Annotated in this window: 49 protein-coding genes (1 of these 49 running past the window's edge); 26 read left to right on the top strand and 23 right to left on the bottom strand. The window is 72.8% G+C overall.

All coding sequences use genetic code 11. The annotated features are described in order from the left end of the window. The 6 genes in view from IDM40_RS02225 to IDM40_RS02200 are tightly spaced (at most 41 nt apart) and all read left to right on the top strand, a layout consistent with a single transcriptional unit that may run on beyond the window. On the top strand, nucleotides 1-312 hold the final stretch of the coding sequence (locus IDM40_RS02225; protein ID WP_193120188.1) for an NAD(P)/FAD-dependent oxidoreductase. Its footprint begins 948 nt before the window's first position; the window shows 312 of its 1,260 coding nt (coding positions 949-1,260); its start codon lies beyond the left edge, outside the window; the stop codon is at nucleotides 310-312. A gap of 13 nt (nucleotides 313-325) precedes the next feature. Then, nucleotides 326-928 carry a 3-phenylpropionate/cinnamic acid dioxygenase subunit beta gene (locus IDM40_RS02220; protein WP_216630237.1) on the top strand — a complete coding sequence of 201 codons (603 nt, stop codon included), beginning with the start codon at nucleotides 326-328 and terminating at the stop codon, nucleotides 926-928. Nucleotides 929-941: 13 nt separating this feature from the next. Next, nucleotides 942-1,838 carry an alpha/beta fold hydrolase gene (locus IDM40_RS02215; RefSeq protein ID WP_193120187.1) on the top strand — a complete coding sequence of 299 codons (897 nt, stop codon included), beginning with the start codon at nucleotides 942-944 and terminating at the stop codon, nucleotides 1,836-1,838. Then, nucleotides 1,831-2,688 (top strand): 3-(cis-5,6-dihydroxycyclohexa-1,3-dien-1-yl)propanoate dehydrogenase, encoded by an 858-nt coding sequence (gene hcaB / locus IDM40_RS02210; protein WP_193120186.1) that lies wholly within the window; start codon nucleotides 1,831-1,833, stop codon nucleotides 2,686-2,688. Before IDM40_RS02215 ends, hcaB begins: the two co-directional genes overlap by 8 nt. 37 nt (nucleotides 2,689-2,725) lie before the next feature. After that, nucleotides 2,726-4,327 carry a long-chain-fatty-acid--CoA ligase gene (locus IDM40_RS02205; protein ID WP_193120185.1) on the top strand — a complete coding sequence of 534 codons (1,602 nt, stop codon included), beginning with the start codon at nucleotides 2,726-2,728 and terminating at the stop codon, nucleotides 4,325-4,327. A 41-nt stretch (nucleotides 4,328-4,368) separates the two neighbouring features. Further along, entirely contained in the window at nucleotides 4,369-4,818 is a 450-nt protein-coding gene (locus IDM40_RS02200) for a hypothetical protein (protein WP_193120184.1), read from the top strand. Between the two features lie 84 nt (nucleotides 4,819-4,902). Here IDM40_RS02200 and IDM40_RS02195 read toward each other — a convergent pair whose 3' ends face one another. Further along, the gene (locus IDM40_RS02195; protein ID WP_193120183.1) at nucleotides 4,903-5,532 is read right to left on the bottom strand and encodes a helix-turn-helix domain-containing protein; all 630 of its coding nucleotides are present in this window, start codon (nucleotides 5,530-5,532) and stop codon (nucleotides 4,903-4,905) included. A 303-nt stretch (nucleotides 5,533-5,835) separates the two neighbouring features. On the opposite strand from IDM40_RS02195, the gene IDM40_RS02190 reads away from it, so the two are divergent. After that, nucleotides 5,836-6,561 (top strand): creatininase family protein, encoded by a 726-nt coding sequence (locus IDM40_RS02190; RefSeq protein ID WP_193120182.1) that lies wholly within the window; start codon nucleotides 5,836-5,838, stop codon nucleotides 6,559-6,561. On the opposite strand, the gene IDM40_RS02185 is transcribed toward IDM40_RS02190, so the two are convergent. The 7 genes from IDM40_RS02185 to IDM40_RS02155 all read right to left on the bottom strand — a co-directional run bounded on the left by IDM40_RS02185 (nucleotide 6,497) and on the right by IDM40_RS02155 (nucleotide 12,592). Then, nucleotides 6,497-7,585, bottom strand: coding sequence for a lysylphosphatidylglycerol synthase transmembrane domain-containing protein (locus tag IDM40_RS02185; RefSeq protein WP_328806915.1), 1,089 nt, complete (start codon nucleotides 7,583-7,585; stop codon nucleotides 6,497-6,499). The two genes, IDM40_RS02190 and IDM40_RS02185, sit on opposite strands and share 65 nt — an antisense overlap. Nucleotides 7,586-7,943: 358 nt before the next feature. Then, nucleotides 7,944-8,726, bottom strand: coding sequence for a methyltransferase domain-containing protein (locus IDM40_RS02180; protein WP_193120181.1), 783 nt, complete (start codon nucleotides 8,724-8,726; stop codon nucleotides 7,944-7,946). Beyond that, nucleotides 8,723-9,763, bottom strand: a complete 1,041-nt coding sequence (locus IDM40_RS02175) for a glycosyltransferase family 4 protein (RefSeq protein WP_193120414.1) — start codon at nucleotides 9,761-9,763, stop codon at nucleotides 8,723-8,725. Before IDM40_RS02175 ends, IDM40_RS02180 begins: the two co-directional genes overlap by 4 nt. A 2-nt stretch (nucleotides 9,764-9,765) precedes the next feature. Next, complete coding sequence (locus tag IDM40_RS02170) at nucleotides 9,766-10,149, bottom strand: 6-pyruvoyl trahydropterin synthase family protein (protein ID WP_193120180.1); 384 nt, start codon at nucleotides 10,147-10,149, stop codon at nucleotides 9,766-9,768. Between the two features lie 56 nt (nucleotides 10,150-10,205). After that, the gene (locus IDM40_RS02165; protein WP_193120179.1) at nucleotides 10,206-11,180 is read right to left on the bottom strand and encodes a zinc-dependent alcohol dehydrogenase; all 975 of its coding nucleotides are present in this window, start codon (nucleotides 11,178-11,180) and stop codon (nucleotides 10,206-10,208) included. 70 nt (nucleotides 11,181-11,250) lie between these two features. Beyond that, a complete protein-coding gene (locus tag IDM40_RS02160) occupies nucleotides 11,251-11,970 on the bottom strand; it encodes a CDP-alcohol phosphatidyltransferase family protein (protein WP_328806913.1) in 720 nt (239 codons plus the stop codon). Then, on the bottom strand, nucleotides 11,963-12,592 hold the full coding sequence (locus tag IDM40_RS02155) for a GTP cyclohydrolase II (protein ID WP_193120178.1): 630 nt from the start codon (nucleotides 12,590-12,592) through the stop codon (nucleotides 11,963-11,965). The genes IDM40_RS02160 and IDM40_RS02155 overlap by 8 nt, the downstream gene beginning before the upstream one ends. Nucleotides 12,593-13,286: 694 nt before the next feature. Here IDM40_RS02155 and IDM40_RS02150 point away from each other — a divergent pair. The 3 genes from IDM40_RS02150 (at nucleotide 13,287) to IDM40_RS02140 (ending at nucleotide 15,703) form a co-directional block, all read left to right on the top strand. Beyond that, nucleotides 13,287-14,228, top strand: a complete 942-nt coding sequence (locus IDM40_RS02150; RefSeq protein WP_193120177.1) for a hypothetical protein — start codon at nucleotides 13,287-13,289, stop codon at nucleotides 14,226-14,228. A gap of 137 nt (nucleotides 14,229-14,365) precedes the next feature. Continuing rightward, a complete protein-coding gene (locus tag IDM40_RS02145) occupies nucleotides 14,366-15,127 on the top strand; it encodes a thioesterase II family protein (protein ID WP_193120176.1) in 762 nt (253 codons plus the stop codon). Between the two features lie 54 nt (nucleotides 15,128-15,181). Continuing rightward, nucleotides 15,182-15,703 carry a GNAT family N-acetyltransferase gene (locus IDM40_RS02140; RefSeq protein WP_193120175.1) on the top strand — a complete coding sequence of 174 codons (522 nt, stop codon included), beginning with the start codon at nucleotides 15,182-15,184 and terminating at the stop codon, nucleotides 15,701-15,703. 112 nt (nucleotides 15,704-15,815) lie between these two features. Here IDM40_RS02140 and IDM40_RS02135 read toward each other — a convergent pair whose 3' ends face one another. Further along, nucleotides 15,816-16,697, bottom strand: coding sequence for an aldo/keto reductase (locus IDM40_RS02135; protein ID WP_193120174.1), 882 nt, complete (start codon nucleotides 16,695-16,697; stop codon nucleotides 15,816-15,818). 109 nt (nucleotides 16,698-16,806) lie between these two features. Then, complete coding sequence (locus tag IDM40_RS02130) at nucleotides 16,807-17,670, bottom strand: NAD(P)H-binding protein (protein WP_193120173.1); 864 nt, start codon at nucleotides 17,668-17,670, stop codon at nucleotides 16,807-16,809. Between the two features lie 101 nt (nucleotides 17,671-17,771). Between IDM40_RS02130 and IDM40_RS02125 the strand changes: the two genes are divergently transcribed. Then, entirely contained in the window at nucleotides 17,772-18,347 is a 576-nt protein-coding gene (locus tag IDM40_RS02125) for a TetR/AcrR family transcriptional regulator (protein WP_193120172.1), read from the top strand. Between the two features lie 70 nt (nucleotides 18,348-18,417). Here IDM40_RS02125 and IDM40_RS02120 read toward each other — a convergent pair whose 3' ends face one another. Further along, nucleotides 18,418-19,203 carry an IclR family transcriptional regulator domain-containing protein gene (locus IDM40_RS02120; RefSeq protein ID WP_193120171.1) on the bottom strand — a complete coding sequence of 262 codons (786 nt, stop codon included), beginning with the start codon at nucleotides 19,201-19,203 and terminating at the stop codon, nucleotides 18,418-18,420. A 194-nt stretch (nucleotides 19,204-19,397) separates the two neighbouring features. On the opposite strand from IDM40_RS02120, the gene pcaD reads away from it, so the two are divergent. Then, entirely contained in the window at nucleotides 19,398-20,189 is a 792-nt protein-coding gene (pcaD, locus tag IDM40_RS02115) for a 3-oxoadipate enol-lactonase (protein WP_193120170.1), read from the top strand. A gap of 52 nt (nucleotides 20,190-20,241) precedes the next feature. Here the strand turns inward: pcaD and IDM40_RS02110 are convergent, their stop codons facing one another. From IDM40_RS02110 to IDM40_RS02090, 5 genes are all read right to left on the bottom strand, one after another. Continuing rightward, nucleotides 20,242-21,078, bottom strand: coding sequence for an SAM-dependent methyltransferase (locus tag IDM40_RS02110; RefSeq protein ID WP_193120169.1), 837 nt, complete (start codon nucleotides 21,076-21,078; stop codon nucleotides 20,242-20,244). A 322-nt stretch (nucleotides 21,079-21,400) separates the two neighbouring features. Next, on the bottom strand, nucleotides 21,401-22,045 hold the full coding sequence (locus IDM40_RS02105; protein WP_193120168.1) for an SWIM zinc finger family protein: 645 nt from the start codon (nucleotides 22,043-22,045) through the stop codon (nucleotides 21,401-21,403). Continuing rightward, a complete protein-coding gene (locus IDM40_RS02100) occupies nucleotides 22,042-25,020 on the bottom strand; it encodes a DEAD/DEAH box helicase (protein WP_193120167.1) in 2,979 nt (992 codons plus the stop codon). Before IDM40_RS02100 ends, IDM40_RS02105 begins: the two co-directional genes overlap by 4 nt. Before the next feature lie 147 nt (nucleotides 25,021-25,167). Continuing rightward, on the bottom strand, nucleotides 25,168-26,571 hold the full coding sequence (locus tag IDM40_RS02095) for an MFS transporter (RefSeq protein WP_193120166.1): 1,404 nt from the start codon (nucleotides 26,569-26,571) through the stop codon (nucleotides 25,168-25,170). An 8-nt stretch (nucleotides 26,572-26,579) separates the two neighbouring features. Next, nucleotides 26,580-27,404 carry a glycerophosphodiester phosphodiesterase gene (locus IDM40_RS02090; protein WP_193120165.1) on the bottom strand — a complete coding sequence of 275 codons (825 nt, stop codon included), beginning with the start codon at nucleotides 27,402-27,404 and terminating at the stop codon, nucleotides 26,580-26,582. Between the two features lie 574 nt (nucleotides 27,405-27,978). On the opposite strand from IDM40_RS02090, the gene IDM40_RS02085 reads away from it, so the two are divergent. The 4 genes from IDM40_RS02085 (at nucleotide 27,979) to IDM40_RS02070 (ending at nucleotide 32,097) form a co-directional block, all read left to right on the top strand. Next, nucleotides 27,979-28,341: an Rv3235 family protein gene (locus tag IDM40_RS02085; RefSeq protein ID WP_193120164.1), complete on the top strand. Its 363-nt coding sequence runs from the start codon at nucleotides 27,979-27,981 to the stop codon at nucleotides 28,339-28,341. Between the two features lie 110 nt (nucleotides 28,342-28,451). Next, complete coding sequence (locus tag IDM40_RS02080; RefSeq protein ID WP_193120163.1) at nucleotides 28,452-30,353, top strand: S9 family peptidase; 1,902 nt, start codon at nucleotides 28,452-28,454, stop codon at nucleotides 30,351-30,353. Between the two features lie 511 nt (nucleotides 30,354-30,864). Then, nucleotides 30,865-31,878, top strand: coding sequence for a C40 family peptidase (locus IDM40_RS02075; protein WP_235997245.1), 1,014 nt, complete (start codon nucleotides 30,865-30,867; stop codon nucleotides 31,876-31,878). A gap of 45 nt (nucleotides 31,879-31,923) precedes the next feature. Further along, nucleotides 31,924-32,097, top strand: coding sequence for a hypothetical protein (locus IDM40_RS02070; RefSeq protein ID WP_193120161.1), 174 nt, complete (start codon nucleotides 31,924-31,926; stop codon nucleotides 32,095-32,097). Between the two features lie 84 nt (nucleotides 32,098-32,181). Here the strand turns inward: IDM40_RS02070 and IDM40_RS02065 are convergent, their stop codons facing one another. After that, entirely contained in the window at nucleotides 32,182-33,342 is a 1,161-nt protein-coding gene (locus IDM40_RS02065) for an NAD-dependent formate dehydrogenase (protein WP_193120160.1), read from the bottom strand. Nucleotides 33,343-33,730: 388 nt separating this feature from the next. On the opposite strand from IDM40_RS02065, the gene IDM40_RS02060 reads away from it, so the two are divergent. Continuing rightward, nucleotides 33,731-35,491: a glycosyltransferase gene (locus IDM40_RS02060; RefSeq protein ID WP_328806912.1), complete on the top strand. Its 1,761-nt coding sequence runs from the start codon at nucleotides 33,731-33,733 to the stop codon at nucleotides 35,489-35,491. An 85-nt stretch (nucleotides 35,492-35,576) separates the two neighbouring features. Here IDM40_RS02060 and pstS read toward each other — a convergent pair whose 3' ends face one another. Next, nucleotides 35,577-36,722, bottom strand: coding sequence for a phosphate ABC transporter substrate-binding protein PstS (gene pstS / locus IDM40_RS02055; protein ID WP_193120159.1), 1,146 nt, complete (start codon nucleotides 36,720-36,722; stop codon nucleotides 35,577-35,579). A 172-nt stretch (nucleotides 36,723-36,894) separates the two neighbouring features. On the opposite strand from pstS, the gene treY reads away from it, so the two are divergent. Genes treY through treZ form a run of 3 tightly spaced genes read left to right on the top strand, consistent with a single transcriptional unit; the run spans nucleotide 36,895 to nucleotide 41,957 of the window. Then, a complete protein-coding gene (gene treY, locus IDM40_RS02050; RefSeq protein ID WP_193120158.1) occupies nucleotides 36,895-39,207 on the top strand; it encodes a malto-oligosyltrehalose synthase in 2,313 nt (770 codons plus the stop codon). A 58-nt stretch (nucleotides 39,208-39,265) separates the two neighbouring features. Beyond that, complete coding sequence (locus IDM40_RS02045) at nucleotides 39,266-40,132, top strand: putative RNA methyltransferase (protein ID WP_193120157.1); 867 nt, start codon at nucleotides 39,266-39,268, stop codon at nucleotides 40,130-40,132. Between the two features lie 43 nt (nucleotides 40,133-40,175). Next, complete coding sequence (gene treZ, locus IDM40_RS02040) at nucleotides 40,176-41,957, top strand: malto-oligosyltrehalose trehalohydrolase (RefSeq protein ID WP_193120156.1); 1,782 nt, start codon at nucleotides 40,176-40,178, stop codon at nucleotides 41,955-41,957. Between the two features lie 16 nt (nucleotides 41,958-41,973). Here the strand turns inward: treZ and IDM40_RS02035 are convergent, their stop codons facing one another. Next, nucleotides 41,974-42,591, bottom strand: a complete 618-nt coding sequence (locus IDM40_RS02035) for a hypothetical protein (RefSeq protein ID WP_193120155.1) — start codon at nucleotides 42,589-42,591, stop codon at nucleotides 41,974-41,976. 125 nt (nucleotides 42,592-42,716) lie between these two features. Here IDM40_RS02035 and IDM40_RS02030 point away from each other — a divergent pair, with 125 nt between their 5' ends. From IDM40_RS02030 to IDM40_RS02010, 5 genes are all read left to right on the top strand, one after another. Next, the gene (locus tag IDM40_RS02030; protein WP_328806911.1) at nucleotides 42,717-43,310 is read left to right on the top strand and encodes a hypothetical protein; all 594 of its coding nucleotides are present in this window, start codon (nucleotides 42,717-42,719) and stop codon (nucleotides 43,308-43,310) included. A 104-nt stretch (nucleotides 43,311-43,414) separates the two neighbouring features. Further along, nucleotides 43,415-44,014, top strand: coding sequence for an SCO family protein (locus tag IDM40_RS02025; RefSeq protein WP_193120154.1), 600 nt, complete (start codon nucleotides 43,415-43,417; stop codon nucleotides 44,012-44,014). After that, entirely contained in the window at nucleotides 44,011-45,252 is a 1,242-nt protein-coding gene (locus tag IDM40_RS02020) for a Dyp-type peroxidase (RefSeq protein ID WP_193120153.1), read from the top strand. Before IDM40_RS02025 ends, IDM40_RS02020 begins: the two co-directional genes overlap by 4 nt. A 17-nt stretch (nucleotides 45,253-45,269) precedes the next feature. Next, nucleotides 45,270-45,821 (top strand): copper chaperone PCu(A)C, encoded by a 552-nt coding sequence (locus IDM40_RS02015; RefSeq protein ID WP_193120152.1) that lies wholly within the window; start codon nucleotides 45,270-45,272, stop codon nucleotides 45,819-45,821. A 79-nt stretch (nucleotides 45,822-45,900) separates the two neighbouring features. Next, nucleotides 45,901-46,599 carry a class I SAM-dependent DNA methyltransferase gene (locus tag IDM40_RS02010; protein ID WP_193120151.1) on the top strand — a complete coding sequence of 233 codons (699 nt, stop codon included), beginning with the start codon at nucleotides 45,901-45,903 and terminating at the stop codon, nucleotides 46,597-46,599. A 48-nt stretch (nucleotides 46,600-46,647) separates the two neighbouring features. Here the strand turns inward: IDM40_RS02010 and IDM40_RS02005 are convergent, their stop codons facing one another. After that, nucleotides 46,648-48,897, bottom strand: coding sequence for a DUF6351 family protein (locus tag IDM40_RS02005; protein ID WP_235997244.1), 2,250 nt, complete (start codon nucleotides 48,895-48,897; stop codon nucleotides 46,648-46,650). 324 nt (nucleotides 48,898-49,221) lie between these two features. Beyond that, on the bottom strand, nucleotides 49,222-49,782 hold the full coding sequence (locus IDM40_RS02000) for a pyridoxamine 5'-phosphate oxidase family protein (RefSeq protein WP_193120150.1): 561 nt from the start codon (nucleotides 49,780-49,782) through the stop codon (nucleotides 49,222-49,224). Between the two features lie 356 nt (nucleotides 49,783-50,138). Here IDM40_RS02000 and IDM40_RS01995 point away from each other — a divergent pair, with 356 nt between their 5' ends. Beyond that, a complete protein-coding gene (locus IDM40_RS01995; RefSeq protein ID WP_193120149.1) occupies nucleotides 50,139-50,795 on the top strand; it encodes a response regulator in 657 nt (218 codons plus the stop codon). Nucleotides 50,796-50,914: 119 nt separating this feature from the next. Here IDM40_RS01995 and IDM40_RS01990 read toward each other — a convergent pair whose 3' ends face one another. Next, complete coding sequence (locus IDM40_RS01990; protein ID WP_193120148.1) at nucleotides 50,915-52,684, bottom strand: GAF domain-containing sensor histidine kinase; 1,770 nt, start codon at nucleotides 52,682-52,684, stop codon at nucleotides 50,915-50,917. A gap of 189 nt (nucleotides 52,685-52,873) precedes the next feature. Further along, nucleotides 52,874-56,128, bottom strand: coding sequence for an NACHT domain-containing protein (locus IDM40_RS01985; RefSeq protein ID WP_193120147.1), 3,255 nt, complete (start codon nucleotides 56,126-56,128; stop codon nucleotides 52,874-52,876). Nucleotides 56,129-57,671: the final 1,543 nt, after the last annotated feature.

The raw sequence follows: 57,671 nt of genomic DNA, 5'->3' as shown, positions 1-57,671 counted from the left end.
AACCCGGTCCCCGCCCAGGGAGCCCCTTGGTTCTGGTCAGACCGCCACGGCGTCCACCTGGAAGCCGTCGGCACCATGTCCGAGGCCGACCACACCGTCGTCAGAGGAGACGTCGACAGCGGCTCCTTCACCGTCTTCGGCCTGCGCGGCGACCGCTGCGTGGCCGCCGCATCCCTCGACCGGCCCCACGACATCCGAGCTGCACGCAGGCTCGTCGACCGCGCCGTGCCCGTGGAGGCCGATGCCCTGGCCGACATCGTCCGGCCCCTCAAGTCCCTGCTGCGCCGACCCGCAGCCGTACGTTCCCGCTGAAAGGAGGGGCGCTGTGAGCACACCCGCTGCGGCCCCCGCACAGGCGCCCTCGACCGGTACCCGGGCGATGGAGCTGCACTTCGAGGTCCACGTCCTCTACGCCAACGAGGCCCGCTACCTGGACGGCGACCGGTTCGGCGACTGGCTGGACCTGTTCACCGAAGACCTCGTCTACTGGGCGCCCACCCGCACCAACCGGCTGCGCCGCCAGCAACGCCTGTCGGTCTCGGCCCCCGGCGGCGCCGCCTTCTTCGACGAGACCAAGGACAGCCTGGCCTGGCGCGTGCGCCGGTTCGAGTCCGGGATGGCCTGGGCCGAGGACCCGCCCTCCCGCACCCGACACCTCATCACCAACCTCCTGGTGCGCCCCGCCGAGGAGGACGAGGCTGTCGAACAGGGCGTATCGGAGGAGACCGCGCGCGAGCACGCCCACTACGTCGCCGAGACCGGGTTCCTCGTCTACCGCAACCGCCTCGAGCACGAGGTCGACCTGTACTCGGGCGGGCGCACCGACCTGCTGCGGCGCGAGGCCGACGGGAGCCTGCGCGTGGCCCGCCGCACCATCCTCCTCGAGCAGAACGTCCTGCTCGCCAAGAACATCAGCACCTTCTTCTAGAGGCAGGAGAGCCATGACCCCTGTGGCCACCACCTGGGCGGACACCGCTGCCGGCCCGGCACTGACCGAACACACCGTCGACACCTCCCTGGGCCCGATCTTCGTCCAGGAGGCCGGCAGTGGAACCCCGCTGGTCATGCTGCACGGCGGCGGCCCCGGAGCTTCCGGGTACAGCAACTACCATCAGAACCTCGCCGCGCTCACGCCCCGGTTCCGGGTCCTGCTCGTGGACCAGCCCGGCTTCGGACGCTCCCACAAGCCCACCGCCGAGCAGCTACGCGACGGTGAAGGCATCACCGGCTACACCGTGACCGCCCTGCTGGAGGTCCTGGACGCCCTCGGCATCGGCCGCGCCCACCTGCTCGGCAACAGTCTGGGCGGGGCCGCAGCCCTCGCCCTGGCCCAGCGCGCCCCCGAACGCGTCGAGCGGCTGGTCCTCATGGCGCCCGGCGGAGGTTGGTTGCCCTTCGGCCCCACCCCCACCGAGGGGCAGAAGGAGATGTTCCGGTACTTCAACGGCTCCGGGCCCAGCCAGAAGAAGATGCGCACCTACCTGCGCGTGATGCTGCACAACGCGAAGCAGATCCCCGAAGAGACCCTGGAGGAGCGCTACCAGGCCTCTCTCGACCCCGAGCACCAGGACTTCTACCACGTGCTCAACGCCTCCTTCGCCGAACGCCGCGGCCTGGACCCCCTCTGGCGCGACCTGCACCTGGTGAAGGCCCCCACCCTCCTGCTGTGGGGCCGCGACGACCGCACCATCACCCTCGAGGGCGCGCAGATCATGCTCAAGCAGATCCGTGACGTGCAGCTGCACGTCTTCGCCAACTGCGGCCACTGGGTGCAGCTGGAGCGCCGCAGTGAGTTCGATCGGCTCGTGCGAGACTTCCTGGAGGACGGCGATGAGTGACACCCCCGCAGCAGGCCGCCGCGGCTGGCTCGACGGCGACAGCATCCTCGTCACCGGGGGCGGTTCCGGGCTCGGCCGCGCCCTCACCGACCGGTTCGTGGAAGAGGGCGCCCGCGTCACCGTCGTGGACCACGACCCCGACAAGCTCGCCGTCCTCGAGAAGGACCACGGCACCGACACCGTCCGAGCCGTGCACGGCGACGTCACCTCGCTGGAGGACCTGCGCGCCGCCGTGGCCACCGCCGAGGAGGCCTTCGGCGGCCTGGACACCCTCGTGCCCAACGCCGGGATCTGGGACTACCACCGCACCCTCACCCGGCTGGGGGAGGACGATCCCACTGCCGCCTTCGACGAACTCTTCCACGTCAACGTCCTGGGTTACCTGCTCGCTGCCCAGGCCGCCTGGAAGTCGCTCGTGGCCTCCCGCGGCAGCATCGTCTTCACCCTGTCCAACGCCTCCTTCTGGCCCAACGGGGGAGGCCCGCTCTACACCGCCAGCAAGCACGCCGGGCTCGGCCTCATGCGTGAACTGGCCTACGAGCTGGCCCCCAAGGTGCGTGTCAACGCCGTCGCCCCCGGCGGCATGCGCACCGACCTGCGCGGTCCCGCCAGCCTGGACCTGGGCGGGCGCAGCATCTCCCGGTCCTTCGACAAGGCTGCCGCCCGCGGGGGGTCCGCGCCCATGGTCCCGCTCTACGAGTCCACCACCGAACCCGAGGACTTCACCGGCCCCTACGTCCTCCTGGCGTCTCGGCGCGACAGCGGCAACGTCACCGGGACCGTCGTCCCCGTCGACGGGGGCATCGCCGTCCGGGGGTTCGCGACCCCGGCGGGAGGGGCCGACCTGTGACCGCTTTCCCCTTCTCCCCTCCCCGCAGGAGATGAACATGACCGTCACACCACAGCCACCCGGTATCGCCGCTTCCGTAGCCCGGATCGCCGGCGCCCGGCCCGACACCACCGCCCTGGTCTACGAGGGGGACACCACCACCTTCGCCGAACTGGAACGGCGCACAGCCGAGTTCGCGGCGGGGCTGGCCGCGGCCGGGCTCAAGCGCGGGGACCGGATCGCCTACCTGGGACTGAACAGCGCCACCCTGCTGGAGACCCTCGTGGCCGCCACCCGGATCGGCGCCGTGTTCGTCCCGGTGAACTTCCGGTTGGCCGCACCCGAGGTCGAGGTCGTCCTGGCCGACGCCGGACCGCGTGTTCTGGTCGTCGAAGAGGGGCACCGGGAACTCGTCGAGCAGATCGTGTCCCGGCTGCCCACCCCGGTGCGTGTGCTGGTCGACACCGACCCCCACGTGCCTGCGGCCGACCCCGCACCGGGGTGGGAACGCCTCTCGCGTGTGGCCGACAGCGGTGCGGGGATCCCCGCACCGGCGACGGTGGGCAGCGACGAGCTCGCCGTCCTGATGTACACCTCCGGAACCACCGGGCGCCCCAAGGGTGTGGTGCTCACCCACGGCAACCTGTGGTGGAACCAGCTCAACGTCGCCTCGGCCGTGGGGCACGTTCCTGGTGAGACCACCTACGCGGCCGCTCCGATGTTCCACATCGGCGGCCTCAACGCCCTGACCCTTGGCACGCTCTCCCTCGGCGGCACGGTCGTGGTGCGGCGCTCCTTCGACCCCGCGGCGGCGCTCACGGATCTCACCGGGTACCGGATCAACACGGTCTTCGCCGTGCCCGCGATGTACGCCGCCATCGCCCGGCAGCCCGGGTTCGCCGACGCCGATCTGTCAGAGCTTCGGGCGCCGGTGGTCGCGGGCGCGCCGGTGCCGCCCAGCCTGGTCCTGGAGTACGAGAAGGCGGGCGTGCGGCTGCAGCAGGCCTGGGGGCTGACCGAGACCGCCCCGTTCGCGACGTTCCTGCCCCCGCACCTGTCCTCGAAGAAACCCGCCTCGGCCGGGACCGCTATGCCCTACGGGCAGGTGCGCCTGGTCGACCCGGCCACCGGAACCCCCGTCACCGGCCCCGGTGCGGCCGGTGAGGTGGAGGTGCGCGGACCCAACGTGACGCCCGGGTACTGGCACAACGAGGAGGCCACCCGGGCCGCCTTCCGCGACGGTTGGTTCCGCAGCGGCGACATCGGCCACGTGGACGCGGACGGGGACCTGTTCATCGTGGACCGTCTCAAGGACATGGTGATCTCCGGCGGGGAGAACGTGTACCCGGCCGAGGTCGAACGGGTGCTCGTGGAACATCCCCGTGTGACCGACGCGGCGGTGGTCGGTCGCCCCGACCCGGACTGGGGCGAGAGGGTCGTGGCCGTCGTCTCGTGCACCGGGTCCGGCCCCGAACCCACGCTGGAGGAGGTCCGCGAACACTGCGGGCACTCCCTGGCGCGGTACAAACTGCCGCGCTCGCTCCTGGTCACCGATGCGGTGCCCCGCAACGCCAGTGGCAAGCTCGACAAACGCCACCTGCGCGAGTGGGTCTCCCGGCAGGAGGCCGCCCGGGACCGGCAGGCAACGGGGGCGGGCTGATGGCTGCACCCGGGACTGCCGCCACGACACACGGAGGGCGTATGGACACACCGGTGGACTACGACCGGGGCGGACCGGTCCCCGTTCCCGAAGGGCTCGTCGGTTGGGCCCCCGAGCAGATCGAGGACCCGAGGTTCGCCGACGGGACGCGGGTGCTGTCCCTGACCATGCACCCGCGCGAGGGTGAGGCGGTCCGGGTCGCGCTCTCCCGCGCGGTGCACGGGCGGTGGGCGCGCTCCTACCCGGTCGGCGCCCGCGACATCGTGCTCGAGGTCGTGGACCGCGGGTCGGCCTCGGACGCCGTGGCAGCCCTCGGAGCACTCACGTCGGTCCTGCTCGAGCAGGACCCTCGGTGCCGCAGGATCGTGGCACCGTGCCCGCTGACCGACCTTTCCCTGATGGCCCTGCTGGAAGAAGCCGGGTTCGTGTTCGTCACCGAGGTGGACGAGGCCGACGGTACCCACGGGCTGATGCTGCTCGGCCGGGGCTGAGCGGCCGACCCAGCACGACATACGGCGCAGCGGCCCTGCCGGGGAGCGGAGACCTCCACCGGCAGGGCCGTTCCCGTGCCCGGTTCAGTGCTCCTCGCCTTGCACGTGGTCGGCCAGGCGGTGCGAGCCGCGGGTCGACCGCGAGGCCGGGGTCGCGCTGCCCGGGTGGGACCGGGGGACACTCACGACCAGGTGCATCACACACGGCTGCCCGAGCGTGCGGAACACGTGCGTGCGGTCGCCCGGGTATCGCGCGAAATCCCCCGGGGCCAGATCGATGGGCTCGTCGGCCGGGCCGACCTGCACCGGACCCTCGATCACGTACAGGTGCTCCAGGGTGCCCGGCGGGTGCGGCTCGATGATGATCTCCTGGCCGGTCTCGACCCGCAGCAGGTAGTTCTCGATCATCCCGGAGCCGTAGATGTGGTCCAGCTCCCGACTGGAGTGGCCCTCGTCCCGGTTCCAGTGGGCCTCGCCGTCGCGCTGGACCATGACCAGCTGGGCCGGGGCCGCCAACAACCGGGTGAGAGGGACCTCCAACGCCTGGGAGAGCGCATGGAGCGTGTCCACGGTGGGGTTTCCGGTCCCGAGTTCGAGCTTGGAGACGGTCTGCTTGGCGACCCCCGCCCGGCGGGCGAGTTCGGCCAGGGAGAGTCCGCGCTGTTCCCGCAGGAGTTGCACATTGCGGGCGACGATGTCGTTTGCTGGGGTCACTGTTGCGAGTTTAGTGCGCCGAAAACGGCCGGTGTCAGCCGGAGCGGCGGGTGAAGGCCGCCAGTCAGTCGACGAACGCCTCCGACCCCACGACGTCCGGGGGTTCCCCACCCCGGCGTACAGCTCCTTCTACGAACGTTCCACCGGCCGGGGTGAGGTGACCACCTCGATGATGGGCACGGTGACACTGGCCTGGGGCGGCACCTGCCAGATCGAGGTGCCCACGGCGCGCGGAGATCACCTGACCCGCCTGCCGGCGCTCGGACACGGGTCTGTCCCCTCGCCCGAGGGAAGACCGAACCCATGCACGAGAGCGAGTACGGCGCCCTGCCCCTGACCACCGGCCCCGAGGAGGGCGCCCGCGACGCCCGGGTCGCCCTCCTCCCGGTCGGCAGCCTCGAACAGCACGGCGCACACCTGCCCCTGGTGACCGACACCGTCGTGGCCTGCGTCCTGGCCCGGGAACTGGCGCGCGCGTACCCCGTGCGGACGCTGCCCCCGCTCACGTTCGGGTGCTCCCACGAGCACGCCGCCTGGCCCGGCACGGTGAGCGTGTCCGCGCGCACCCTCGACGCGGTCGTCACCGACATCGCCGCCTCCCTGGAACCGGCGCGGCTGGCGGTGGTCAACGGACACGGCGGCAACCACGTGCTCGCCAACACCGCGCAGGCCTCGGGCGGGAGGATCGCGCTCTTCCCCGGACCTCAGGAGTGGGAGGCCGCGCGTTCGGAGGCCGGACTGGCCACCGACAACGACACCGACATGCACGCCGGGGAACTGGAGACCTCCGTGCTGCTGCACGCGGCCCCGCACCTGGTGCGCCCCGGGTACCGCGACGCCGACCACCTGACCGGGCCGCGCGACCACATGGGCGTGCTCGGGCTGGCCCCCTACGCCCCGTCCGGTGTGGTGGGACGGCCCTCCCTGGCCCGGGCCGACAAGGGGCGGGTGGTGCTGGCCTCGCTCACCCGGCGCTTCGCCGGCCACCTGCAGGCGCTGACCGGGGACCCCGGTCCGACCCCGCCGTAGGGCCGGCTCGCCGGGTACCCAGCGCACGCGCCACCAGGACCACCAGCCCCGGGGCGGCCGCGACCAGGGCCAGCAGACCGTAGACCACCGAGACCGTCACACCCGCCTGGGCCCCGAGCCCGGCCGCGGCGAAGGCCGCAGCGGTGGCGGCCTCCCGCGGACCCCACCCGCCCACGTTCACCGGGACGCTCATCGCCAGCAACGCCACCACCGCCAGCGGCACCAACTGGGTGAGGGGAGCAGTCGCACCCGCGGCGGACGCGGCGACCAGGAACAGGCCCACGTGCCCGGCCAGGGCCACCGCCGACAGCACCACGACCGCGGGCGCGTGTCCGACCAGTCCGGCGCGGGCCTCCAGGGCGCTCGTGCGCAGGGCACGCCACCACCGCGGTCGGCGTTTGCGGCCCAGGCGCAGCCCGACCGCACCCGCGGCCAGCACCGCGGCCACCGCTCCGGCCGGGACCGCCACCGCCCCCAGACCCGGGCCCAGGAGCGCCGCCGGGAGCGTGACCAGCACCAGGACCGCGGCGGCCGCCAGCACCATCTGCCCCGCCACCCGTTCCAGGACCACCGCGCGCACCCCGCGCCCCAGTTCACCGGTGTCGCGCCCGTGGCTGACCGCGCGGTGCACGTCGCCGAGCACACCCGCGGGCAGGACCGCGTTCAGCAGCATCGCCAGGTAATAATCGGCCACCGCCCGCGGTCCCGAGAGCCGCAGGCCCACCGCACGTGCGACCACGGTCCAGCGGGCCGCACTGGCCACCGTCGTCACCGCGCCCACACACAGCGCCCAGAGCAGGACGGACGGCTGCAGAGCGGCGAAGGCCGAGGTGAAGGCCTCCGCGGGGAACCACCAGACCACCGCGAGCAGCACGGCGCCGCCCACGGCCGCGCGCAGCCACGCACCGCCCCGGCCCTGCCGGGACCGCACCGATCGGCCCTCGGTGCCTCCCCGGGACGAGTCTTGCGCGGACCGGTCACGGTCGTACACCGGTGCCGCGCTTCCCCCTGCTGCAGTGCTCACTCGGTCCCTTCTCCGACGGTGCCGACGTTCCGGCCCGAACCCGGCCGGCCGCCCCCACGGCCCCTCACCCCTGGTCTCCCCGGCGCCCCGGCCCTCAACCGGTCTCGCGTCCCACCGTGGCACGGGTGGGCGTATCCAGTGGTGCTATCGCAAGGCCGAAGAAGGAGGCCCCTACTGTGCACTGCTTCGCAAGCTCAGCAATATCGCACAGCGGGGGCCCGGCCCGGAAGTGCCGTTGACGGATGAGAACGCCGTGAGAGTGCCGCTGGAGCGTCGCGCAGACAGAGATGCTGCGCCGAAGGCGTCCGTTGAGGGCGGCGGCGGGTGACGGTGAGGGCCGGTGTTCGCCAAACAGGCCCTACGCCCGCGCCGACGGCTCGGGTGGCAGTACCGCGAGATCGGTGTGGTGCACCGTCGCGTGCAGGCGCCCCTCGGCGTGCTCGGCCAGGCGCCGTTCCAGGTAGGCGCGGGCGGGCAGGGCGGGGTGGTGTTCGGCTGCGGCACCGACCCACCCGCGCAGCCATGCCTCGGTCAGGTCGGGGTGGCGCGGGCCCAGGTGCCACGGGCTCGGGAAGTGCCGGACCCGCCGCCCCATCCGGTGCAGGACCTCGGTCAGCAGCGGAGCCGCGTCGGGTCCGAGGCGGCCTCCGCGCCGCTGGTGGGCGTCGAAGGCCGCGGCGAACTCCCCGTCCCACGGGTCGGCGGGCCACAGTTCCACCCGGCCCAGCACGGTCAGGGCGAACAGTGCCGGGCACCCCAGATCGACGAGGATGCGTGCCAGGTGCACGGCCTGGTCCTCGGTGAGCAGGTCGAGCAGCGCCGAGGCCACCACCAGGCTCACGCCGTGCAGGTCCCCGGGGCGGAGTGTGTCCAGGTCCGCTTCCAGGGTCCGGGCCGGAACGGGGACGGAGCGCCGGGCCAGGTCCAGGAGTTCGGGGTCGCGGTCCACGAGCAGCCAGCGCCCGGACCCGGGAAGGCGCGGCACCAACCACCGCGCCATGGACCCGGTCCCGCACCCCAGGTCGGCCACGAGCGCGCCGTGGCCGTAGACCAGGGTTGGCGGTCCGGTGGCGCGCGCCTCGGCGTCGGCGTTCTCCCGCAGGGCCAGCCACTCGGGCGCGAACCCCTCCGCGATGCTCACGGCCACCTCTCACGGTCGAGCACGGCGGCCATCTGCTCGGCCGCCCGGTCCCATCCTGCCAAGGTCCCCCGGCGCAGGCGGGCCGAACGCCGCAGACCTTCGCGCAGCCCCGGATCGTTGCACCACGCGTGCAGTGCGCCGGCCAGGGCGGCGGGGTCGCCGGGTGCGACCAGGATCCCCGGGCGGGACCCGTCGGGCGCGCGGCCCAGCGCCTCGGGTACTCCGCCGGTCTGTGTGGCCACGACGGGGACGGCGCGTGCCAGGGACTCGGTCACCGCCATGCCGTAGGTCTCCGCGCGGGAGGCGAGTACGCACAGGTCGGCGGCTGCGCGGGCCTGGTCCAGGTAGGTGCCGGTCAAGGGCCCGGTGAAGCGCACGCGGTCCTGCCATCGGCGTTCGGCGACCGTTGCGCGCAGCTGGTCGGCGTGGGCGCCCGTGCCAGGACCCACGCAGGTCAGGTGCCAGGGTTCGGTGTCCAGGCGGGTGAGGGCGGAAAGCAGGACGTCGTGGCCCTTGCGCGGGGTCAGCGAGGCCACGCACACCAGGTGGGAGCGCCCGTCCGTGCCGGGAGCCGGGGGAGCGGGGTCGGTCCCGGGGGCGACGGTGGCCACGCGGGTCAGGCCGTGCTGTTCCTGCAGGTGGCGGCGGGCCCAGTCGCTGGTGGCCACCGACCGCGCGGCCGAGCCCAGGGCCCGGTGTTCGAGGGTGTGGCGCTCGGATGCCTCGGAGGGGGTGAGCCCGCCCTCCAGGGCCAAGGGAAGGTGCACCAGGACCACCAGCCGCAACCGGCGTTCGTGCGCCGCAAGCACGTCGGGGGCTGTGCACGCCACCAGTCCGTCCAGGAGCACCACAGCGCCCTCGGCCGCGCCGTCCAACGCCCGCGCGAGCCCGGCGCGGTCGGCTGCCGAGGGCACGGGCCAGGAACCGGGTACCTCGACCACCCGTACCGGGCGCCCCGCCGCCGCCAGAGCCTGGGCCAGGCGCCGGTCGTAGACGTCGCCGCCGCTGGGCGCCGACGGTTCCGGCACCACGAACACGGTCACAGGTCGAGGTCGAAGGAGGCCCAGGCCACGTGCGACTCGTGCAGGGTCACGCTGAGCCCGGCCAGCCCCCGCTCACGGGCGCCCATCCGGTCGGCGACGCGCTGGGCCACCACCCCCGCCAGGTACTCGGAGGTGGTGTTGACCCCGGCGAAGTCGGGTTCGTCGTCGAGGTTGCGGTGGTTGAGCCCGCCCAGGACCGCCGACAGGATCTGCGCGGCCTCGGCGATGTCGACGACCACCCCGTCGGGGTCCAGGTCCCGGCGGCGGAAGGTCGCGTCGACCACGAACGTGGCCCCGTGCAGGGCCCGGGCCGGGCCGAAGACCTCGCCCCGGAAACTGTGCGCGACCATCATGTGGTCGCGGACGGTGACGCTGTACACGCTGTGCTGCTCCTCTGGTCCTCTGGTCGGGTTCCGGTTGTGGTCCGCGGCGCCGGTCAGTCGTAGACCACCCGGTGGCACAGCGCCGGAAGGCTCCCGTCGGCCAGGCGCGGCAGCACCTCCGGGAGGTCCTCGAACCGGCTCTGCCCGGTCAGCAGCGCGTCGAAGGCCGGGTCGGCGAGCAGCCGCAGCGCCAGGGCCAGGCGCTCGGCGTGGTCGTAGCGCGATCGGCGGGCGGGGGAGATCATGCCGACCTGGCTGGCGCGCACGGCCAAGCGCTGGGAGTGGAAGTCCTCGCCCAGTGGCAGTATCACCTGCCGGTCCCCGTACCAGCTGAGCTCCACGACCTCGCCCTCGGGCGCGAGCAGGTCCAGGGATCGGGTCAGCCCGGACTCGGTCGCGCTGGTGTGGAAGACCAGGTCGCAGTCGGTGTCGGCGTCGGCGGGGGAGGCGAAGTCCACCCCGAGCGCGTCGGCGGTCTCGGCGCGTTCGGGCACCACGTCCACCAGCTGCACCCGGGTTCCGGGCACACGCGAGACGAGGCGGGCCACGCAGCAGCCGACCATGCCCGCGCCCACGACCGCGACCCGGTCGCCGACCTTGGGGGAGGCGTCCCAGAGCGCGTTGACGGCGGTCTCCACGGTCCCGGCCAGCACGGCGCGTTCGGCCGGAACCGGGTCGGGGACCAGGGACAGCGCTTCGACGGGGACCACAAATCGGTCCTGGTGGGGGAAGAGGGTGAAGACGGTGCGTCCGACGAGGTCGGCCGGGCCCTGCTCGACCTCGCCCACGTTGAGGTAGCCGTACTTGAGGGGGCCGGGGAAGTCCCCCTCCTGGAAGGGCGCCCGCATCACCCCGTACTGGTTGGCGGGCACGCCCCCGTCGAAGACGAGGGTCTCGGTGCCCCGGCTGATCCCGGAGTACCAGGATCTGACCAGGGCCTGGCCCGCCTCCGGAGCGGGCAGGTCCACGTCGCGGATCTCGCCCCTGCCGGGGGCGCTCACCCAGAACGCGCGGCCGGTGTGTCCCACGGTGACCCCTTTCCTGGCCGGTCTCGGGTCGGGCACGGCGCGGCGACCCGGAGCCGGCGCGCCGCTGTCCCTACCCTCTCAGGAGCCCCTGCACCGCGCCGGCCGGTCCCCGTCCACGGGCCCGGTGACGCACGAGCAGCCACCGCACGTCCCGGCCGAAGGACCACACGAGCGCTGCCAGCGCCGATCCCACCAGGGCAGCGGCGGCCGGGGCCGGAACCACGGGCGCCGCGGCCGCGACCAGCGCGACACCCTGGACGGCGGCCACCACCTTGCGTGAGCGCCGTTCGGGCAGCGGTGCGGCCAGCCAGGGCCAGGGGACCGAGGCGGCCCAGAACACGTACCGGGCCGCGCCCACCAGCAGCACCCACGCGCCCAGGTCCGCGGCCACGTGCACACCCAGGACCACGAGGACGAACGCGTCCACCTCCATGTCGTAGCGGGCGCCGAAGGCCGTGGCGGTCCCGGTGCGCCGGGCCACGAGTCCGTCCACCAGGTCCAGGGCCAGCGCGAGCGCGGCCAGCGCCACCAGGGGCCAGGCGGGGCCGCCCTGCGCGGCCAGGGCCACCACCCCGCCCACGAGCACCGCTCGCATTGTGGTCACCGCGTCGGCCGGGCCCAGGCCGCGGCCGTGCGCCGCCCACCCGAGCAGGCACGCACCGACGAGGGTGTACAGCGAGCCGGCCGCCCACGCGGACGGGGCCAGGCCCACCCAGGCGTGCAGGGCAGCCAGGAGCGCCGCCTGCCCTGCGGCTCCGGCGGCGATCCACCGCACAGGGGTCTCAGACACGGGGCTCCCTCAGGTGGGGGAGGTCGTGGCCGAGCCGGTCGCGTTTGGCGGTCAGGTAGCCGAGGTTCTCGGGGCGGGCCGGGGCGAGCAGCGGGACCCGTGAACGCACGGGGACCCCGCGTGCGGTCAGTGCGCGCGCCTTGTCGGGGTTGTTGGTCAGTAGCCGGACCGAACGCACGGCGAGGTAGCGCAGCACACGGGCGGCGGGGCCGTAGTCGCGGGCGTCCACGGGCAGGCCCAGGGCGGTGGCCGAGTCGACGGTGTCCAACCCGCTGTTGTCCTGCAGTGCGATGGTGCGGGCCTTGTCCACGAGCCCGATCCCGCGTCCCTCGTGTCCGCGCAGGTAGACCAGGACCCCGGTGCCGTGGTCGGCGATGGTGTCCAGCGCTGAGGAGAGTTGGTCGCCGCACTCGCAGCGCAGCGCGGAGAAGACGTCCCCGGTCACGCACTCGGAGTGCACCCGCGTGAGCACGTCGTCGGCCCCGGCGGGCTCGCCCGCGACCAGCGCCAGGTGTTCGTTGCGGTCGACCGGGTCGCGGAAGGCCACGGTCCGGAACACGCCCCGCGCCGTGGCCAGTTCGCTCTCGGCCACCGACGCCGGATCCAGGCTCTGTTCGCTCATGGCCCCCTCGTTCCACCGCCATCGGACACACCCCGGCGGTGCCCGGACCCGTGCCACAGGAAACCTGCGCCCCACCCATCCCGGCGGGGAACCGACGGGAACCGCGCCGCCTCAGTGGCGCGTCGCTGTGCTCGCCCGTCGCCGTCCTCGAACGGGTCCCTGCCCGTTCCCACCCGGGGCTGCTCCGTTCGTGCGGGTGCACCACTGGATACGTTCGCCCCGCACCGGCCGCCACCTGGTCAGGTGCCGTGTTGTAGCGCCGCGCTGCTGTGCCCGGCGTGCGCCTCAGGCGCAGCACCGTTCCCACCGTGGGTCGACGGGGGCGGCCAGTCACACGGCCGGAGCGGCAGGCGCCCCGATCCCGCGCCACCCACGGGTGGCCGATTCCGGTCAGGTGCGCTCAGACCCGTCCCCTCCGGGCATGTACCGGACGGCCGTACGCCCCGGCCCCGACCGCCCTGCCACAGGCCCCTGCCGGGGCGCTGGAACCGGGCCTGTGCGGCACACCCCGACCGCAGAACACCCGTCACCGACCGACCGCCGCCCGCCACACGCCCACCAGTCTCTGCCCATCCGTCATGGCAAGTGAACGGAACCTTCGGTTCGGACCGTCCACTGCGAGGTGCAGCCGCAGCCTCGACGGCGGGGCCCGTCGTGTGCGGGCGGGCGGCATCCCCGACCGAGAAAGGCCCGGATGGACACCGAGCACCGCGCCCCCGGCGACGCGCCCGCGGAGGACATCGGCGACGCCCCCGCCACCGGGGACGTCCCCGACGAAGCACCTGCGCCCGAGGACGCCACCGGCGACGCGCCCGGGTCGGCTGGCCCGTCGCCCGCCGAGCCTCGCACGCCCCTGCGCGCCCGCATCGGCGCGTGGGCACGGTTCCTGCTCGGCCGCGCCGCCGTGGCCCTGGTCCTGGCCGCCGGTCTGGTCCTGGTCAGCGGCGCGGGCCCCCTCCTGCGGGACGCGGCCGACCCCGGGCCGGGTGTGCTCGGCGCGATCGTGCTCACCGAACCGGCCCCGCTCATGTACCCCTGGTACGCCGTCGTGCTCGCCCACGCGCTCCTGCTCTGCCTGCTCCCGCGCGGCCCCTGGCCCGTGTTCGTGTTCGCCGCCGCCGTGGTCGTCACCGCCCTGGCCTGGCTCTCCGTCCCCGCCCCCGACCCGGTCGCCCTGCCCCCGGAGCCCTCCGGCGGCGCCGCCGACCTGGCCGCCGCGCTCTTCGGTACCGATGCGCCCCCGGCCGCCCAGGAGGTCACCGCCGGGTCCCTGGCCCGCATCGTCTTCGGCGTGCTCGTGCTCAGCGCGGCGGTGATGATCGCCCGCGACGTGCGCGCGCCCCGGCCCGACCGGGCTCCCGGACCGCCCCGCCGCACCACCGGAACCCTCGTGGCCGCCGGCGTCTGCGCGCTCCTGGCCCTGGTCGCTCTGGTGTGGACCGCCGCCCTCCTGTACACCCTGGCCACCGGCGATCCGTCCCTGCGCGAGGGGCGCCTGGGGGCCTTCGTGGAACCGGACACACTCGCCCCCGGCCGCGGCTGGGCCGAACGCAGCGCCGCCGCCCTGACCCTGGTCGCGCTACCCCTGCTGTACGCGGGGGTGCAGGGCGCACGCACCCTGCTGCGCCGTACCTGACCCGCGCCCGATCCGCCCCGAACGCCCGCGGCACAGCGCCGGGGGCGGGGCCCTCTGTGTCCCCGTTTTTATTACTCGCTGGTAAGTTCGCCGTGTTGTGGCGGCCACCGGCCGCGTCCCGGCGACGGAGGAGACCAGTGCACCAGGGGGCCCTCACCAGGCTCAAGACCGTTCCCGACTGCCGCTTCCGGCTGTTCGTCCTGCACCACGCGGGCGGAACGGCGCAGGGGTACCGTCCCTGGGTCCGGCACTTCCCCGACGACTGGGAGATCTGCCTGCTCCAGGCCCCCGGGCGCGACACCGCCGCCCACCTCGAACCCATCGGCGACGCCCGCGCCCTGGCCCGCCACCTGGCCGAGGCCACCGCCGGCCTGCGCGACCGCCCCTACGGCCTCTTCGGCCACAGCATGGGCGCCCTGGTCGCCCACGAGATCGCCCACCTCCTGCTCGCCGACCTCGCCGAACCCGACCCCGCCTGGCTCGGTGTCTCGGCCTGGAGCCCTGCCCACGGCCCCGAACGCGAGTCACCCCGCCACCTGCGCACCGACGCCGAACTCCGCGAGATCGTCGCCCGCATGGGCGGCACCTCCGCCGCAGCCCTCACCGACCCCGACCAGTGGGCCCGCATCGCCCCCGTCGTCCGCGCCGACCTGGGCCTGGTCGACACCTGGCGCCCCGACCCCGCGCGCCCGCCCCTGCACCTGCCGGTCTCGGTCCTCGGCGGCGCCGACGACCGCGGCATGCCGCCCTCCCGACTGTCCGCCTGGCGCGAGCACACCGCCGGGCCCCTGGAACACCACACCCTCCCCGGCGACCACTTCTACTTCGTCGGGCGCACGCGCGAGGTGGTCGAACGCATCGTCGCCGACGTCCGTGCCCGCGTGCCCGCTGTTGCGTGATCCGGGACACTCCACCCCCTGTTGCGGTGCTTGGTCCCGGGTTACCGTTGTGATATGAGCCTTGAGTTGTCTACTGACCGGCTCCTCATCCGGGAGTGGGAGCTGGGCGACGCCGAGGCGGCCCTGGAGGTCTACGGGGCCGACGAGGTCGCGCACTGGCTGACACCGGAATGGCGCCCGGTCAACGATGCCGCCGCCATGCGTTCGGTCCTGCACGCCTGGATCGAGTCGGGACCCAACCTGATGCCGCCCGCGGGACGTTGGGCCATCGTCCGCAGGGAGGACGGACAACTGGTGGGAGGGCTCTCGGTGAAGCTCCTTCCGCCCTTCGAGGAGGATTTCGAGCTCACCTGGGCGCTGCGTCCCGACGTCTGGGGCCAGGGTTACGCCACCGAGGCCAGCAAGGCCATCACCGAATGGGCCTTCAAACAGGGCATCGAGGAGATCTTCGCGGTCGCCCGGCCCAAGAACGAACGTGCGATCGCCGTCGCCCGTCGCCTGGGCATGGAATGGGTCGGCGAGACCGAGAAGTACTACGACATGCGTTTGCAGGTCTTCCGGCTGCGCCCCGGCTGAGAAGCGGGCCGAGCGAGGCCCGGGCGGGGACGCCCGCGCAGTGCACGCACACACGGGCAGGGGACGTGCGGCAGAACCGCACGGCCCCTGACACGTTCGGGGGACCGGCCCGTCAGCTGCCCAGGAACTGACTGATGCGTTCCACCTCGGCCTCCGACAGCCGCACCGAGGCCGCCGCCGTGTTCTCCTCCAGGTGCGCGACCCGGGACGTGCCCGGGATCGGGATCATCACGGGGGAGCGGTACAGCAGCCAGGACAGCGCCAACTGCACCGGCGTGACCCCGTGCTCGGCGGCGATCGAGGCCAGCGGCGACTCGGGCGCGGCCATCTCCCCGCGTGCGACCGGCGCCCAGGGCAGGAACGCGATGCCGTCCTTCTCGCACTGCTCCAGCACGTCCTCGGACTGTCGGAACGAAGGCGCGTACTGGTTCTGCACCGAGGCGATCGGCGTGATGGCGCGGGCGGCGCTGAGCTCGTCCACCGTCACCTCGCTCAAACCGATGTGGTTGATCTTGCCCTGCTCGCGCAGTTCCACCAGGGCGCCGAGCTGGTCGGCCAGCGGCACCTCGGGGTCGATGCGGTGCAGTTGGAACAGGTCGATGCGTTCCACACCCAGGTTGCGCAGGCTCAGCTCGGCCTGCTGCTTGAGGTAGGCGGGCCGTCCCAGCTTGTGCCACTCGGAGGGGCCGGTGCGCGCCAGTCCGGCCTTGGTCGCGATGACCAGGTCGTCGGCGTAGGGGTAGAGCGCCTCCCGGATCAGCCGTTCGCTGATCTGGGGTCCGTAGGAGTCGGCGGTGTCGATGAAGGTGATGCCCAGATCCACCGCCCGTCGCAGCACGGCCAGGGCCTCGTCGCGGTCGCGCGGCGGCCCCCACACCCCGTCGCCCACGACGCGCATCGCTCCGAAACCCAGTCGGTGGACCGGGAGGTCCCCGCCGATCCGGAAGATCCCCGACCGTTCGGCGATGTGCGGTGTGGCGTGTACGTCGGTCACGGTGCTCCTGCTCGGTCTCTCGTCCGGTTTCGGGGAAGGATCTCAGGACGGACCGGGTACCGCAAGACGCCACGGACGCCCGCAGGGGCCGCCACGGCGGGCGTCGGCCTCACCGGAAGGCGTCCACGTGATCGGCCACCCACGAGGCGTAGTCGCGGCCCGGGTGCCCCATGACACGTTCGTAGTCGGGCGAGACGATCTGCGACAGGTCCCACTCGGCGCCCTCGTCCTCGGGATCGCTCCCCCACAGCAGCCAGTCGCACAGCTGCGGCGGGACACCGTTGGAGATCCACAGCTCGCGTGCCTCGGCCAGGCTCAGGTGCACGAAGGAGACCGTGCGCCCCAGCGCCCGGGAGATCACCTCGGCGCGCTGGGCCGGCGTGATCGCCTCCGGCCCGGTGAGCTCGTAGGCGCGGCCCGTGTGGCCCTCCCTCAGCAGGGCCGCCACGGCCACGTCGGCCACGTCGCGCTCGTGGACCGGGGCGCCGGGCTGGTCGCCGTGCGGGGCCCGGATCACCCCTTCGGTGCGCACCGAGGCGGGGAAGTCGTCGAGGTCGTTCAGCATGAACTCACCACCGCGCACGTGTGTCCACTCCATGCCGGAGCGCTCCACGGCGTACTCCAGCGGACGGTGGTGCATGTGGCCGAAGTTGCCCTCGCTGCCGTCGCCGTCGTTCTCCACCGAGGACGAGGACAGCACGACCACACGCCGCACCCCGGCCGCACGCATGCGCTCGACCACCGCGTCGTGGTCCCTGGCCAGTACCAGGAGGAAGACCGCGTCCACCCCGTCGAAGACACCGTCGAGGCTGTCGGGCACGGTCAGGTCCCCGCCGAGCACCCGGACCCCGTCGGGGAAGGAGCACCGGTCGGGGGAACGCGTCAGCGCGCTGACCTGCGCGCCCTCGGACAGCAGGGACTCGGCGACGAGGCCGCCCACGGCGCCGCCGGCGCCGGTCACCAACACGTGCATGTTCACTCCATCGTGGAACTGAAAAATCTTTTTATGAGACATCAGTGTCCCACAAAAAGACATGTCTGTGCACCCTCTCAGAACTGGGTACCTTTGCGCCCATGACCGATACCGCCGACCGGGCCGCCACGGGTGCCCGCGGCCGCACCCGCCGGGCCATCCTCAGCGCCGCCGCCACCGTCCTGGGCCAGGACCGCAACGCACCCCTGTCGGCCGTGGCCCGGGCCGCCGACGTCGGGCGCAGCACCCTGCACCGCTACTTCCCCGACCGCGACGAACTCGTGTCCGCCACCTACGAGGACTCCCTCGCCGAGATCGGCCGGGCCATGGAGGAAGCGCGTCTGCACGAGGGGCCGGCCCTGGAGGCCGTGCGCCGCATGATCGCCGCGCACATCGAGGTCGGCGACCGGGTCGTCTTCGCCTTCGGCGACCCCGCGCTCGCCCAGGCCCACGACACGGGGGAGGAGGCCGACGAACCCGAGGAGATCGTCGCCCTCTTCGCCCGCGGGCAGGAGGAAGGGGCCCTGGACACCAACGTCGAACCCGAATGGTTCGTGCACGTGATGTGGGCGCTGGTCTTCACCGGCCTGGACCTGGTGCACACAGGGCGCATCTCACGCCACGACCTCGTGCCCCGCATCCTGCGCACCTTCGAGCGCGGTGCCCTGGTCCGCTGAGCGGTCGCCGCCGCGGGGCCCGCTGCCCAGGGTTCCGGGCGCAGCCGGGGGAGGCCCGGCCCTCCCGCCCTCAGCGCCGGTCGACCGCCCACAGGTCCGACTCGATGCGCTCGGCGGTCGTGCGCAGCTCCGGGAGCAGCTCCTCCAGCACTTGGTCGATCGAGGTGCGGTTGGCGTGCGCGGAGATGTTGACCGCGGCCACCACCTCGCCGGAACGGTCGCGCACCGGCATCGCCAGCGAGCGCAGCCCCTCCTCCAGTTCCTGGTCGACCAGCGCGTACCCCTGCCCGCGCACCCGCTCCAGCTCCGCGCGCAGCTGTGCCGCATCGGTGAGGGTGAAGCGTGTCAGCGCGGGCAGCTCCACCCGCTCCAGGTAGGGGTCCAGCTCCTCGTCACCGCGCCCGGCCAACAGCACGCGCCCCATCGACGTCGCCGAGGCCGGGAAACGGGTCCCCACCGTCACCGACACCGTCATGATGCGCGAGGCCGCCGAGCGCGCCACGTACAGCACCTCGTCGCCGTCCAGCACCGAGGCCGACGCGGACTCGCGCACCCGCGCCGACAGGTCCTGCAGGTGCGGCTGGGCCACGTCCGGCAACCCGGCCGAGGCCACATAGGCGTAACCCAGGTCGAGCACGCGCGGGGTCAGCGAGAACAGGCGCCCGTCGGTGCGCACGTACCCCAGGTCGGCGAGGGTGAGCAGGAACCGCCGTGCCGCGGCGCGCGTCAGGTCGGTCTCGCGGGCCACCTCGCTCAGCGTCATGGAGGGGCGTTCGGCCGAGAAGGCGCGGATCACGGCGAGTCCGCGTTCCAGCGACTGCACGAAGTGCCCGCCGCGGGTCTGGTCGTCGGGCATGGCCGGGCCTTCCTGGTATCGGGTCTGCTGAGTCCGATGTTCTCATGCCGAACGGCCCCTGCGTGACGCCAGGTACCGGCCCCAACCCCTGCGGGGCAGGCGATCCGGCCCGCACCCGCCCCGCGGCGTCACCCGCCCGGCGCCCGGGTAGGACCGGCGCGAGAGCCATCCGAACCGAACGGAGCACGGAACCCTTGAGCGTCGAACTCCACCACACCGTCACCGGGCCCGAGGACGCCCCCACCCTGCTGCTGGGTGGATCCCTGGGCTCGACCACGCAGATGTGGGAACCCCAGGTCGAGGCGCTGTCCACGGCCCTGCGGGTCGTCCGCTTCGACATGCGCGGGCACGGCCGCTCCCCGGTGCCCGACGGGCCCTACACCATGGCCGACCTGGGCGGTGACGTGCTCGCCCTGCTGGACCGCCTCGGCGTCGAACGCACCCACTACGCCGGGCTGTCCCTGGGCGGCATGGTCGGCCAGTGGCTGGCGGTGAACGCCCCCGAACGCATCGACCGCCTCGCCCTGCTGGCGACCTCCCCCTACCCCGGCGGGCCGCAGAACTGGCTCGACCGCGCCGCCCTCGCCCGCGATCAGGGGCCCGTCGCCCTGGCCGACACCGTCGTGGGCCGCTGGTTCACCGAGGACTTCGCCAAGGCCCGCCCGCACGAGGTCACCGAACTGCGCGACGGCATCGCCGACACCCCCGCCGAGGGTTACGCCGCCTGCTGCGAGGCCATCTCCCAGTGGGACGTGCGCGAGGACCTGCGCCGCGTCGGTGCCCCCACCCTCGTCGTCGGCGGAAGCGAGGACCAGGCCACCCCCGTCGACGGCAACGCGGCCCTCATCGCCGACCGCATCCCCGGCGCCCGGCTGAGGGTGCTCGACCACGCCGCGCACCTGTTGTCCTGGGAGCAGGCCCCGCGGGTCAACACCCTGCTGACCTGGCACCTGGCCCAGGCCGGACCGGAACTGAGCGCCCGGTGAGGCGCCGGCCCCGGGCACCCGACGCGCCCGGGGCCGACCCCCGACGGCAGCGTCAGGGCTTGTAAGCGACCCCCGAGAGCTCCCACAGCTTGATCTTGTCGTCCTCCGGGCGGGCGACCGGGGCGAGGTCGGGGTGGCGCCAGCTCGCGCAGTCCACCACCCGCGGACCCTCGTCGCGCCCGTCCGGCCACGCACTGACCGGAACCAGGCCGTCGAAAGCGGCCTCGGCCTCACGGGGCGAGCGCACGCGGCCCCACGGGGTCCCGAAACCGCTCATCTGCTCGGTCAGCCAGGCCGCGGTGCCCGGATCGTCCGAGACCAGGTGGGAGTAGATGAGGTAGGAACCCGGCGCGAGGCGGTCCATCGTCCGGCGCACCAGGTCGAAGGGGCGGTCCTCGTCGGGCAGGCAGTGCAGCATCGACACCAGCATCAGGCACACCGGCACGTCCAGCTCGATGAGCGCCCGGACCTCGTCGGAGTCCAGGATCCCGTCGATGTCGCGCAGGTCGCTGAGCACGAACGCGGTCCCGGCCCGGTCGGTCAGCAGCGCCCGCCCGTGCACCAGCACGACGGGGTCGTTGTCGACGTAGACCACGCGGGCACGGGGGTCGGCGCGCTGGGCGACGTTGTGGGTGTTCTCGACCGTGGGCAGGCCCGCGCCCAGGTCCAGGTACTGCACCACCCCGTGGCGGGCCACGTGGTCCACCGCCCGCGACAGGAAGGCCCGGTTGCCCAGCGACAACGCCGAGATCTCGGGAATGCGTTCCAGAAGGGTGTCGGCCGATTCCCGGTCCACCGTGAAATTGTCCTTGCCGCCCAGGAAATAGTCGTACATCCGTGCGACACTGGGCGTGCGCATGTCGATCCCGGGGGGAATGCGTTCGTTCATCGGCGCTGCGGGGCCACCTCGCCCCGGGGCCGGGCGGGCGGGACCCCTGCCTCCTTCTCGGTGGTCGTCGGTGCGCGCGTGCGGGGCGAGGCCGAACACGCGGGAACACGGCCGTTCAGGCGCATCGTAGAACGCACACCGCCGCTGTGACCGGCTTTTCGGCGAGAAATTCATCCACGTGAACTCTTTCTTGCCGCGCTCGTGTTCGGGCGGGCTTCTCGCAGCGGGCCGGGGCGTTTCCGTGCGCTCGGCTTTTCCGGCTGCTTTCCGTCACGCGTGGCCGGGGCAGGGGGATGATCGGGCCTTTTCCGCGGGGACGGGATCACTCGGGACGGTCGAAGACCGGCAGGTCGTCCCACAGCGAACCCGGCGCCGCGGCCCGCACCCGGGGCCCCGTGCCCGGCAGGCCCTCCGGCAGCTCGGGCAGCACGGGCGCCGACCAGAACACCGCGGCCGAGGCCGGGTCGGGGTCCCCGTCCTGCGGATCCCCGGGTTCCACCTCGCCCCGGTGCGCGGCGGCCGCGGACACCCGGGCGACGAACGCGGCCTTCTCACCGCCGGCCCACCGCACCAGCACGAACGGGTCCGCGTCCGCGCGCGCCGCCAGCTCGGCCACCACCGCCCCCAGGTGCGCGCACACGCCGTCCCAGTGCGCACAGGTGCACGAGGCCGCCAGCGGGCCCCACCCCGAGGGCACCAGCGGCAGCCCCACCACCGCGAACACCCGCGCCAGCTCGACCGGCAACCGCCCGTCCAGGGCCGGGGCACGGAAGACCGGCTGGGAGGCCAACGCGGCGCACACCCGGTCCCAGTCCTCCTCCTCGGCCACCGGGCGGGCCAGGCTCACCTCGTGCCCGGCCACCCGCGCACCCACCTCGCCCGGGCGCACCGACCAGCGCTCCACCGGCCCCGGCGCACGCCCCGGGGCGGGCAGGGCCTCGGCGACCAGCTGCGACCACGCGCTCATCCGGCCACCGCCTCCGGCGCCAGCCGCACCACCTCGCGCAGCTCCTCCACCGACAACCCTGCGAGTCGCTCCTCACCCGTGGCGACCGCACCCTCGGCCAGAGCGCTCTTGCGGGCCATCATCTCCTCCACCCGTTCCTCGACCGTGCCCACGCACACCATCGTGCGCACCTGCACGTCACGGCGCTGGCCGATCCGGAAGGCCCGGTCCGTCGCCTGGTTCTCCACCGCCGGGTTCCACCAGCGGTCCACGTGCACCACGTGGTTGGCCGCCGTCAGGTTCAGCCCCGTCCCGGCCGCCTTGAGGGAGAGCACGAAGACCGCCGGCCCCTCGGAGTTCTGGAACCGCTCGACCATCGCCTCCCGCTCCGACCTGGGGGTGCCGCCGTGCAACCACAGCACCGGGACCCCGAGCCGCGAACGCAGGTACGGCGCCAGACGCTCCCCGAAACGTGCGTACTGCGTGAAGCACAGCGCCTTGTCACCCTGGGCCACGACCTCGCCCAGCACCCCCTCCAGGCGTTCGACCTTGCCCGAACGACCCACCAGCGCCGACCCGTCACCCAGGAACTGCGCCGGATGGTTGCAGATCGCCTTGAGCCGCGCCATCGTCGTCAGCACCAGCCCCTTGCGCTCGTGCTCGTCGGCCTCGTCCAGGCGCCGTGCCATCTCGTCCACGACCGCCTTGTACAACGAGGCCTGCTCGGGGGTGAGCGTGCACCACGTCTGCACCAGGTGCTTGTCCGGCAGGTCGGAGATGATCGAACGGTCGGTCTTGAGCCGGCGCAGCACGAACGGCCCGGTCAACCGGCGCACCAGGTCGGTGTTCTCGCCCTCGCCCTGTTCCGCCTCGGCCCGATCGCCCACCGCACGCCGGAAATCGGCCGCGCTGCCGAGCAGCCCCGGGTTGGCGAAGTCCATCACCGACCACAGCTCACCCAGGTTGTTCTCCACCGGGGTACCGGTCAGTGCGATACGGGTCTCGGCCGGCAACGAGCGCACCGCCCGCGCCTGCCCCGTGTCGTGGTTCTTCAGCGCCTGCGCCTCGTCGCACACCACCCGGTGCCAGGGCAGCGCCGCCAACTCCTCGCTGTCGCGCGCCACCACCCCGTAGGTGGTCACCACGAGGTCGCAGGCGCCCACGAGCCGGGCCAACGCGTTGCCGGAGGGCCGGTCGGGGCCGTGCTGGACGTGCACACGCAGCCCGGGCGCGAAGCGTTCGGCCTCCCGGCGCCAGTTGCCCACCAACGACACCGGGCACACCAGCAGCGTCGGACCGGCCGCGGCCCCCTCGGCACGCTCGTCGGTCAGCACCGCCAACAGCTGCACCGTCTTGCCCAGGCCCATGTCGTCGGCCAGGACCGCGCCCAACCCGAGCTCGCCCATGAACCGCAGCCACGACGCCCCGCGGTCCTGGTACGGGCGCAGCTTGCCCTCGAAACCGCGCGGGGAACCCATCGGCTGCAGCTCGGCCCGCGCGCCCCCGTCCAGCAGCCGGCCCAGTGGACCGTCGGCGACCACGTCGGCCACCGGGACCGGGGTCTGTTCCACGCCCACGGCCACGCGCAGGGCCTGTTCACGGCGCATGCGGCCGCGCTTGCGCATCGCCGCCAGGGCGCCCTCGACCTGCTCCGGGTCCATCTCGCACCAGCGCCCGCGCACCCGCACCAGGGAGCGCTTGAGCCGCGCCAGTTCGGAGAGCTCGGCCAGTTCCGCCTGGTCCAGGGGCTCACCGCCGCCGTCGGCGCCCAGCAGCGCTTCGAAGGAGACCGCGACCAGGTCGGTGGGGCCCACACCGCCGCCGCGGCGCTTGCCCTGGCCGTCCGAGACCGTCATGCGCAGCCCCAACGCCTGGCGGCCGGCCCACTCGGGGAGCACCACCCCGAACCCCGCCCCGCTCAACAGCGGCGCGTACCGGGCGACGAAGGTCTCGGCGCCCTCGGTGCGCAGGCTCAGGTGCGTGGGCGCGGCCTGGTCGGCCACCTGCCGCAGCGCCGGGTAGTGCCGGGCCGCCGCGCGCAGGTCCGCCGTGGCCGTGGTGCCCACGTCGTCGGGCAGCCAGGCCGCGCCCTCACCCGACCACACCTGTTCCAACGGCAGCCGGAGCCCCGGGTCGGCGGCCGAGCGCACCCAGAACTCCACCGACCACACCTGCGGGCCCTCGCCCTCGGGCTCGCGCAGCAGGAACAGCAGCTCGGCCCGGCCCGCGCCCTGCACCCGCGACCGCCACCGCCGCAGGGGACCGCGCAGCCGATCGGCGCTGCCCTGGTCCACGCGCGGATCCGGGCCGGTCAGGGCCCGCGACAGCACGGCCTCGGGGGAGGAGGTGCGCTCGGGGTCGGGGCGAGCGGGCGTCGAGGCGCGCCGGCGGGCCACGGCGTCGGTGAGCAGCTCCACCGGCGCGAGCACACACCGGCGGGCCACCGTGTCGGCGTCGGCCTCCCACAGGTGGGCGCGCGCCGCCGCCGGCAGGGCCGCGGTCAGGGCCGACAGGTGGCGTTCGGCCTGCTCGACCGGGGCCGGGCGCCAACGCGCGCGGGGCGGGCGGCCCACCAGGTCGGGCAGCACACACCCGGTTCCGACCAGGTGTTCGGCGAAGTCCAGGACGGCGCGCAGGTGCCTGGTGCCCGGACCGTGCGCGGTGCCTTCCGGGGCAGGGGCGGACAGGAATTCGGTCGCCTCGGCAGGGGACAGGCGCACGGCCGGAACGGTCCACGGGTGGGCCCCGGCCGGCCCGGTGTCACGCGGGGCGAGCGACGAGTGCACCGGCCCCGTGGGGTCGCCCGGCAGCGTCAGGGTGAGCTGTCCGGGGCGCCCGCGCACACCCGCGCCCGACAGCGCCGCACGCAGCACGCCCGCCGTGAGCGCGAAGGGGTGGGCCCCGGTGTGCGCGCCGGGCGGTATTGCGGCCGGGCTCTCGGCCTCGCCCCAGACCGCGAGCGCGTCGCCGTCCCACACCCCGTGCAGCACCAACACCCTCGACACCCTCCCCGGACGGCTCGTTCCTCGCGCGCTCCAGTATCGCCGCGGGAGACGACAGAACGGGACGCCGGCGGGTGCCGGGGCCCTCACGGGTGGCGGAGGCGGCGGGCGCCCGGGGCGGGGTCTCGGACGCCGTGGTCCTCACAGGTGGCGGGGCACCGTGTTGCCGACCGCCTCGATCCCCGCCTTCAGGTTGGTGCGCCACAGCAGGACGGCGCCGATGACGAAGAAGATCAGCAACGAGAAGATCGCCGTCCGGTACCCGCCGGTCAGGTTCACCACCAGCGCGATCGTGGCCGAACCCAGCAGCGTCGAACCACGGTCGGCCAGCTGGTACAGGCTGAAGTACTCCGCCTCGCGCCCGCGCGGGATCAGCAGCGAGTACAGGGCGCGCGCCAATGACTGGGTTCCGCCCAGGACCGTGCCGATGCCCAGGCCCAGCAGCACGAACAGCAGCGGTTCACCCGGCGGCAGGAAGTACCCGGCGGTGACCAGCGCGCACCAGATCACCAGGCTCACCAGCACCGTGTTCTTGGTGCCCACCACCCGCGAGATGCGCCCCATCAACAGGGCCCCGGCGAAGGCGACGAACTGGATCATGAGGATCGTCGCGCTGAGCACCGTCAGCGACAGCCCGAGGTCCTGCGTGGCGAAGTTGCCCGCGAAGTAGATCGCCGCCTGGATCCCGTCGTTGAAGAAGATGAACGCGACGAGGAACAGCAGCGTGTTCGGGTAGTTGCGCATGTCGCGCACGGTGCGGGCGAACTGCTTGAGGGAGGCGCCCACCTTCGGCCGCCCCGGCTGCTGCGCCAGTTTTCCGTACCGGTTGCGCAGGGGGCGGATACCCAGCACCGAGAAACCGAGCCACCACACACCGACGGACGCGAACGCGATCCTCACCGCCTCGGCGTCGCCAATCCCGATGTCCGGCGCGAACGTCACCAGCCCCAGGTGGAAGGTGAGCAGGACCGCCCCGCCCAGGTAGGCCAGCGACCAGCCCGTCACCGACACCCGGTTGCGTTCCTCGGCAGTGGCGATCTCGGGCAGGAACGCGTTGAAGACCACGATCGAGAGCCCGTAACAGACGTTGCCGATGACGAACAGCAACGACGTGAGGCGGTAGTCGTCGGTCAGGTACAGCGAACTGACCGCCACCGACCCGCCCGCGGCCAGCCAGAACAGCCAGCGCTTCTTGTGGCGGGTGTGGTCGGCCAGCGCACCCACCAGCGGCAGCAGCAGCACCAGGATCAGCACGACGCCCGTGGTCAGGGTGGGGTGCAGCGCGTTCGGGTGCAGGCTGATCCAGTCGACCCCGAGGGGATGGATGCGCACCGACGGGTCCAGGCAGGCGTCACCGTCCGACGCCCCCGCCGCGTCGCACGCCAGCCCCGACAGGTAGGGGCCGATCAGGACCGTGACCACCGAGGTGATGAAGACCTGGTTGGCCCAGTCGTAGACGTACCAGCCGCGCTGTTCGCGCCGCCGCTGGGCCGGGTCCGGCGACGGGGTGTTGCCGACCTCGCCGTCGGGGGGAGCGGAGGACATACGGGGGGTCAACCTCTCTGGAACGGGTCCTGGTCGGGGCCGGCCGCCGCGGGCCACTGGCCGCGCCTGATGAGCAGCTCGCGCAGGGCGGCGGTGTTGTCGGTGACGATGCCGTCCACGCCCGCGTCGAGCAGGCGTTCCATCACCGCGGGTTCGTTGACCGTCCACACGTGCACCTGCATGCCGGCGCGGTGGGCGGTGTGAATGACGTCGCGGCTGAGCACCGGGAAGGAGCCCTGGCGCAGCGGGATCTGCGCGCACGCCGGCACCCGCGGGGCCAGGCCCGACAGGAACGGGCTCAGCGAACCCAACCGGAGCCGCACCACGTCCAGGGGCCCGCACGAGGTCGCCACCCGCGGGCCGACCAGGCGGCGGACCCGTTCCAACCGGGCCTGGTCGAAGGAGCCCAGGCACACCCGGTCCCAGGCGTCGGTGCGGCGCAGTGCCTCGACCAGGGGCTCCACCGCGGCGTCGGCCTTCAGGTCGATGTTGAACCGTGCCTTGGGCCACGACCCGAGCATGTCCTCCATGAGCGGTACCGGTTCGCGCCCGGCCACCAGGGCCCGGGACACCTCGCGGTGGGGCAGGTCGCCGATCGCGCCGGTCCGGTCGGTGGTGCGGTCCAGGGTCGCGTCGTGGAAGGCCATGAGCACGCCGTCGGAGGTGGCGTGCACGTCGGTCTCCAGGTACGTGTAGCCGAGGTCGACCGCGTGCTGGAACGCCGCCGCGGTGTTCTCCAGCTCGGTGCTGGGCTCGCCCCGGTCGTCGGTGAGCCACCCGCCCCGGTGCGCGAGGGCCACCGGGACGGGGGCGGAGAGGTACGCGTGTGTCACGCCTCGCAGTATGCCGGTTCCCCGGCCCGCGCGCGGGCCCGGCCCGGCCCACACCGGTGACGTCGCGATGAAAAAACCTGGCATGCCAGGTGACCAATCTGCCCGCCCGGATGCTCTCTGTACGGGTGGAGGCGACACCCCCACCGGAAAGGGACCGGCCATGACCCACCCCTCCCGCCGCGCCCGGAACCACGCCCAGCCCGACGTTCCTGAACCCACCACGACCCCCGCACCCGATCCCTCTGCCACCGCACGTGCCCGCGGGCGTGTGGTCACACCTGCGCGTGCTGCCGGCTGCACGCCCCGCACGGCCGACCGGTCCTCGGCCGAATCGACGGAGACCGTCACCGCCAGGGCCGGTGCCTCCACCGACGGCTCCGAGGGGCCCGGCCCGTCCAGGTCCGGTCCGAGCACCCCCGATGCCGGAGGCCAGGTCCCGGAACCCCGGGGCGTGCCTGCCGGTGCGGGCACGCCCGGCCGGCCTTCGGCTGGGCCGGCAACGGCCGCGGCCGGACCCGGTGCCCCGGCGGCTGCCGACCGGCGTACCGCAGGGGCAGGGCGGGCATGTCACGGCATGCCCGGGGCGCCGCGGGCGCGCCTGCGCGGGCACCGCACGCCGCCCGGCGTGTGCCGGCTCGCGCAGCAGATCGCCGAGGTTTTGGTGGGCCAGCGCACCCCTGAGTCGCTCAGCCCTGCGCTCACGGTGCCCGTGCGCGAACAGCTCCGCACCCTGCGCAGCGGTCTGGCCTGCTGCACCGCCCCGCGCCTGGACAAGGTCTTCCACCAGAGCCCCGCGCCCCACCAGGTCGAGGCCAGCGCCGTGGTCGGATGCCGGTGCCGCCGCCGGGTCTTCGCCTTCCGCGCCGTCACCCACCAGGGCCGCTGGGTGTGCTCCCAGCTCGAGACCGACCTGCGCGCACCCCGCGCCCGCCGCTGACCGCCCACGAAACCCCTGGCACCGCGGGTCTGCGCGTCGATAGGCTGACGCGCCCCAGCACACCGAAGGAGGAGGCCGCCGGCACAGTGCGCCGCTACGGCCGACCACACATGAAACCTGCCGACCTCACCCGTCTGCACAGCATCGGCGCGCCCACACTGTCGCCCGACGGCACCCGCGCGGTCTTCGCCCTCACCCGCCCCGACCTCGAGAAGGACACCTACGCCGGCGGCCTGTGGACCGTGCCCACCGACGGCTCCAGCCCGCCCCGCCCCCTCACCCGCGGCGAGCACGACTCCGTACCGGTCCACTCACCCGACGGACGCTGGATCGCCTTCCTCCGCCCCGACTCCGACGACCGACCCCAGATCCACGTCCTGCCCGTCGACGGCGGCGAACCCTGGAAGGTCACCGACCACCCCCTCGGCGCGTCCGCCCCCGCCTGGAGCCCCGACTCCACCCGCCTCGCGCACACCGCCCGCGTCCCCGACGAGGGCCGCTACACCGCCGGCACCGAACCGGGCAAGGAACCGCCCCGCCGCATCACCACACTCAAGTACCGCCTGGACGGCCTCGGGTTCCACCCCGACCGCCCCCAGCACGTGTTCGTCACCGCACCCATCGACCCCGACGGCGAGCCCGGCACCCCCGTCCGCCTCACCACCGCCCGTGCCGACCACGCCGCACCCGCCTGGAGCACCGACGGGACCGAGGTCCTGTTCACCGCCGCCCTGCACGAGAGCGCCGACACCGACCTGGTCGAGGACGTGTGGGCCTGTGCCCCGCAGGAGGGCGCCGCACCGCGCCGACTCACCCACGGCCGCCTCTCGGCCGGCGCCGCCTTCCCCGCGCCCGACGGCACCCAGGTCTTCCTGACCGCGAGCGGCCTCGGCGAGCACGACCGCGACTTCGTCGGCCGCACCGATGGCCTGTGGCGCGTGCCCCTCGACGGCGGCTCCGACCCGGTGCGCCTCACCGATGAGGAGGACGGCCCGCACGTCCTCCTGCAGCTGCACGTGCTCGACGACGCCGTGCTCCTGCGCACCGACCGCCGCGGCGCCGTGCACCTGCTCCGGGTTCCCCTCGACGGCGGTGACCCCGAGACGCTCGTGGGCGGGCCCGTCCAGACCCAGTCCTTCGACCACCGCGCGGGCGTCACCGTTGCCGTGGTCGCCGACGGCCGCAGCAGCGGTGAACTCGTGCGCGTGGGCCCCGAGGGCGCCGTCCCCCTGACCTCCTTCATGGAGCTGGAGGCCCATCCGGTCACCGAGCTCACCGCCCGCGCCCCCGACGGGCACGAGGTCCACGGGTGGGTCGCGGTTCCGCGCGGGGAGGGGCCGCACCCGGTGGTCCTGATGATCCACGGCGGCCCCTTCGCCCCCTACGGCCACCAGTTCTTCGACGAGACCCAGGTCCTGGTCGGGGCCGGGTACGCGGTCGTGCTGTGCAACCCGCGGGGGTCCTCCGGGTACGGCATGGCGCACGCGCGGGCGATCATCGGCAACGTCGGGGAGGTCAGCGCCGTCGACCTGCTGGCCTTCCTCGACGCCGCTCTGGAGGACGAACGCCTGGACCCCGCACGTGTCGGGGTGATGGGCGGCTCCCACGGCGGGTACATGACCACGTGGATGGCGGCCCACCACGGCGACCGGTTCCGCGCCGCCATCCCCGAACGGGCGCTGACCTCCATCGACAGCTTCGAGGGCTCCTCCGACATCGGTTCGCTCTTCCCACACCCGCTCTACGGCCCGCCGGAGGGCTGGGAGCGCCAGAGCCCGCTCGCGCACGCCGACCGGATCGAGATCCCGACGCTCATCATGCATTCGGAGCAGGACTGGCGCTGCCCGGTCGAGCAGGCCCAACGCCTGTACGTGCGGTTGCGGCGCCGTCGTGAGGACACCGAGTTCCTGCTGTTCCCGGGGGAGGGCCACGAGCTCTCCCGCTCGGGGCTGCCCAGCCACCGCATCGCCCGGTTCGAGGCGGTCCTGGACTGGTGGGCCCGCCACCTGTGAGCGGCCACCGGTGAGGTCCCGGACCTGGTCGGGGCGGTCGTGACAATCCTGTCCGGCCGCCCCTTCCCGTTCCCGGTGTGAGTCGGACCACTCCCGGGGCGGTGTTTGGTGCGGCATTGGTCGGGCACGTGCGCGCGCACAGCCCCCGGAACACCGGAGCTCGCGCCCCTCGGCGGCCCGCCCACCACGTCGTGGCAGTTCAATACCGGTTCAGCGCAAGGTCACGATCGGGTCGCGTCCGGTCCGAGGGGTGGCTTAGGGTTCCCCTGAGCCGGTTCGACACCTTTTGTTCCCACCAGGGGAGCAACGTCCGGTTCGCCGTTGCACTCTGCTCATTGTTCGTCTTTTCCCAGGAGCAGAGGCCGGCGCAGCAGCCCGATCGTCCGCGGCCCTTCTTCCGTGCGCCGCCGTCGGGACCCCCTCCCACACATCCCCGGCCACGCCTGTCGCCAGGCGTGCCTTCGGGATGCCCTGCGCCGGTAGACGGATGTGGGAGAAAGGCAGCGGTCCCTTGACTCGCAACCCCGAGACCGGTTCCAGCGCGAGCCGCCGTTTCGCCACCGTCGGAACCCTGGCCCTGGGTACGGTCCTGCTCTCCTCCGGGGTCGCCCTGGCCGACCAGACCGAGGAAGAGGCCAGGGAACGCTACGAGCAGCTCCAGGAGGAGCTCTCCACGCTCAACGAGGCCTACAACCGGGCGCAGGAGGACCACGAGGCCGCCGAGGCCGAGGTGGCCGACCTCGAGGACCGTGTGGAGGAGGCCGAGGAATCCCTCCAGGAGATGTCGGGCCAGGTCTCGCTCATCGCACAGAGCGCCTACACCGGCACCACCCACAGCCTGCCCGGCGTGCTCTTCGACAGCTCGCCCGACCAGGCACTGCAGAACATCGCCGACCTCGACTTCCTGTCCGTGGGCCAGGAGGCGGTGCTCTCGGACTACGTCGACGAGCTCGACCGCTCCGAGCGCCTGCTCGCCCAGGCCACCGAGGCCGAGGACCGCGCCGCCGAGTCCCTGCAGGAGGCCGAGACCTCCTTCGAGCAGGGCGAGGAGGCGCTCGAGGAGCAGGAGGAGGTGCTGGAGAGCCTGGGCGGGGTCGACCCGACGTCCTCCGCCTCGCCCACCGGGGGCGGCGGAGGCGGGGGTGCCGAGGCGGCCGCCTCCGGTGACGTGCAGGCCGTCCTGGACTTCGCCCGCGACCAGATCGGCAAGCCCTACGTGTGGGGTGGCACCGGGCCCGACGGCTACGACTGCTCGGGTCTGACCCAGGCCGCCTGGTCGCAGGCCGGCGTGGACCTGCCGCGGACCACCTTCGACCAGGTCAACGCCGGAACCCAGATCTCACGCGACGAGGTCGAGCCCGGCGACCTGCTCTTCTTCTACGACGCCGCCTCGCCCAGCCACGTGGGCATCTACTCCGGCAACGGGCAGATGATCCACGGCTCCAACCCCTCCAAGCCGTTGGAGGAGGTCGCCCTCGCCGACTACTGGGACGGCGTCTTCACCACGGCCGTGCGCGTGGGCTGACCCGGGGGTGTCCACATCCGGCCACGGGCACGTATTCTTCCCGTTATGGGACGAGTACTGCTGAAGGTCGGCGCGGGTGTGGCCGCCGTCATCGCCTTCTTCTGGCTGTTGTCGGTGATCATCGGCCTGCTCGTGTGGGTCGTCATGATCGGCCTGGTCGTCGGGGTGGTCTACCTCGGCGTGCGCATGCTGCGCGAGGGCTCCGACACCCGCGGTTGAGGACCGGCCCGCGTGGCCGGACCGGACCCCGGGGGCGCGTCGCACACCGTGCGGCGCGCCCCGCGCCGTTCCCGGGAGGCGGGATCAGGCCCTGGCCCCGCCGGTGCCGTAGGCGCCGGAGAGCCGGCCCGCCTCGACGATCAGGTACTCGTCGCGGATGGGCTCGCGGTCCAGCCAGTTCTCCAGGATCTCCCGGGTGCCGGCCGCGTAACGCGCCTGTGCCGACAGGGTCGCCCCGGACACGTGGGGCGTCATTCCCTGGTGGGGCATCGAGCGCCACGGGTGGTCGCTCTCCGGCGGCTGCGGGTACCAGACGTCGCCCGCGTACCCTGCGAGTTGTCCGCTCTCCAAGGCGCGCACGACCGCGTCACGGTCGCAGATCCGTGCCCGGGCGGTGTTGACGATGTAGGCGCCGCGCTTCATCCGCCCGATGAGTTCTTCGTCGAAGAGCCCTTCGGTCCCGGCGTGCAGGGGCGCGTGGATCGACACCGCGTCGACGCTCGTGGCGAGCGACTCGGCGTCGGGATGGTAGGTCAGGCCGAGCTCCTCCTCGACCTCGCGGGGCAGCCGCTGGGGGTCGGTGTAGTGCAGGTCGAGGTCGAAGGAGTGCAGGCGGCGCAGGACCGCCAGTCCGATGCGGCCGGCCGCGATGACACCGACCGACATGCCCTCCAGGTCGTAGGCCCGCTCGGTCGAGTCGGCGATGTTCCAGCCCGCCTCGTCGGTGACCCACCGGTGTGAGGGGATGTAGTTGCGGACCAGGGACAGGATCTGCATCACCGCGTGCTCGGCGACGCTGATGCTGTTGGAGTAAGTGATCTCGGCGACCGTGACCCCCTTCTCCCTGGCGGCGTCGAGGTCCACGTGGTCCGAACCGATGCCGGCCGTGACGGCCAATTGCAGCCGCTCCGCCTTCTCGAGCCGTTCGGCGGACAGGTAGGCGGGCCAGAAGGGTTGGGAGATCACGACGTCGGCGTCGGGGAGCTCGCGTTCGAACTCCGAGTCGGGCCCGTCCTTGTCCGAGGTCACCACGAGCGTGTGGCCGTTCTCCTCCAGGAACCGGCGCAGACCCAGTTCGCCGGACACGCTGCCGAGCAGCTCACCGGGGGTGAAGTCGATCGTGCTGGGGTCCGGGGCTCCCTGGCCGTCGGGGTACCGGTCGATGGTGGGGATGTCCTCGCGGGCGTAACGGCGCGGGTGGCCGTCGACGGGGTCGTTGAACAGGACGCAGAGAATCTTCGCCATGGGTGCAACCTTTCCGGGGTGTGCGGGGCGTCGTCTCCGGTGTCCTCCGGTGTGTTCGGCCTTACCACCGGAGGGCTTGGGTGCCCGGCTACCCGATGTGGCCGCGCTCGACTCGCTGTCCGGGCGATGGTCTTTGCCCTGTCCGCCGGCGCCCCACCTCCGTTCTTCCGGGGCCGGGCAGGGGTGTGCCGGGGCTGCGCTGCCGTGGCGCGGCTGGCGTCCGGCTGCAGTGCTCCGCGGTGGGAGCGGGGCAGGTGCCCCATCTCATGCACGTTCTCGTCGCGCCCCGGGGCGTCGGGTGGTGGCTGTGCCGGCTCTGCGGCGCATGCGCGCCACACCTGGCCGTGCATCACCGTCCGGTCCGGGCGAAGACGGCTATAGTTACTCTGTGTCACTCAATAAGTACGTAGGGTCTCAAGTCGACGGGGTCTCCCGCCGCGGACGGGTCGAGCGGGTCACCACCCGCGTGCTCGGCAACGACTGGGGAGCACTGACCCCACCCGCCCTCGGGAGCTGGACACCACGCCTGCCGGTCAGCGTCGTGCTGCCCGCCCACGGAGGCCAGCACCGCCTCGACCTCGCGCTGGCCTCCCTGGCCGCCCAGACCTACCCCGACGACCTCATCGAGGCCGTCGTGGTCGACGACCACTCCGTCCCGGCGCTGCGCCTGCCCCACACCCGGCCCGCCAACACCCGCCTGGTGCGCACCCCCGACGGCGGCCACGGTGCCGGGTACGCCCGCGCCTACGGGGCCCACACCAGCACCGGCGAGATCCTCCTGTGGATGGACGCCGACATGATCGCCGACCCGCGCTTCGTCGAGGCCCAGGCCCGCTGGCACCACGTCCACCCCGAGTGCGTCACCCTCGGCCGCGTCCGCTTCGCCGGCCACACCCCCGACGACCCCGACACCCTGAGCGGCCTCCTGCGGTCCGGAACCCTGCACCGCACCCTCGACGACGGCCGTCACCACGCCTGGGTCGAACGCCGCCTCGCCGACACCGACGATCTCCGCGAGGCCGACCACCTGGGCTTCCACGCCTACGTCGGCGCCGCCGCGGGCCTGCGTCGCGGCCTGTACGAGGTCGCCGGGGGAGTGGACCCCGAGCTCGACCTCGGGCAGGACACCGAGTTCGCCTACCGCCTCTGGCAGGCCGGGGCCGTCATGCTCCCCGAACGCGCCGCCACCGCCTGGCACACCGGCCCAGGCGAGACCTTCCGCACCCGCCTGCCCTCCGAGCGCTTCCGCACCAAGGTCCTGGCCGAACTCATGCCGCACCCGCACACCTACCGCGAACGTGTGCCCGACGACCGGCGCCGCGTCCCCCTCGTGCACGCCGTCGTCGACATCGCCGGCGCCCCCTACGACCTGGTGCGCGGGTGCGTGGACCGGCTCCTGGACAGCGCCGAGACCGACCTGCTCATCACCCTCGTCGCCGACTGGGAGAGCCTCACCGCCGAGGACCGCGAACTCGACGAGCTCGGCCTCGGACTCCGCCTCATCCAGGCCAACTACCTGCGCGAACCCCGGATCGCCTTCGCCTCGGCCACCCCGCGCACCGCCTTTCCCGCACCGTTCCTGCTGGAGGTCCCCGTCGCCTGGGGCATGGGCCAGGTCGCGCTCTCCCGCCTGCTCGCCGGTGCCGAACGCTCCCGCGCCGGCCTCACCGAACTCTTCCCCGCCACCACCGCCACCACCGGCCCCGGCGTGCGCCTGTGGCGCACCCGCGCGCTGGCCCGCGCCCTGCGTGTGCGCGAGGAGGGCGAGGACGTCGGCGAGGTCGTCTCCGCCCTGCACGGGCGGTACCGCATCCACGCGGGGGAGGAGACCCTCACCGACCTGTCGCTGTACCGCGCCGTCCCGCCCCTGCCGCGCCGCTCGCCCGAGTCCCGGACCGAGAACGGCGACCGCGACCAGGACGGCCACGATCCGTTCGACGGGTTCGGGGAAGAAGGCGACGGCGGCCCCGGCGGGCTCGACCACGAACCGCCCGAGGAGGAGGGCCGCGCCGGCCCGGACGAGCACGGAACCCCGCCCCGCACCCCGTTCCTGCGCCGCCTGGGCGCCTGGATCGGCGAGTGCTGGCAGCGCATCCGCGAGGCCCACGGGGGAGGCCGCACCGACGGCCGGGACACGGGCGGCCGGTGACGGCACCACGGACACACAGAAGGGGGCGTGCCCGCCGGGCACGCCCCCTTCCTCACGCAGTCCCCGTCCGGGGCCGCCGCAGCGATCAGCTCTGGCCGCTGATCGCCCCGATCGACTCCATCAGGTCCTCGCGCAGCGCGTCGTTGACCGGGGAGGAGTCGGTCTCCTCGGAGGCCTCCTGCTGGCCCTCCTCGCTCACCACGTACTGCAGGAACGCCTTGACCTGCTCGGCCTCCTGCTGGTCGGGGTACTCCAGGCAGGCCGTCTCGTAGCTGACCAGCACGATCGGGTAGGCGCCCTGCTCGGTCGTGCCGTAGTCCAGCTCCAGACCCAGGTCGTACTCGTTGGCGTTGTCCTCGCGGCGCGGGGAGTCGCCGACCACCTGGGCCGCGCCCTCCGGGCTGATGTCGACGAACTCGTCACCGACCCCGATCGAGGCGGTGTCCAGGCCGTGCAGGTGCGACATCTCCAGGTAGCCGATGGAACCGTCGGCGCGCGAGACCGTGTCGGCCACACCGCTGTTGCCCTGCGCCGACTCCTGCGGCTCGCCCGGCCACTGGCCGCTGGGCTCGTGCTCCCAGGCGTCCGGGGCGGCCTCGGACAGGTAGTGGGTGAAGTTCTCCGTGGTCCCGGACTCGTCGGCCCGGCTGACCTGGGTGATCTCCAGGTTCGGGAGGTCGGCGTCGGGGTTGTCCGCGACGATCTCCGGGTCGTCCCAGTGGGTGATCTCCTGGTCGAAGATCTTCGCGATCGTGTCCGGGCGCAGGTTCAGGTCGTCCACGCCCTCGATGTTGAAGACCACGCCGACCGCCACGATGTAGGCGGGCAGGTTCACGGTGTCGGAACCGTCACACCGCTCCAGGGCCTCTTCGTTCTCCTCCGGCTCCATCGCCGTGTCGGTGCCCGCGAAGGCCACCGAACCGTCGATGAACTGGCTCCGGCCCCCGCCGGAACCGATCGAGTCGTAGTAGATCTGCGCGTCCTCGCAGGCGGCCTGGTAGCCGGCGATCCAGGTCGCCATGGCGTTCTCCTGGGCGCTGGAACCCGAACCTGCCAGGTTCCCGGAGAAGCACTCCAGGTCGTCGGGGACCTCCGGGGCCGCACCCTGGGGCACCGCGTTGTCGCTGCCGCAGGCGGTGGTCGCCAGCAGCAGCCCTGCCAGTGCGGCCGCGGCCGCACCCTGGTGGACGCCGCGCCTGTGCGCGCGCGAGCGCTTCTTGGACGGGAGCACGACTGCTTCTATCCCCTTCGTCGGTGAGGTGTCCTTGCAGGTGACGGAACACCGTCGAGAATTCAATCATCAGCGCCCCAGCACCCCCAAGACGCCCCCGTGTGGCATGGAGCTCACCGGGGCGCGGGTGTGTGCATGACACGCCGAACGCGCGGGCACGGCCCTGGGCGTGATGAGCGCTCACGACCACCGCACGGCCTCCGCGCCGACGTCAACCTACCGCCTCCAACTGGGCCCCGGGTTCACCCTCCAGGACGCCGCAGGCCTGCTCGACCAACTCGACCGGCTCGGCGTGGGCGCCCTCTACCTGTCACCGGTCCTGACCGCCGCCCCCGGCTCCCAGCACGGGTACGACGTGGCCGATCCCACTCGGGTCGCTCCGGTCCTGGGCGGCGACGAGGCCCGTGAGGAGCTCGCCGAACAGGCCCACGCCCGCGGGCTGCACGTGGTGACCGACATCGTGCCCAACCACGTGTCGGTGGCCCGCCCCGACGCCAACCCCTGGTGGTGGGACCTGCTGCGCCTGGGTCCGGACTCGCCCTACGCACGCTGCTTCGACGTGGACCTGTCGGTGCCGCTGCTCGTCCCGGTCCTGGGCGAGGACGCCGACGAGGCGCTCACCATCGCCGACGGGTGCCTGGCCTACCACGAGAAGCGCTACCCCCTGGCGCCAGGAACCTTCGAACCCGGTGACGACATCGAGACCGTGCACCGGCGCCAGCACTACCGCCTGGTCTCCTGGCGCCGCGGTGACAGCGAACTCACCTACCGGCGCTTCTTCGACGTCGACGACCTGGCCGCCGTACGCGTGGAGGACCCGGCGGTCTTCGAGGCCTCCCACGCCGAGATCCTGCGCTGGGCCGAACGCGGCCAGCTCGACGGTCTGCGTGTGGACCACGTCGACGGGCTCTCCGACCCCGGCGCCTACCTGCGCCGCTTGACCGCACGCTTCCCGGGCTGGCTCGTGGTCGAGAAGATCCTCGCGCCCGGTGAGGACCTGCCCCAGAGCTGGCCCGTGGCCGGGACCACCGGCTACGACGCACTGCGCGAGCACACCGGGGTCCTCGTCGACCCGGCCGGCGAGTCCGACCTGACCGCCCTGGCCACCGGCGAGGGCGTGCCCGTCGACGTCGAGGCCACCGACCACACGGCCCGCCTGCACGCCGCCACCACCCTGTTGCGCGCCGAGACGCGCCGCATCGCCGCCCTCGTGCCCCCGCACTCGGAGGAGGCGGTCGCCGAACTCCTCGCCGCCTTCGCCGTCTACCGCACCTACCTGCCCGAGGGCCTGGACGAGTGGCTGCGCGCCGTCGACCTGGCCGGGGAACGCCGCCCCGACCTGGCCCCCGCCCTGGCCGCCCTCGACCAGCACGTACGCAGCGACCCCGAGGGGGAGGCCGCCCGGCGTATCCAGCAGACCTCCGGCATGATCGTGGCGATGGGTACGGAGAACACCGCCTTCTACCGCGCCACCCGGTTCATCGCCCTCAACGAGGTCGGCGGTGACCCGGCCCGGTTCTCCGTGGCCCCGGAGGAGTTCCACACCGCCGCCGCCCGGCGCGAGGCCCGCCACCCCCACACCATGACCACGCTGTCCACGCACGACACCAAACGCTCGGAGGACGTGCGCGCCCGCCTGGCCGTGCTGTCCGAGACCGCCGCCGACTTCACCGACGCCGTGCGCCGCTGGTCGGCCGCCCACCCGCTGCCCGAGCCCTCCCTCGACCTGCTCGGTTGGCAGACCCTCGTCGGCGCCTGGCCCATCGGGGAGGAACGCCTGACCGAACATCTGCTCAAGGCCGCCCGTGAGGCCAGGCTCGGCACCTCCTGGACCGAACCTGACCACGCTTTCGAACAGGCCGTGCGCGACTGGGTCCCCGCCGTGCTCACGGGCCTGCGCGAGGAGGTGGAGGCCTTCGTCGAGCGTGTGCGCGGCCCGGGCTGGAGCAACTCCCTCACCCAGAAGGCCCTCCAACTCCTGGGCCCGGGGGTTCCCGACCTCTACCAGGGCACCGAACTGTGGGACCTGTCCCTGGTCGACCCGGACAACCGCCGCCCCGTCGACCACCGCACCCGCGCCGAACTCCTGGACCGCCTCGAGGCCGGGTGGCGGCCCCCGGTCGACACCACCGGAGCGGCCAAACTCCACCTGGTGCGCACCTGCCTGCACACCCGCCGCGAACTCGACCCCCGCGGTTACACACCCCTGCACGCCGAGGGCCCCGCCGCCCGCCACGCGCTGGCCTTCGCCCGCAGCTCACCCGAGGCGCACACCCCCGACCTGGCCGTGGTGGGCACCCGCCTGCCCCTGACCCTGGAACGCACCGGGGGCTGGGACGAGACCGTCCTGCCCCTGCCACCGGGCCCCTGGACCGACCGCCTCACCGGCGAGCCCGTCCCGCCCACCCGCGCCGACGGGGCCACCGCGCCCCGCCTGGCCGACCTGCTCGGCCGCTACCCCGTCGCGGTCCTGGTCAGGGGCTGAGCCGGCACCGGGCAGAGCAGCGCCCGCACACCGGGGCACCGGATAAGCTGGGCCGGCCATGCCCAGAAGAACCCCGCCCGCCCCCGTGCTCGAGGCCCTGGCCTGCCCCGTCTGCCGCGCCGGCCTCACCCTCGGCGACCGCGGACTGTCCTGTCCCGGAGCCCACACCTTCGACCTCGCCCGCGAGGGATACGCGTCCCTGCTGACCGGCGCCACCCCGCCCGGCAGCGGCGACACCAAGGAGATGGTCGCCGACCGCCTGCGGTTCCAGCAGCACGGCCACTACGACCCCATCGGCCACGCCCTGGCCCGCGCGCTCGACGTGCCCGGTCTGCCCGGGCAACCCCTGGTCGTCGACGCGGGCGGCGGTACCGGCCACTACCTCGCCCTCGTGCTCGAGGCGCTGCCCGGGGCCCACGGGCTCACCACCGACGTGTCCAAGTTCGCCGCCCGCAAGGCCGCCAAGGTCCACCCGCGCGCCGGCGCCGCCACCGCCGACACCTGGCGCGGCCTGCCCCTGCGCACCGGGTCCGCCGACGCCGTGCTCAACGTGTTCGCGCCCCGTGAGGGCGCCGAGTTCCACCGGGTCCTGCGCCCCGGCGGGCTGCTCGTCGTGGTCACCCCCGACACCGACCACCTGGCCGAACTCCGCGGACCCCTCGGCCTGCTCGAGGTCGACCGGCACAAGGACGAACGCCTCTCGCGCGGCCTGCACGGCCACTTCGAACCGCTGGAGAGCACACCGCTGCGTTTCACCCTGCAGCTCGACCACGCCGACGCCGCCACCGTCGTCGGCATGGGGCCCAGCGCCCGCCACATGAGCCCCGCGGAACTCGCGGACCGGGTCGCCGCCCTGCCCGACCCCGTCGCCGTCACCGCCTCGGTCCGGGTCAACACCTACCGGCCGCGCCCCGCCGGGCGCTGAACCGCGGGCGTCGGGACCGCCGGTCCCGGGTAGGTCACCGCCCGTGAACGACCAGCTGGAACCGAGCGAGCCCTCCTCCGACGGACTCGGCGTGCACGGCGACTTCGCCGTCTGGGCGCCGCGGGCCCACACCGTGCGCGTGCGCACCGGGGGCACCGACCACCCCATGGAACGCGGCGCCGGCGGCTGGTGGCACGCCCGCGTCAGTGGGGCCGGACCCGGCAGCGACTACGCCTACCTGCTCGACGACGAGCCCGACCCGCTGCCCGATCCCCGCTCGCGCCACCAGCCCCACGGTGTGCACGGGCCCTCCCGCGTCGTGGACCACGGGGCCCACGACTGGGCCGACGGCGCCTGGGCCGGCAGGCCCCTGCCCGGCGGCATCGTCTACGAGCTCCACGTGGGCACCTTCACCGCCGAGGGCACCCTCACCGCCGCCATCGGGCACCTGCCCGACCTGGCCGGGCTCGGGGTGACCCACGTCCAGCTCATGCCCCTCAACGCCTTCGACGGCACCCACGGGTGGGGTTACGACGGGGTCCTGTGGTCGGCGGTGCACGAACCCTACGGCGGCCCCGACGCCCTCAAGGCCTTCGTCGACGCCGCCCACGCCCACGGGCTGGCCGTCCTGCTCGACGTGGTCCTCAACCACCTGGGTCCCTCCGGTGCCTACCTGCCCCGCTTCGGCCCCTACTTCCGGGGCGAGAACGAATGGGGCCCCTCACTCAACCTCGACGGCCCCGACTCCGACCACGTGCGCCGCTACGCGCTGGACTGCGCCCTGGGCTGGCTGGACCACTACCACCTGGACGGGCTGCGCCTGGACGCCGTGCACGCCCTGCGCGAGAACCGGGCCACCCCGCTGCTACCCGAACTGTCGGCCGAGGTCGAGGCGCTGGCCACCCACCTCAACCGGCCCCTGACCCTCATCGCCGAGTCCGACCGCAACGACCCGGCCACCGTGCTGCCGCGCGAGGCCGGCGGGCTCGGCATGGACGCCCAGTGGTCCGACGACCTCCACCACGCGCTGCACACCGCGCTCACCGGCGAGGACCACGGGTACTACGCGGACTTCGCCGACCCCGACGCCCTGCCCACCACCCTGGCCCGGGTGTTCTGGCACGCCGGCACCTACTCCAGCTTCCGCGGCCGCACCCACGGAGCCCCCGTCGACACCACCCGCGTCCCCGGGCACCGGTTCCTGGCCTACCTGAGCACCCACGACCAGATCGGCAACCGGGCCCGCGGCGACCGCATGGGCGAGCACGTCCCGCCGGGACTGCTCGTGGTCGGCGCCGCACTCGTGCTGTGCTCGCCCTACACGCCGATGATCTTCATGGGGGAGGAGTGGGCCGCGCGCACCCCGTGGCCCTTCTTCGCCTCCTTCACCGACCCCGACCTGGGCGAAGGGGTGAGGCAGGGGCGCCGGCGCGAGTTCGCGGCCCTGGGCTGGCGGGCCGAGGACGTGCCCGACCCCCTGGACCCTGCCACGCGCGACAGCGCCGTCCTGGACCGCACCGAACGCGACAGCGGCGAACACGCGCTCGTGCTGGAGACCTACCGCTCGCTCATCGCACTGCGCCGGGCCGAACCGGACCTGTCCGATCCGCGCCTGGACCGATTCCGGGTCAGGACTGCACACGGCGGGCGCACCCTCGTGCTCGAACGCGGGCAACTGCGGGTGCTGTGCAACCTGGGGGAGGGTCCGGCCGAGATCGAACTGGACGCGGCCCCGGTCGAGCTCCTGGCCGCCAACGGCCACCCGCGGATCTCCGGGACCACCGTGGGCGTGCCGGGGGAGTTCTTCGCCGTCGTACGCGTGTGAGGGGCGCGGCGGAGGGTCAGAGCTCGCCGCCGAAGGCCGCCTCGTCATCGCCGTTCATCACCACGATGCGCACCCGGTCGGCGTCCTCGGGGATCTCGCACCACATACGGGAGCTGTAGGTGCCCTCCGGGACCTCGTACAGGGGCTCCTCGGTCTGCGCGATCGGGATCTCCGGCCCCGCCTCGCACACGACCTCCATCTCCGCCAACGAGAACGTGCGCCCCAGGTCGGGCACGTGCACCGTCACCGTGAAGTCCACGCGCGAGGCCCACGGGCGCTCCACGCCGTCGACCGTGTAGACCACCTCGGCGTCGTCCTCGCCGTCGTCGTCCTCGTCGTCCCCGCTGCCGTCGTCGCCGTCGCCCTCGCCGTCGGGGCCCACCGCGTGCGTGAAGCCGAGCGGCTCGCCGAAGTCGGCGGTGCTCTGCGGGGAGGGCTCCTCCTCCGGGGGTTCGGGTGGACCGGGCTCCTCCGGGTCCTCCGGATCGTCCGGAGGGGGCTCGGTCGGGGACGGCTCCTCCTCGGTCGCGGAGGCGGTGGGCTCCTCCACGATCGGGGCCGGCCCGTCCCCCTCGCAGGCGCCGAGGGCCAACGCCAGGGGAACAGCCAGCAGGAGCGGCAGGGGTTTGCGCATACCCACACGCTAAGGCGGCGCCGTGCGGGTGTCCACGAGGCCCGCACCGCCGGGAACGCCGCACCCGTGCCGGGCGGCCGCACGTCCCGCCGCGGCCCCCGTCCACCCCGGTGCGAGGTGCGTCCGTGCCGGTGAGAGCATACGGGGAGATGCCCGAGAGCCGACCGTGCCGCCTGCTGCGCGCCGGGGTCTTCACCCTGGTGTGCGCCAACCTGTCCGCTCACGGACACGCTCTGAGCTCGGGGCACGACGTTCCGTTCCCCGGACTGGCCCTGGGCATGCTGGTGGTTCTGGTCACGTCGTGGGCCGCGGCCGGGCACCGCCACGGCCTGGGTTCCCTGATCGCGTGGACGGCCTGGGGGCAGCTCGCCCTGCACGTGACCCTCAGCTGGAGCCAGAGCCTGGGCGGGGCACACGCCCACACCGCCGACGCGCTCACCCACACCGAGCCGCACGCGGGCACGATGTTCGCCCTGCACGGGGCCGCCGCCGTGGTCAGCGCCTGGTGGCTGCACCGCGGCGAGCGCGCCCTGGCCGCGTTCCTGCGCCGCATGGCCCGGCGGATCCCTCCACTGCTGCTGCTCCTGGCCGTTCCGGCGCCCGGCCGCCCGCGCCCCGCCGGCCTGCGGACGCCCCGCAGCGCAGACCGGCCGCGCCGCCCCCACGTGGGGTGGTCCCGCCTCGTACGCGGCCCACCGGACGTGGCCACCGCCGCCTGAGCAAGCCCCGCACCCGCACCTCGCGGGTGCCCTCCGCGCTGCCCGGCGGCGACCGAGCCACCGCGTCCACCACCCGGAACGACCGGGCCCGCACGAGGAGAACCATGCCCACGCGCACCGCCGCGCCCCTGGCCGCGCTCGCCCTGATCGGCCTGACCGCCTGCTCCGCCTCCGCCGAGGCCGACCACTACCTCGACCTGTCCGACCAGCCCATGCCCGCCTCGGCCGTGGAGCTGAGCACCGTCGACGGCCGCGACTGGACCTTCACCGACGTCGCCGACGACCGCCTCACCCTGCTCTTCTTCGGCTACACCAGCTGCCCCGACGTGTGCCCCATGACCATGGCCGAGCTCAACCTCGCACTGGAGGAGGCCGAGGCCGAGAGCGGCGACCTCTACGACGTGGTCATGGTCACCACCGACCCCGCCCGCGACACCGACGAACAGCTCGGCACCTGGCTGGAGCGCTTCGACCCCGACTTCCAGGGTGTGCGCGGCGACATCGACGCCACCGTCGAGGCCGCATCCGACTACGGCATCCCCGTCGAGGCACCCGAGGAGACCGACGGCGACTACCTCGTCTCCCACGGCGAACGCATCGCCGTGCTCACCCCCGACGGGGAGGCCGCCGGCTTCATCGACGACGGCACCGGCTCCGAGGACATCGCCGCGCTCCTGCCCGACCTCGCCGAGGACCTGCTGTGAGCCCCGCACCCACCCGGCGGGGCCTGCTCACCGGGCTCGGCGCCGGCGGCCTGGCCGGGCTCGCCGCGGGAGGACTGGCCGGACACACCGTCGCCGACCGCGCCCGCACCGGCGAGGAGGAGGCCGCGCTCGCTCCCTCCCGCGCCCGCGCGCGCACCCGGGACGGACGGCCCCCGGCCCTGGCCGAACCCACCCCTGCCCACGTGCACGTGCTCGCCCTCGACCTGGCCGGCGAGGACACCGGGCAGGCACGGCGGGCGGCCCGCGAGACCCTGCTGGCCTGGGACGAGCACGTGCCCGCCCTGCACGAGGACGGCACCGAAGCCCTGCCGGAGGGCTCACCCGCCCAGGGCCTGCACCCGGCCTCCCTCGGCGTCACCGTCGGCATCGGCCCCGGCCTGCTGGACCGCACCGGGCTCGAACGCCACCGCCCCGGCGAGCTGGAGGACCTGCCCTCCTTCGCCGCCGACGACCTCGACCCCGACCACTGCGGCGGCGACCTCATGCTCCACGTGGGCGCCGAGGACCCGGTCGTGGCAGGTGCCGCCGTACAGCACCTGCTCGGCGCGGCCGGCGACCACGTGCGCGTGCGCTGGGCCCTGCCCGGGTTCCGGCGCACCGCGGCCGCCGCCCACGACCCCGCCGCCACACCGCGCAACCCCATGGGCCACATCGACGGGACGGTCAACCCCGACCCTGCAGAGGCCCTGTTCGACCACCAGGTCCGCGCGGTCCACCCTGAACCGGACCTGGCCTGGATGGACGCGGGAACCTACGTCGTCGTCCGCCGCATCCGCATGCTGCTCGACACCTGGTTCTCCCGCACCACCGGCGAGCGCGAGGCGGTCATCGGACGCCGCCTCTCCGACGGGGCACCCCTGGGCGGCGACCACGAACACGACCTGCCCGACCTGGCCGCCCGCCACGACGACGGCACACCCGTCGTGCCCGCCGACGCCCACATCCGGCTCGCCTCACCCGAGTCCACCCGCGGAGCCCGCACGGTCCGCCGCGGCTTCGCCTACGACCTGGGTTGGGACGCCGGAGGGCACCACCGCGCCGGGATGCTCTTCACCGCCTGGCAGGCCGACCCGCGCCGCGGGTTCACCGCACTCCAACAGGCGCTCGACGAGGGCGGCGACGCGCTCAACGACTACGTACGCCACGAAGGCAGCGCCCTGTTCGCCGTCCCCGCCGCCGACCCCGGCCGGCCCCACCCGCTCCTCGACCACCTGTGACCCCGGAGGGAACCGCCATGACCGACCACACCACCGCCCGCAACCTGCTGGCCGCCGCCGGGGTCCTGGCCCTGGCCGCCGCCTGCTCGACCACGACACCGCAGGAAGAGGGCTCCGGCGCCCAGGAACCCGAGCGCGGCCACGCCCACGCCGACGACCTGACCGTGTCCGGGGCCTGGATGCCCGAGCCGGCCAACCCGGAGGTCGGTGCGCTCTACCTCGAGATCGACAACACCGAGGGGGAGGACGACGCCCTGACCGGGGTCTCCACCAGCGCCTCGGAGACCGCCGAACTCCACACCACCGAGGACAGTGACGGGGGTTCCCCGCGCATGGAGGAGGTCGAGGAGGTCCCGGTCCCGGCCGGCGAACACGTCGAGCTCACCTCCGGCGGGTACCACGTGATGGTCGTGGACATCACCGACCCGCTCACCGAGGGCGACGAGTTCACCGCCGACCTCACCTTCGACAGTGGCACCGAGCTCGAACTCACCGTGCCGGTCGAGGCCATGGCCGACCACGGCGACGGGCACGGCGCAGAACACGACGGCGAGCACGGCGACCACTGATCCCTGCCCCGCCCCGGGCCCGGCGCCCGGGGCGGGAAACCGTTCGCGCCGACCCGGCTCACCCGGGCATACTGCGCGCATGGCCGACTTCGCGACCTTCGACACCCGCAACTACCGCACCGTCGACGTGGCCACCGGCTACGACGGCTGGGCCGCCACCTACGACGGCACCGTCCTGGACGCCATGGACCTGGCGCTGCTCGACCGCCTGGACCCGGGCGTGCCCGCCGGGGCGCGCGCCGCCGACCTGGGCTGCGGTACCGGACGCACCGGCGCCTGGCTGCGCTCCCGCGGCGCCGCCCGCATCGACGGGGTCGACCTCAGCGAGGGCATGCTCGAACTGGCCCGCGAACGCGGCGCCCACGACACCCTCGCCATCGCCGACGTGCGCACCAGCGGGCTGGAGAGCGGCGCCCACGACGTCGTGGCCGCCTCCCTGATCGACGAGCACCTGACCGACACCGCACCCCTGTACGCCGAGGCCGCCCGCCTGGCCCGCCCCGGCGGCCGGTTCCTGCTCGCCGCCTACCACCCGCACTTCGCGATGCTCTCGGGCATGCCCACCCACTACACCGACGCGTCCGGGGAGGACGTGGCCATCTCCACCCACGTGCACCTCGTCAGCGACCACGTGCGCGCCGCCCTGGCCGCCGGATGGCAGCTCGCCGACATGGTCGAGGGCACCGTCGACGACACCTGGGTGGCGGCCAAACCCAAGTGGGAACGGTTCCGCGGACACCCCGTCTCGCTCGCCCTGGCCTGGCACAAGCCCGCCTGAACCCGCGCCGCCGGGCGCCGGAGAGCGCCGCCGGGCGAGACCGCCGGGTCAGAACCGCTGCCAGGTCCCGTCCAGGCCCTGCTGCCCGCGCCCGGGGGAGTCCCAGTCGCACACGCCCTCGGAGAAGACCTCCTCGGCCCGCTCCGCCTGCTCCTCGGTGAACTCCACCGGGTGGCGCGCCGCGTCGAAGGGCTCCAGCGTGCACGCCACCACGTCCGAGGCCAGCGGCCCGCCCGCCTCGATGCGCGGCGAGGTGTGCACCGGGAACGCGTCCGCGCACCGGTCGCCCTGCCCGGCCGGCAACGGCAGCTGCTCACCCACCACCCGCTCGGCGTCCTCGTCGGTGCCGATCCAGCACGAGTCCTGCAGGAAGGCGGGCCGGGACGCGCGCATCGCGTCGATCGGTTCCCAGCCGGGGTTCAGGGCCTGCTGTTCCTGCATCCCGCTGACCCAGTCGTCCAGCTCCTCGAGCGAGCGCATCGCCAGCGGCGAGGTGGACACGAACCCCTTCGGTGAACGGTCTCGGTGCTCGGCCAGCATCACGTGGTTGTCCGCGGTGCCGTTGGCCTGCTCCAGGCGTTCGCGCACCGAGAACGAGTGGTACCGCATGTGCAGGTCGCCTTCGGGCTCGTCGTCCTGGTAGAAGCGGTGGTCGACCACCGGGATGTCGGCCAGGCCCCCGCCGCCGTTGAGCAGCCGCCCCGACCGGTAGGCCGCCTCCGTCCCCTCCGGGTCGGCCACGGAACGCTCGTCCGAGACCGCGCCGTCGGCGTCCAGCCCGCCGATGTGCTCGTTCAGGTGCAGGAACTGGTCGACGTCGATCACGCCCTCCATGAGCGTGTGCAACCCGTACTGCACCCCCACGTTGTCCAACGGGCGCCGCGGCAGGCCGGTCTCCGGGTCGGTGCCGTAGACGTTCTCCACGGCCGCGAACACCTCGCAGCGCGCCCCGCCCGGGTTGTCCTCGGGGTGGTACAGCTCCTCCTCGGGCAGGTCCTCCCGGCACCGCCCGCGCGGGTCCACCCGGCCCGCCTCCCGCGCCAGGCGTTCGATGCTCTCGTGCCGCAGGAACCCCGACACCGCCTGCTGCTCGACCCGGTCCAGCTCGCCCTCATGGCTGCGTGCGTACTCGCGCAGCAGCAGCGCGTCGGTCACCGCCGGAACCACCGAGAACCCCACATCCGGGAAGGCCTGCGAGACCACGATCCCGTCCAACAGGCCCGGATAGTTGTCCGCGGTCTGGTGCGCCTGGTACGCCCCGCCCGAGGCACCCCACCCCAGCGTCGAGTGCGGCACCCCCATCGACTCCACGAACCGCTCGTGCACCGCCGAGACCGTCTCGGCCGCCAGCAGGTCGTTGCAGTTGTTCGCGAACACGTTCAACGACGACGAGGCCACCGCGTACCCGCGCTCCAGCATCGGGCCGTCCAACACCCCCGCCGATCTCTTGCCCTGCACGTACCAGCCTCCCGCGCACCCGCCGCCGAACTTGTACACCAGCCGGCCGTTCCAGCTCGGCGGCGGGGTCCAGGGGTCGGGCTCCTCGTCCTCGGGTGTGTGCAGCACCGCCGTCTCGTACACCGAACGGTTGGCCGTGCCCGTCTCCACCCGCACCACGAACGGCACCCGCGCACCCGCCGCCGTCGTGGCCGTGTCCGCGTCCGAAGGCACCGACTCGGGGTCCGGGAGCGGGGACCACTGCCCGTCGGTGTCGCGGTAGACGTGGCGCACGTCGGTGCGGGCCGAGCAGTCCTCGTCCAGCGCCGGCCCCAGGGTCCGGCCCTCGCCCCCGGACAGTTCGAAGTCGTCGGTGTCGCACAGGAACGGCTCCTGGTGCGACCCCGACACCACCGGTCCCTGGGCAGGGTGGTTGACCACCGTCAGCGAGGCCGAACGCTCCCGCCCCAACGCCGCCACCGACACCCGCTCGTCCAGGTGCGCCTCCAGCTCCGACTCACCCTCGGGCAGACCGGTGAGCAGACCCTCCAGCGCCAGGGACCCGCCCGAGTCCACCGTCCGCAACCGGTCGGTGACATCGGTGCCGGCGGCGCTCAGACGCACACTCTCCGGGTCGGCCGAGGCCGGGGGCTCCACCCGCACCAGCGCCGAGCCGCCCATCACCGCGTCCGGACGCGAGGACAGCACCGACACCGACAGCTCCTCGGAGGCCGCGCCCGCACCCGGCTCGAAGGGGGCCGCGGACGGGGGCAGCGCGCCCGCGGTCGCCGGCGGCCCGGAGGACAGCGCCGTGCCCGACACCGCAAGGACCGCGGCCAGCACGGCCGCGCCCGTTCCCAACGGACTGCACCTGCCCCACGGGCTCACACGCACGGGACGGACGTCCTCGCACGCGCGGCGGTCGAAGGCGAGACGGGCGACAAAACGTGGAGATCGCTGGCGCACGGGGCGATCGTGCCCCCGGGGCCGGAACCGGTGACGCGCACACACCGCGGGTGAGCCGGGCTTTGCACTCCCATGACGCCATCGATACCCCGAACCGGTCGAGGTCCAACACAACGCCGGATGAAGGGCGTGCACACACAAAGCGGACGCCCGGTCCACCCCGCAGTGGACCGGGCGTCGACGGACGGCCCGCGCGCAGTGCGCGCCGACCGTCCTCGGTCAGGACCTGGCGATCTGCCTCCCGGTCACCCTGCCCGGGGTGATCTTCAGGACCTGGTCACGGTCGCCCTCCGCCCATGGTTTGGGAAGGCGGCCCTGTGGAATCCGGGCCAGTTCCCCCGAGTCGCGCACCCACCGGCACCGGCCCGAGGCCAGCACGCTCCAGCCCTCGCGGCGCTCCTCGTCGAAGTGGTCGACCTGGAAGGCCGCGTACCCCCGGGCGAAGCGCATGATCGTCCCGGCCAGCGTCGACCGGAACACGATGGTGTCGTGCACGAGCGCGTAGTTCACCGGCAGGATCGTCGGAGCGGCGTCACCCTCGATGGTGAAGGCCACCCGGCCGATGTCGTGGGAGGCCATCAGGTTGTAGCAGGTCTGCCGCTCCAGGACCGTGAACCGGGCATCGTCCGTACCGGCGAGGTCGGCGCCCTCCAGGAGGGTCTCGTCCTCGGTCAGCCGGTCCGTCCCGGCGAACTCGCCGTCCGCCTGCCGCTGCCCCGGAGGCACCGCCCCCGGCACCGCGCCCGTGCCCGCCGCGCCGGCACCGCTCGTCTCAGCCATCACAAGCCCCCCAGTGGTGTGCCTTCGCTTCCTACCTCCGCCATACTCCCGGCTCGAGAACCCGAAGGCATGGTCCGCCGGTCCCCCTCCGCACGGCGAAGGTCCCCACCCCCCGATTACCCGGCGGGACACACGCCCCAAACAGAAGGGGACGTTTGGCACGACAAGCCGCGATCCAGGCTGTCTAAGCTGGTGAACGGGCGTTCGACCCCCTCGGCGAACGCCGACCGGGTGGCCCCGGGAGCGTCGCGGGTGCGCCAGGATGAACAGCACCCACACGAGCCCACAGCCCTCGGCCCGGGGCGGTCCCACCCGCCGCCGGGCACCACATCCAGCGCTGAGGAGGTGCGCACCCGATGGATGCAGCCGACAACATCCGGGTGTTCCTGGTCGACGACCACGAGATCGTCAGACGCGGGGTCGGTTCACTCCTGGACGACGAGGACGGCATCGAGGTCGTCGGCGAGGCCGGCACCGCCGCGCAGGCCCTGGCCCGCGTGCCCGCCCTCGAACCCGACGTGGTCGTGCTCGACGTCCGCCTGCCCGACGGCGACGGCGTCACGGTCTGCCGCGACATACGGTCCATGCTGCCCGCCACCCGCATGCTCATGCTCACGTCCTACTCCGACGACGAGGCGCTCTACGGCGCCGTCATGGCGGGCGCGTCCGGGTACATCCTCAAGCAGATCCACGGGACCGACCTGGTCGGCGCCGTACGCACCGTCGCCACCGGACGCTCGCTGCTCGACCCCGAGTCCACCGCCCGCATGCTCCAGCGCCTGCGGGAGGAGGCCGGGCGCAAGGACCCCCTGAGCGAACTCACCGAACAGGAACGGCGCGTCCTCGAACTCATCGGGGAAGGCCTGACCAACCGCGAGATCGGCGCGCGCATGTACCTCGCCGAGAAGACCGTGAAGAACTACGTCTCCCGCGTGCTGGCCAAGCTCGGCATGGCCCGCCGCACCCAGGCCGCCGCCTACGCCGTGCGCCTGTCCATGGAACAGTCCGTCTGAGGCCCCCCGCCCCCGGCCGCCGGTGACTGCCGGCGGCCGCAGGTGTGTCCGGGCGAGAAGTGGTCGCAGAGGCGGTCGGAGCGGCGGTGGCCCCGGGGAAGGGCCGGCCGCGCGGCGGGTCAGCGGCGGACCGGGACCGACCACTCCACCAGCGCCCCCCGGCCCGGCTCAGAGACCACCGACAACGAGCCCGAGAGCTCCTCCGCCCGCGCCGACGCGTTGCACAGCCCGCTGCGCGCCGCCCCCTCGGGGATCCCGCACCCGTCGTCGCGTACCCGCAGCGTCACCGACCCGTCGGCCACCGCCACCTCGACGTCCACGGCCGTGGCGCCCGCGTGCCGGCTCACGTTCGACAGCAGCTCCCGCAACACCGCCAACAGGTGCTCGCCGGTGCGCTCGTCCACCGCGTTGTCGATCGCGCCCTGGGTGAGCAGCCGCGGCGAGAACCCCAACGCCTCGGACGCACCGTTGACCAGGTCCAGCACCTTCGAACGCAGCCACGAAGCGTCGCCCTCGTCCGATGAACTCTGCAACGCGAAGATCGTCGACCTGATCTGCCGGATCGTGTCGTCCATGTCGTCGACCGCGTTGCGCACCCGCGACGCCGACGTGGAGTCCTCGATGCGGCGCACCGTGCCCATCAGGGTGATCGCCGTGGCGTACAGGCGCTGGATCACCGTGTCGTGCAGGTCCCGGGCGATGCGGTCGCGGTCCTCCAACACACTCAGGCGCTCGGAGTCCAGGCGCGCCTCAGCCAGCTCCAGGGCCACCGCGGCCTGGTTGGCGAAGGACGACAGCATGCTCGACCAACTGCTCCGGAAATCCGGCCGCGAGCCCTCCCGCGCCAGCACCAGCACCCCGCGTGCACCGTCGGGCGGACCGAACGGCAGCACCAGCACCGGGCCCATGCCCAGACGGGTCAGAAACTCCGTGCCGCCGTCGCCGCCCTCACCGCGCGACACGTCGGTCTGCAACGGCTGCCCGCCCAGGTAGACCCGGCCGAGCAGGGTGCGGGCCGCGCACGAGAGCGTCGCGCCGCGTGCACCGGCGGAGAGGTCTGCCGGGGTGGCGCCCGGGCCTGCCGGTCCCTCCCACACGCGCACGGTGAGCGTCTCCGGTTCTTCGCCGGGCATCGCGATCACCGCGAGGTCGGCCTGGGCCATGCTCTGGGCGCGCTGCGCGACCAGCCGCAGGACCTCCTCCGGCGGGGCACCCGACAGCAGGGTCGTGGTGATGCGCCCCGACGCGTTCAGCCACGTCTCCCGGCTGCGCGACTCCGCGAACAGCTGCGCGTTCTCGATCGCCGTGCCCGCCGCCGTCGCCAGCGCCCGCAGCAGGAGCTCGTCGTCGCCGGTGAACTCCGAGCCGTCCCGCTTGTCGGTCATGTACAGGTTGCCGAACACCTGGTCGCGGATGCGGATCGGTACACCCAGGAACGTGCGCATCGGCGGGTGGCCCTCGGGGAACCCGCGCGACTCCGGGTGCTCGGAGACGTCCTTCAGGCGCAGCGGCTCGGGCTCCTTGATGAGCAGGCCCAGGATCCCCTCGCCGCGCGGCCAGTGGTCGATGCAGGAGATCTCGTGCTCGGACAGGCCCACCGGGATGAACCGGCTCATCTCCCCGTCCGGGCCGATCACCCCCAGCGCGCCGTAACGGGCGCCGACCAGGCTCGTGGCGGTCTCGGTGATCCGGACCAGGAGGGGGTCGAGCTCCAGACCCTCGCCGATGGAGACCACGGCCTCCAGGAGTGTGCGGATGCGTTCCTGCGTCGCCGAGATCATGCTCATCCGGGAACGGACCTCGTCGAGGAGGTCGTCCAGACGCACCTCGGGAAGGGACAGCCGATCCTGTTCGGTGTGCAGGGCCCGGCTGCCGTCGGTTTCACTCATGGGGGCCTTTCCCGGCAGCGGTCGATGGTGCGATTCCGAGTCTAGGGGGCTTTTCTCGGAAAGCGGTATGGAGTGCCAGGTATGGGCCGGGGTAGGGTTTTTGGGGTGTCGGGTTCTGGGGGCAAGAGGCGAATGGCCTACGTGGGTAGGGTCTTCGGTCTCTTTTGCTTCTCCCGCAGGGAAATGAGGTTACCGGCGTACGACCTTCGATCCCGGCCCGAGGAGGTGGGCTCCCAGGATTCTGGTGCGAGGGCGTGTGATCTCGATGGTGAGGTTTTCTGCTCCGGACAATTGGGAGAGGTCGACTGCCCCTGCGTAGGCCAGAGTGATGACAGGATTTTGAGGCAGCGTGGCGACCCATTCCGGTGCCAGCATGGGGCTCTCGCTGCGGAGAACGATGTGCTTCAGATGAGGAATGTTGCGCAGTGTTTCGGCGTTCGGTTCTCCCGCCTGAGAATCCAGGGAGAGTAGAATGAGTTTGCGAAATTGAAGAAGAGGTGACAAGTCAAGTTTATTCGTGTCAATTCCTGAGAAGATGGTGAAGTACTCCAGTGTGTCTGTCTGGCTCTCCAGTCCGTAAATACTGGATCCTAGGAAGTCTTGAATGGTTAGGGATCGGAGCGAGTTCGGTCGGCTCTTAAGGGGTGTTAGGTTCTTGTGTGTCCAAGATTTAATGTAGAGTAGATCTAGCCCTTCTTGGGGTATTATTTTCTCGATCGTTGAGAAATAGTTTCCGGGGTGGAGTGAGAGAACGAGTCTTTTTAGGTGTGGGATGAGGCTGATGGTCTCAAGGTTGGACGTCGATTGCGGAGTGTGGTGTGCCAGGCTCTCGATATTGGTATCTACGAGCGGTGACAGATCTTCGACGAAAACACCGGGGTATACACTCAGGGTGTTTACGGTTGCCCATGACGGCAAGGTGCGAATGATGTGGCTTGCATCCCACGGAGTTTTCATGGATGACAGGTGAACCTCTTTGAGGTGCCGTGGAGCGTTATGTGCGTAGATGGGATTCTCCGATGGCCCTTCAATAATGAGCCGCCGTACGGATGGCATCAGCTCGGTGGCAAAAGGGAGCTGATGTCCTTCGACTCGCAGAGTTGTATAGCCCAGCTCTTCCGCGCGGGTTAGCACGGATTCTGCAAACTCACGGCCCGGGTTCATCGCGTACACGTCCGAAGGTAGAAGGCCGGTCCTCTGTGTAGGACGCCGTAGGGCTTTGACGATGATCGGGATCGACGCGCTCCCGCCGATCTCGGCGGCGGCCCGCACGATCTTCTCGGACTGCTTCACGTTGCGCGGCTCGGCGTCGGCGAGCAGCGGCAGCACCGACTCGCCCACCATCGCGAGCGCGCGCACGTGGTCCTCGGTGCGGGGCGGCAGGATCTCCCGCACCCGGGACTCCACCTCCTCCCGCAGGGCCCGCGCGAGCTGGGGCGAGGTCTCCAGGCACGCGAACGCCACCAGCAACAACCGGTCCCGGTGCTTCTTCACCTCACCCGAGCGCTCCAACAACGCCCGCACCAGCTCTTCGCGCTGCGCCGGGCTCGCGTGGCCGGCCGCCATCACCACGACCTCGTGCCACTGGTCGTCGTGCGCGTTCTTGGCCAGCTGCGGAAAACTCTCCTCCTCCACCAGCGCCTTCGCGGCCAGGTACTCCTCGAACGTGCGGTGCAGGAAACTCACCCGGTCCACCGACGGGCTCTGCAACAAGCCGCTGCGCACACGGAGGTAGGTGAACACGTCCTCCGGAGCGTCCTCCACCCGGTGCATGCTCGTGAGGGTCCGGGTGACGGTGCGCTGGGCGGTGGAGACGGGGGCGTCGGAACTGCCGTTGACGACCAGCCACTTGGCCAGCTCCTGCAGCAGCAACACCAGTTCCTTCTGGGACAGGTCCACCCCCTCGGCGATCCCGCGCTGCTGGTCGCGGTCCTTGAGTAGCATCCGCAACGCCGCGTCGTAGACCTCCATCCGGTCCCGCGGCAGCGCCGTGTGCTGGTCTCGGTACAGGGCACACAACAGCGCGCACAGCAGGGGAGTGGTCGCGATCGCGCGCAGGTGCTTCTTCTCGGTGAGCTTCTGCGCCAGCTCCTGCTCGTACCGGGTCAACCGCTCGCGCTCGGCCGTGTCCGCGGTGTCCGAACGCACCGCCTCGTGCCAGTGGTGCACAAACGCGCCCACGTCCTCGTCGCGCAACGGCTGGAGCTCGGCGCTGACGAACCCGTCCGCGCCCAACCAGTCCTCGCCCGCCGCGCCCGGACGGGTGGTCACCACGTACCGGCAGTCCGGGAAGTCCGATATGAGGTCCCGCAACCACCGGCGTGCCTCCTCGCGCTGACCCTGCGGGAGCTCGTCCACCCCGTCGACGAGCAGCACCGCACGCCCGCGCTCCATCAGCCCCGTCACCCACCCGCGCGGCGCCTGATTTGCCAGGTGTCGCCCGGTGTGGTGCACGAAGTCGGCCGGCTCGGGCAACGGGCGCCCCACGTACTGGCGCAGCGGAACCATGAACGGCATGTGCCCGTTCCACGCCGCCATCGGTTCCGGGAAGTCCTCCCGGCCGGCGCGCACCCCGACCCAGCTCAGCAGGGTCGTCTTCCCGCTCCCGGCCGCGCCCCGCAGGAACAGGCGCCGGTGCCGCCCCAACGCGTCCTCCACCCGCTGCTCCACCGAGGGCCGCTCGTGCGCGGCGTCGGTGAACGGTGAGTCCTCCCGCTCGGCCGTCACCCGCAGGCTCAGGTACGCCAGGCTGAGCGGATAACTGCGCGTGCTCGCGTCCGTGCCGAAGAGCTGCAGCACGTCCCACCGCTCGGCCGCCTTGCGCCGGTAGGCCGTGGCGAACCCGGCCTCCGAACCCGCATCGGATCCCCCGTCCACGGGCCGCGTGCCCGGCCTGGGCAACCGCTCCAGGATCTCCTCCAGGTGCCCCAGCATCAGGGACTCCCGGCGCAGGATCTCGGTGAACGCACCCGTCTGGAACCTCGGCAGCGCGCTCACCGTGGCGAGCACGTACGCGCACGCGTCCGGCAACACCCGGTCGTAGAGCGCCCGCGCCGGCTCGGCCAGGTCCCGCACTGCCCGCGGGTTCTTGGCTCGCACGTACCGCTCCAGGTAGAGCGCGTCCAGGTCCTGCTCGAACAGCACCCGGTCGGTCAACCCCGCCCGCTCCACCGCATCGGCCACCGCCAACACCGCCGCCTCGCGCTCGTGGTCGGCCAGGTGGACGAACTCGTGCTCCAGGTCGGCCGTCACCCGTGCGGCCACGCTCTCCTCGAACTCGGCGAACCTGCGCTCGAGCTTGCGGCGTTCCAGGACGCCGTCGACGCGTTCCTTGATCAGGTCCACGACGGAGGTTGCGGTGTTCTCCGCCAACGGGTTGCCGAGCCAGAGACCGCAGGCGGCCTTGACCACTGCGGTGCCGACCTTGAGGGCTGCGTCCTGCACGGGCGTCTCCGGGGGGTGGAGTGGGGGGTGTGGTGCGGGTTGGGGCGGGAGGGGGCTGGGGACTGGACGGGGCCGGGTGGTGGTGATCGGGGCTGGTGGCTGGGTGAGGGCGAGAGTGAAGGCGAGAGTGAAGGCGCGGTCGAATAGGTGCGGGTGCGGGTGCGGGTGCGGGTGCGGGTGAGTGGTCGGTGGGGGTGGGCTTTCCTGTGGTTGGGGTGGGTGGTGTTCGTCGCCGGGTCGAGCGTAGCCCGGCCGGGGCTCCCCGCAACCCGCTTCGGCGCCACCCCCTGTCACTTTCCTTGGTGGTGATGCGTCGGGGGTTGAGAGGGGTTGTTCGCGGCGCCTCGGGGTGTGCGGTCCACCCCTTTCCCGGGCTGGACCGCTCTCGCCGACGAACACCCCCTGCCAGCAACCGCCCCGCAACCCAAAAGGTGTGGGGCCAAAGACAACTACCACCCCCCCCGGGGGCGCTTCATTGCGACCAACGGTCCAGGCGTGGGGGTGGCCCCTCGCTCCTGCGACGGCACATGCAGGCCCCGGCACTCCCGGCGGAGCATTGAGTCTCAGGGGTGGCGGGCGTGCGGACGACATCCCGGGCCCCGCGCACTCCCGGCCGGGCATTCAGGACAGGGGTGACGGGCGCGCGGACCGGTCGGCCTTGGAGATTCTCCAAGCACAGAGGTGCGGAGGTGGTGGTGGCACGCGTGCGCTCGACATCCCGGGCCCCGCACACTCCCGGCAGGGCGCTGATCCTGGGGGGTGGCGGGCGTGCGGGCGACCCCGTGGGAATGGAGATGCTCCAAGTACCCGGGTAGCGGTCGGGTGTCGCCAACGAGTGTGTGCTCCGGAGGGCACAGCGACTGGAGATTCTCCAGGTTACGAAAGCCTAGCACCCGGCAGGCCATCGGCGAGTATCTGCGCCAACGCGCATGGCTTCAGAGATTCTCCGATCGCGCGACGCCCAGATGCGACGGCAGAAGACGGAGGCGGGGTCCGCGATTCTCGAGATTCGCCAAACGCGGGGGTAGGGGCAGGAGCCAGGCATCCCAACGAAAGCGTGTATCGCGGCGTGCAGGCCTGGAGATTCCCCAATCCCCGGGAGTGGCACCGGGTTGCCTTCGGTAAGTGCGGCTCTGGAGATTCTCCGAAGTCCGCGAGTGCCGTGCCAGCGAGTGCTCGAGGCAGGTGGCCGGTGTGCTTCGCCCGGGAGATTCTCTATGCCGGCGTGGGGTGCGACGAGCAGCGACCTGGATTCTGGGTGTGCCTTCCCCCGCTTCAGAATACCCGGGAAAAAGACCCTCGTGGAGTTATCCACAGGACCATTTTCGAGGCGAATGTGGGCGCCCATAAATGGTCACAAGGGGCGGCCGGTTGGCCGTAATTGGTAAGGGTTCTGTTCCCTTTGAGTAACTACCCATTTCTGGGCCTGGTGCGTATTGTTGAACCATGGAGAACAACACCGCTGACACCGCGAACACGGGCCCGGGACACGCCCCGGACGCGACCGTGGCTGCGCTGGTGGCAGCGGTGCAGGCCTTCATCA

Source organism: Nocardiopsis coralli (assembly GCF_014892575.1).
Taxonomy (GTDB): Bacteria; Actinomycetota; Actinomycetes; order Streptosporangiales; family Streptosporangiaceae; genus Nocardiopsis; species Nocardiopsis coralli.
Note: the sequence above shows the minus strand (reverse complement) of the source record. Positions and strands in the feature narration are given on the sequence as shown.

What these genes read in the sequence shown, in the direction of transcription:
- IDM40_RS02215 (WP_193120187.1), top strand. Translation starts at nt 942, where the DNA reads ATGACCCCTGTGGCCACCACCTGGGCGGACACCGCTGCCGGCCCGGCA.
- hcaB (WP_193120186.1), top strand. Translation starts at nt 1,831, where the DNA reads ATGAGTGACACCCCCGCAGCAGGCCGCCGCGGCTGGCTCGACGGCGAC.
- IDM40_RS02205 (WP_193120185.1), top strand. Translation starts at nt 2,726, where the DNA reads ATGACCGTCACACCACAGCCACCCGGTATCGCCGCTTCCGTAGCCCGG.
- IDM40_RS02200 (WP_193120184.1), top strand. Translation starts at nt 4,369, where the DNA reads ATGGACACACCGGTGGACTACGACCGGGGCGGACCGGTCCCCGTTCCC.
- IDM40_RS02190 (WP_193120182.1), top strand. Translation starts at nt 5,836, where the DNA reads ATGCACGAGAGCGAGTACGGCGCCCTGCCCCTGACCACCGGCCCCGAG.
- IDM40_RS02155 (WP_193120178.1), bottom strand. Translation starts at nt 12,592, where the DNA reads ATGAGCGAACAGAGCCTGGATCCGGCGTCGGTGGCCGAGAGCGAACTG.
- IDM40_RS02150 (WP_193120177.1), top strand. Translation starts at nt 13,287, where the DNA reads ATGGACACCGAGCACCGCGCCCCCGGCGACGCGCCCGCGGAGGACATC.
- IDM40_RS02140 (WP_193120175.1), top strand. Translation starts at nt 15,182, where the DNA reads ATGAGCCTTGAGTTGTCTACTGACCGGCTCCTCATCCGGGAGTGGGAG.
- IDM40_RS02130 (WP_193120173.1), bottom strand. Translation starts at nt 17,670, where the DNA reads ATGCACGTGTTGGTGACCGGCGCCGGCGGCGCCGTGGGCGGCCTCGTC.
- IDM40_RS02125 (WP_193120172.1), top strand. Translation starts at nt 17,772, where the DNA reads ATGACCGATACCGCCGACCGGGCCGCCACGGGTGCCCGCGGCCGCACC.
- IDM40_RS02120 (WP_193120171.1), bottom strand. Translation starts at nt 19,203, where the DNA reads ATGCCCGACGACCAGACCCGCGGCGGGCACTTCGTGCAGTCGCTGGAA.
- IDM40_RS02110 (WP_193120169.1), bottom strand. Translation starts at nt 21,078, where the DNA reads ATGAACGAACGCATTCCCCCCGGGATCGACATGCGCACGCCCAGTGTC.
- IDM40_RS02105 (WP_193120168.1), bottom strand. Translation starts at nt 22,045, where the DNA reads ATGAGCGCGTGGTCGCAGCTGGTCGCCGAGGCCCTGCCCGCCCCGGGG.
- IDM40_RS02095 (WP_193120166.1), bottom strand. Translation starts at nt 26,571, where the DNA reads ATGTCCTCCGCTCCCCCCGACGGCGAGGTCGGCAACACCCCGTCGCCG.
- IDM40_RS02085 (WP_193120164.1), top strand. Translation starts at nt 27,979, where the DNA reads ATGCCCGGGGCGCCGCGGGCGCGCCTGCGCGGGCACCGCACGCCGCCC.
- IDM40_RS02080 (WP_193120163.1), top strand. Translation starts at nt 28,452, where the DNA reads ATGAAACCTGCCGACCTCACCCGTCTGCACAGCATCGGCGCGCCCACA.
- IDM40_RS02070 (WP_193120161.1), top strand. Translation starts at nt 31,924, where the DNA reads ATGGGACGAGTACTGCTGAAGGTCGGCGCGGGTGTGGCCGCCGTCATC.
- IDM40_RS02065 (WP_193120160.1), bottom strand. Translation starts at nt 33,342, where the DNA reads ATGGCGAAGATTCTCTGCGTCCTGTTCAACGACCCCGTCGACGGCCAC.
- treY (WP_193120158.1), top strand. Translation starts at nt 36,895, where the DNA reads ATGAGCGCTCACGACCACCGCACGGCCTCCGCGCCGACGTCAACCTAC.
- IDM40_RS02045 (WP_193120157.1), top strand. Translation starts at nt 39,266, where the DNA reads ATGCCCAGAAGAACCCCGCCCGCCCCCGTGCTCGAGGCCCTGGCCTGC.
- IDM40_RS02035 (WP_193120155.1), bottom strand. Translation starts at nt 42,591, where the DNA reads ATGCGCAAACCCCTGCCGCTCCTGCTGGCTGTTCCCCTGGCGTTGGCC.
- IDM40_RS02025 (WP_193120154.1), top strand. Translation starts at nt 43,415, where the DNA reads ATGCCCACGCGCACCGCCGCGCCCCTGGCCGCGCTCGCCCTGATCGGC.
- IDM40_RS02015 (WP_193120152.1), top strand. Translation starts at nt 45,270, where the DNA reads ATGACCGACCACACCACCGCCCGCAACCTGCTGGCCGCCGCCGGGGTC.
- IDM40_RS02010 (WP_193120151.1), top strand. Translation starts at nt 45,901, where the DNA reads ATGGCCGACTTCGCGACCTTCGACACCCGCAACTACCGCACCGTCGAC.
- IDM40_RS02000 (WP_193120150.1), bottom strand. Translation starts at nt 49,782, where the DNA reads ATGGCTGAGACGAGCGGTGCCGGCGCGGCGGGCACGGGCGCGGTGCCG.
- IDM40_RS01995 (WP_193120149.1), top strand. Translation starts at nt 50,139, where the DNA reads ATGGATGCAGCCGACAACATCCGGGTGTTCCTGGTCGACGACCACGAG.
- IDM40_RS01990 (WP_193120148.1), bottom strand. Translation starts at nt 52,684, where the DNA reads ATGAGTGAAACCGACGGCAGCCGGGCCCTGCACACCGAACAGGATCGG.